Genomic DNA, 56,628 nt, shown 5'->3' with positions numbered 1-56,628 from the left:
CGAGTGCCTCGGTGATGTCCTCGGTGAGGACCGAGAGGACCTCCTCCTTGAGTTCGATGGGAATCGACATGTCCTGTGCCCACGTACGGAGCTGTTCTGGCGTCATTTCCAGCAGCACGAGCAGGCCATGGAGGGCCGTGGGAGCAGTTGGAGTGAGTTGCTCCAGGGCCTTGCGGACGGGCGGCAGCAGTTCCAGATGGCGCCTGCGCCAGAGGGCACGCGCCAGCGTACACAGGTCCGCGGGGTCCATGGTGCCGACGCTACTTCGCTGCAACCTGCGGATGAGGGTCGAGCGAGCGCCTGCATCCTTGAGACGCCCCAGTGCCTGTGTGATGGCTTCCGCGACGGAGTTTCCATCGTAATCACCGCGGGCCTCTTCGCGGACGAGTTGCTGCTCCAAGCGTCGAGCACTGGCGGCACCTCCCAGTTCGCCCAGTCCGAATGCCGCGGCCTGACGTACGAGTCCTTCCTCCTCGTCCATCATGGCTTCGAGCAAGGCCCTGGCTTTGCGCGGACCGGGTTTCTGCACCAGGGCGCGGGCCCGCTCCTCTTCACCGAATCTGCATGCCGTGACGAGGTCGTCCTTCCACTGTTCCAGGTCCAGTTCGCGTGGCATGGCCTGTTCCCTTTTCTACGGGTAGAGCACGCCTGAGGGAACGTGCCGTCTCACCAGGGTTCCATCAAGCAGGTACAATTCATGGATGGCCCTGGCATCCGCGCGGACCATGGAATCGAAAGCTTCCAGTTCGCGCCGCATGTCTCGTGCATTGGACACGTAGTTGATGTTGTGCCGCACGCCATCGGGTCGAATGGAGGACACGTCGGGCTTGCGGAAGTGTGTTCCTCTGACTGGATTCGGGTCTTCAACGAGTTTCTTCTGGGCACTGACTTGTGCCTTGTTCTTCCGCAAGTCGGTATGCCCCGCCGCCTCCCGCGCGGCCAATTCGTCCTCGATGGCCTCATTGTGCGGCGGGTTCTTCCGGGTGTGGGGCTTGCCATAACGGGTAGAGAGCTTGGGAGCGTTATTGGGGGTGTTGCTCGAAGCGCTTGTCGAGCACAGGGCAAGACCGGAGCAGGTAGCCGTGCCTGCGGCTACGCCAGAGACGATGAGGGTTCCATCCGCCACCACCTGGGCGGTGGATGCGGACTGCTGCAGGATGACGAGCCCCTCGGACGTCACCGGCGGCAACAGTCGCCAGATTCCACCCTCGGGTACCTGGGGAATGAGGCGAGCCAGGCCCAGGGAGCCCACCGTGACCAGCACTCGGAGATAGGTGCCGCCCATGGACCTGCCGAAGCGAGCGGATGCGGCCTCCAACGCCTCGGGTGTGGAGGCGGTTTCCACCTCCTGATACAGGCGAAGGCAGGCCATCGCCACCTGTCCCAGTTCCAACAGACCCACGGCGAGGGAGAGTCGCAAGGTAAGGGTTGCGGCGAACGCTTTCGAGAACAGCGGCTCGGGTGCCAACCAGGCGGAGAAGTAGACGACGATGGAGAAGCAGACGCTGATGACGAAGGCAGGGGAGGCGAAGAGGGCGACGGCGGCCTCGCGGATGCCCTCGGCCACATAGCGTGTGGAGAGCTGGAGGGCGAGGAAGAGGCGGCTGGAGGAGAGAGACTCTGGGAGAGGCAGCAGAGGAGGGCCGAAGCGGGAGAGCAACTCTTCGCGCAGGCGTGCTTCCCAGTCGGAATCGTGGCCGGGGGAAGCCCGGTCAGCTCCAGGACTCTCCAATAGGCGCAGCCGAGGGGTCCGGGTCCTTGGTGGCGCGAGAGGTGCGAGGGCGTCGAGCAGAGGGCGCACGTCGTCGAGGCTCAGCACCTCCAGGGCCGGGTTGAGCAGACGAGGTGGGAAGAGCAACTGCCAGCGACCATCGGGTACCTCGCGGATGCCCACCGGGAGCCCCCTCACCTGGGTACCTTCACTCGTGAACGCTGCTTGCTCCTGGACACCCGGTGCCTGCTGTTGCCGGGTCTCTCCGGGGCGGGCGACCTCATGCCGAGGAACACTCGATAGTGTTGGAGCCTGCCGTGCTTGCCCATCGGTGATGTGCACCTGCGAGGTCGCGCATGCGGTGGACAACAGGGCGATTCCAAGGGCCAGGAGCAGGAGCGGCAGCGCGGGTGCTCTCTTCATTTCCTGGGAGCGTGTTCCATCTCCTTTCGCCGCGCCACTGACGCGGTGTGTTCGTGCGGAGTCTGGCACCCAGGGCAGAAGAACAGTCCGCGTCCGGCCAGCGTCACGCGCGAGAGGGGCGTGGCACACCGGGGACACGGCTGTCCCTCGCGGTCGTAGACGCTGAAGCGATCCTCGCGGCGCTTGCCGGGCGTCTCCCAGGGGGCCGGGGGCGCATGGGGCGTGACGATGCGCCCATCACGGGCCGCGTCCTCCATCAACAGCCGGAGGGCCTCCCACAGCCGCTCGAACTCCGCGATACGCAGCTCCGAGGCGGGGCGCAGGGGCGGCAGCCGCGCGAGGAACAGGGCCTCGGCGCGCAGGATGTTCCCCACGCCAGCGATGCGCCCTTGGTCCAGCAGTGCGGCGGCGAGGGGAATCCGTCCCTTTCGGAGGGCCTCGAGGGCGCGCGAGGGCGAAGCATCCGGGCGCAGTGGGTCCGGCCCCAGCCGGGAGCGCAGTTCGGCCGCGTCCTCGTGGCTGAGGAGCTCGCAAGCCTGAGGCCCGGCGAGGTGGAGCGGAGGCGAGCCGCAGCCGGCCGGGAAGCGCCCCTGGGGCGAGTCCGCGGTGAAGCTCCGCCCCACGAGCCACTGACCGTGAACCCGGGCGATACGATGGAGGATGTTGCCTTCGGGCATTCCTCCCAGGTAACGCCGGGGGCATGACCTGTCTCGTCGGGCGTCGGGCCGGCTTGCCCGCCCGGCCGATGGGGAGGGCCCGGCGAGTGTTCCCCAGGCGGGCGTCCGGCGGTGCTATGGTCGGGAGCCATGACGCAGCAGATCCGCGCGCTGGTGGTGGATGACTCCTTGGCCATGCGGCGCAGTCTCATGTACGCGCTGCAGCGATTGGGCTCGTGGCTCCACACCGACGAGGCGCAGGACGGGGCCGAGGGCCTCAAGAAGCTCACCCTGGGCCGCTACGATCTCGTGCTGACGGACATCAACATGCCGTTGATGGACGGGTTGAAGCTCATCCGCCACATCCGGCAGACGGATGCGTACCGCACGGTGCCCATCGTGGTCATCACCACCGAGTCGGCCGTCGAGGACCGGGAGCGTGCCATGGCGCTCGGGGCCAGCGCCTACCTGGTCAAGCCGGTGCAGTCCAAGGTGGTGCAGGACACGGTGAAGAGCCTGCTGCGGCTGGAGTAGCGGCGGCCTGCCTGGCGGGCGCTCGTTGCCGGGCGGACGTTGGCTCCGCTCGCGCCTGGACGCCGAGCGTCAGAGGGAGACGGACCCGGGCGTCTGTTGTTGCTTGGGGCCGGGCGTCCCACTAAGACGCACCCCGTCATGGCCATGAACGAGCGTTACGAGCCGCAGGCAATCGAGCAGAAGTGGCAGACCCGTTGGGAAGAGGCGGGAGTGTTCCGGGCGGGCAAGCGCCCCGGGGCCCCCAAGAAGTACATCCTCGAGATGCTGCCGTACCCCAGCGGGAAGATGCACATGGGGCACGTGCGCAACTACCTCATCGGTGACGTCTACGCGCGCTTCTTCCAGATGCGGGGCCATGACGTGCTGCACCCCATGGGCTGGGATGCCTTCGGTCTGCCGGCGGAGAACGCGGCCATCAAGGACGGCGTGCACCCGGCGGTGCGTACCCGCGAGAACATCGACTCCTTCAAGAAGGAGATCCGCTCGCTGGGCTACAGCTACGACTGGACGCGCGAGGTCAACACCAGCGAGCCCGAGTACTACCGGTGGAACCAGTGGTTCTTCATCCAGATGCTGGAGCGGGGGCTCGTCTACCGCCGCTTCAGCAAGGTGAACTGGTGCACGGGCTGTCTGACGGTCATCGCCAACGAGCAGGTGAAGGACGGCACGTGCGAGCGCTGCGAGTCCCCGGTGGTGGACAAGGAACTGCCCGAGTGGTCCTTCCGGATCACGAAGTACTCGCAGGCGCTGCTGGACGGCCTGGACGAGCTGAAGGAGTGGCCCGAGCGCATCACCTCGATGCAGCGCAACTGGATTGGCCGCTCCGAGGGCGTGGAGGCGGACTTCAACGTGCAGGGCAGTGACGCGCGCATCCGCGTCTTCACCACGCGCGTGGACACCATCTACGGCTGCACCTACGTGGTGCTGGCGCCGGACCACAAGCTGGTGGCGCAGGTGACGACGCCCGCGCAGCGCGCCGAGGTGGACGCCTTCGTGAAGAAGATGGCGGCCATCTCCAAGACGGACCGCACGGCCGAGGGCGCGACGAAGGAGGGCGTCTTCACCGGGGCGCACGCCATCAACCCCTTCACGGGCCAGCCGGTGCCCATCTGGATCGCCAACTTCGTGCTGTCCGACTACGGCACGGGCGCGGTGATGAGCGTGCCGGCGCACGACGAGCGCGACTTCGACTTCGCGCGCAAGTACGGCCTGCCCATCCAGGTGGTGGTGCAGCCGGCCACCGGGGACAAGCTGCCCTCGGGCGACAAGCTGGAGGCGGCGGCCACCGAGGACGGCGTGCTGGTGGACTCGGGTGAGTACTCGGGCCTGGCGTCGGCGGAGGCGCGCAAGAAGATGGGCGAGAAGCTGCGGGCCGAGGGCCGTGGCGAGCCCAAGGTGACGTACCGCCAGAAGGACTGGGGCTTCAGCCGCCAGCGCTACTGGGGCACGCCCATCCCCATCGTGTACTGCGAGAAGTGCGATCCGGAGCGCAAGGGCCAGCCCGTGCCGCTGGAGCAGCTGCCGGTGCGCCTGCCGGAGATCGACACGCAGACGGTGCTGACGGGCAAGGGCGAGCCGCCGCTGGCCAAGGTGCCCTCGTGGGTGAATACGACGTGCCCCAAGTGCCAGGGCCCGGCGCGGCGCGAGACGGAGACGATGGACACCTTCGTCGACTCCTGCTGGTACTTCGCGCGCTACCTGTCGCCGGACTACACCGAGGCGCCCTTCGATCCCAAGGAGGCCCAGCGCTTCCTGCCGGTGGACGTGTACGTGGGCGGCCCCGAGCACGCGGTGATGCACCTGCTGTACTTCCGGTTCTGGACGCGGGTGATGAAGCTGCTGGGGCTGAGCCCGGTGGACGAGCCCGTGAAGCGCCTGGTGACGCAGGGCATCGTCAATGGCCCGGACGGGCGGAAGATGTCCAAGCGCTGGGGCAACGTGGTGGCGCCGGCCTCCATCGTGCAGAAGTACGGCGCGGACACGGCGCGCACCTACGTGCTGTTCGCCGGCCCTCCCGAGCGGGACTTCGACTGGTCCGACGATCAGGTGGAGGGCGCGTTCCGCTTCCTGAAGCGGGTGTGGACGCTGGCCGTGCAGCACCAGGGGGTGGCGGGGTCCACGCACACGGGGGCCTACGAGGGCAAGGCGCTGGAGATCCGCCGCGCGGCGCACAAGTGCCTGAAGCGGGTGGGGGAGGCCATCGAGCGGCTGTCCTTCAACACGGCCATCGCCGGCACCATGGAGTACGTGAACGCGCTGTACGCGCTGGGCACGGCGGAGACGCCCGCGGAGAAGGCGGCCATGGCCGAGGCCGTGCGCATCCTGTCCGTGGTGCTGACGCCGTTCGCTCCGCACCTGGCGGATGAGATCGCCGAGTCCTATGGCGCGAAGGACTTCACCGTCACGCAGGGCTGGCCGGAGTTCGATCCATCGCTGGTGGTGGACGACGTGATTCCGTACGCGGTGCAGGTGAACGGCAAGCTGCGCGCGGAGATCCGCGTGGCGGCGGACGCGGCCGAGGCGGACGTGAGGGCCGCGGCCGAGGCGGACGAGCGGGTGCAGGCGGCCATGGCGGGCAAGACGCTGCGCAAGTTCGTCTTCGTCCCCAAGCGGCTGGTGAACTTCGTCGTCGGCTGAGACGGGAGCCCGGTGCCCACCGAGGTCCTCGTCATGTGCAAGCGGTGCGGCCGTCCCCAGCAGGCGGGGGCGGGCCGGTGCGCCGCGTGCGGGGGGGAGCTGCCCGATGCGCCCCTGCCTCTCGCGGTGGGCACCACCTCCCCGGAGCGCTTCCTCTCGGCGGAGCTCCCGGGCGGGCGCGTCCTCACCGGCGAGGGCAACCGCCTCTCCTACCGTCCAGGCCACTCCGCCACGCCCTTCCTCCTCGAGTTGCCGAGTCTGCGCCGGCTCTCCCTGGTGCACCGGCCGCGCTCCGAGGCCCTGGCCCTCACCGCCGCCGCCATCGTGCTGCTGCCGTTCGTGCCCCGGCAGGGCCTGCGCCTCCTGCTCGGCGTGCTGGCCCTGGTGGGGCTGGCCCTGGCGTTCTCCAGCCGGCGCTACACGCTCGTCCTGGAGTCCACCGGCCAGGTGGAGACGCGCTGGGAGCTGGGCACCGTGCGCCGCGGCTCCTCCCAGGAGCAGCACCTGCGCTCGGTCTGGCGCACGCTCGCGGACGCGGTGCGCTCCCGCGGCGTGAAGGTGAGCGAGCCCCCCGCGTAGCCTGCTTCGGCCGGGGCTCCCCTCGCGCTTGACCCGGGGGATCTCGCCGCTACTGTGGGCGCCATGTCCCGCATGCGCGCGATGGGGTGGGTTCTCTTGCTGTCGGCGGCCGGGTGCGGCTACCGCTTCACGTCCCGGGACGCGGGGCTTCCCGAGGGGGTGCGCTCGGTGTGCGCGCCCGTCTTCCGCAACGACACGGCCGAGCCGGGGCTGGAGGTGCTCTTCACCCGCATCCTGCGCCAGGAGCTGGTGCGCGCCGGGGTGCTCGGCGGTACGGGGGCCTGCGAGGCCACCCTGTCGGGGGTGGTGCGGAGCGTGGGCAATGGGCCCACCGTCGTCGCCGAGCCCTCCTTCCAGAGCGATCCGCGGAGCGCGGCCGCGCAGGTGGCGGGCTACCAAGCGTCCGCGGTGGTGCTGCTGCGGCTCGAGCGGGACGGACGGGTGCTGGCGGAGACGGAGGTCTCCGGTACGGAGGACTTCATTCCGGGCACGACGAGCGTGTCCGGTGATGTGCTGCAAGTGGAGGCCAACCGGCGGGCCGCGCTGCACCGTCTCGCCGAGACGTTGCTGCGCGAGGGTTACGACCGGTTGGCCAGCAACTGGTGAGGGGCGCGATTACTTCGCGGCGGCCTTGGCGCGGTTCGCGGCCTTGGCGAGCCGGGAGATGCGGCGCGAGGCGGCGCGCTTGTGGATGACGCCCTTGGACGCGGCCTTGTCGATGGTGCGGGTGGCGGCCTTGAGGGCGTCCCCGGTCTTCGCCGTGTCCTTGGTGGTGAGGGAGTCGCGCATGCTCTTCACGGCATCCTTCACCGTGGTGCGGACGTTGACGTTGCGAGCGCGGCGCTTCTGGGCCTGGCGGTTACGCTTCTCTGCGGACTTGGTGTTGGCCAAGGTGATCTCCAGCTTACTTCTGTGGAAAAGAGGCGCCGTACCTACTTCGGCGCCCACTGAGCGTCAAGACCTGCGTGATCCATGCCACCTTCCGGACGCCCGAGTCTCATCAATCAGCGGGCTCCGAAGGCGTATTCCCAACGCAGGCCGGCCGGGTCCCGGAAGGTGATCCGCCCGGTGGAGCCCCCGCCCTCGAGCACGCACCCGGGGGAGGTGCCCTCCAGGAGGGTCCGCAGCCGCTCCACCGCCTCGGCGGAGGGGGCCCCGAAGCTCGCCGTCGTGGGGGAGGGGGTACCCGGGCCCGGAGTGAAGACGAGCCGGTACAGTCCGTCACCGTAGGCCGCCTCGTCGGCCGCCCCCCGCTCGGCGCTCCAACCGAGGAGCGGGGCGAGCCGATCCCAGAAGGCCCGCTGGGCGGCGAGGTCCGGCACCGGCAGGCGCAGGGCCACCAGGGGGGCGCGGGGGACGCGGACGGGGGGCGGCAGGCCCTTCTCCACGGTCTTGGCGGCGTCCCAGTGCCGATCCATGTGCTCCAGGGTGGCCTCGCCCAGGGGGATGCCCTCGGCGCGCAGGGCGGACTCGATGTGCTGGAAGCGGGTGGTGAAGCGGCGGATGGCCATCCGCAGCGCGTCCTCGGCCGGCGTCTGGATGAAGCGCGCGAGGTTGGCCAGGGAGAAGAGGACGTCCCCCAGCTCGTGCTCCAGCGCGTCCCGGTTCCCCGAGGCGATGGCCTCGTCCAGCTCGCCCAGCTCCTCGTACAGCTTGGCGCGGACTTCCTGGAGGCTCGGCCAGTCGAAGCCGATGCGGCTGGCCTTCTCCGTGAGCCGCTCGGCGCGCAGCAGGGCGGGGGCGCCCGTGGGCACTCCGTCCAGCACCGAGCCCTCGCGGCCCGTCTTCTTCTTGCGCTCCTCGGCCTTCAGCTTCGCCCAGTTGGCCAGCGGCTGCGGGGTGCCGTCCGCCTGCCGCTCGCCGAAGACGTGCGGGTGGCGGCTGGTGAGCTTGTCGCTGATGGAGCGGGACACGTCCGCCATGGAGAACTCGCCCAGCTCCTCGGCCAGCCGCGCGTGGAAGACGATCTGGAAGAGCAGATCCCCCAGCTCCTCGCACAGCGCGCGCCACGGGCCGCCCTCGGCCACCCGGTCCATCTCGTCGACGACCTCGAAGGACTCCTCGGTCACATAGGGACGCATCGAGCGCAGGTCCTGCTCTCTGTCCCAGGGACAACCATCCTGGGACCGGAGCCGGGCCATGATTTCCACCAACCTGTCCAATTGCTCCCCTGCTGCACTCATGATGGCTCTCCTCCCCCGGCGAGCGAGCGAGCTCCCTGTAACACGGGGGAACTGCGAAACGGGGGTGACAACTTCCGTGGGGGTGGCCCGTCGCCTATCATCGGGACCCCGAATGCCGCGCCTTCCCCTGTTGCGCCTCTTGTCGTTGATGATGTGCCTTGCCGTGTGGATGCCCGCGCGGCCGGCGCATGCGCAGAAGCCGCGTTCCACTGCGCAGAAGTCCCAGCGTCAGGCTCCCGCCGAGAAGCCGGGGTATGACGATCCGTCGATGCTGGAGCCGTCGGAGATGACGGTCGAGCCCTCGAACGAGATGTCCGAGGAGGACACCTCCGAGGAGGAGACGGACGAGGGCTCCACGCGCGCGGGCCGCGGCAAGAACCGCAAGGGCCAGAAGGGGCGGGACGAGGAGGCCGCGCAGGACGCGCCTCCGGTGGACGAGAAGCCCGCGACGGGCATGACGGTGGAGATGAAGCCGGCCGCGCCCGCGCCGCCGCCGGTGGTCCGGCCGCCGCCTCCGCCCATCCGGGCCCCGCGGGTGACGGACGCGGACCTGCAGGCCGCCTGGGACAAGTGGCGCAAGGCGGTGGCCGCGCTGGACATGGAGTCGGCGCGCAAGGCGCAGACGGAGCTGGTGTCCCTCAAGGACGACGTGGCCGCGCTGGACATGGAGTCGCTGAGCATCGGCTTCATCCGGGCGGCCGAGGGGCGGCGCAAGGCCAACGACGGGGCCGGTGCGCTGCAGCTGCTGCAGCAAGCGGTGTCGCTCTCGCCCAATCTTCCCTATGCGCGGCTCGCGCTCGCCGAGGCCCATGCGCGCCGCGCGCCCGGTGAGGTGGGGGCGTACAGCCAGGAGATCAAGGCCGCGCTGATGGTGATGCTGAAGGATCCGCGCTACCGGCGCCCGGCGCTGGCGGACCTGGGCGCGGTGTTCCTGGTGGCGGTGCTGGCCACGGCGGCGGTGGTGGTGGCGGTGCTCTTCCTGCGGCGGGCGCGCTTCTTCTTCCATGACTTCCACCACCTCTTCCCCCGGGCGGCGGCGCGGTGGCAGTCCGCGGCCCTGGCGGTGCTGCTGCTGATCGGCACGCCGGTGGCGCTGCGGCTGGGCCTGGTGCCCGTGCTGCTCATCCTCCTGCTGTCGGTGTCGCTCTACCTCTCGAAGCTGGAGCGGGCGGTGGGCGCGGTGTTGTTGGTGGCGGCGGCCTTCGTGCCGTTCGCCGCCGGGAAGATCGCCCAGACGTCGGCCTTCGCCGGGACGGTGGCCGAGGACGTCTACATCCTGGAGCGCGGGGGCCTGTCCGCGGAGGCGGTGGCCGATCGGGTGCGCGCGCGCAGCGAGGACAAGCAGTACAAGATCGAGTTCGCGGAGCTGTTCGCGCTCGGGCGTTTCGAGGCCCGCCGCGGCCAGCTGGACGAGGCCATCGCCCACTACAAGGCGGCGTCGGCCATGAGCAACGCCCCGCATGCGGCGCTGCTGACCAACTGGGCCAACGCGCTGCTGGTCAAGGGCGAGACGGACGAGGCGTTGCGCAAGTACACCGAGGCCTCGGAGGCGGATCCGGGAATGGCCGCTCCCGCCTTCAACATGGCCGAGATCTACCGCCGCCGCGCCGCGGTGGCCCCGGACTCGGAGATCGGCTCCGAGAACCAGAAGGCGCGCGATGCGCTCCAGGCCGCGCAGCGCCTCGACGCCTCCCTGCTCATGTGGCAGCGGCCGCCGGAGGATCGCCTGGTGATGAACCGCCTGCTACTCGCCCCGGCGCTCGCGGAGGAGGACCTGCCGCCCACGGATGATCCGGAGGCCGGCGTGCGGGTGGAGGCGCAGCTGTCGCGCCGGCTGCTCGGGGGCGGCTCGGGCCTGACCGCCTGGGGCCTGCCGGTGCTGGGCGCGCTGCTGGCCTTCGGGCTCGGCTTCGCGGGCCAGTCGATGAAGGCCTCGAGCGAGTGCGAGAAGTGCGGCCGCCCGGTGTGCCGGCGGTGCGACAAGGAGCTGGGCGTGGCGAGCAAGATGTGCGCCCAGTGCGTCAACGCCTTCTCGCGCAAGGGCGCGGTGGAGGCGCGGGTCCGGGCCCGCAAGCAGATTGAAATCGAGCGCCACCGCCAGTGGGAGAGCGGCGTGTCGTACGCCGTGGGCGCGCTGGTGTCCGGTGCGGGCCACCTGTTCCAGGGGTTGCCGGTGCGCGGCACCCTCTACGCCTTCTTCTTCCTCTTCGCGGTGTCCGGGGTGCTGCTGCGCTCCGGCGTGCTGCGCGCGCCCTATGGCGAGGCTCCGCTGTACCTCAAGCTCGCGCCGCTGCTGCTGCTGCTCATTCCCCTCCACCTTTTGACGTTGCGCGGCCTGTACCGCCGCCAGAACGAATAGGCCGGGACCGACGATGGCCCTCACGGGAACGCTCAAGGACTTTGGTATCGCGGACATCCTGCAGCTGATCGGTCAGCAGCAGAAGACGGGTGTCCTGTACCTCAAGAGCAAGGAGCAGGAGGTCCAGGTCTTCTTCCGGGACGGCGCCATCGTCCGCGCCGAGAGCGTCACCCGGAAGAAGAAGGACCTCATCGGCAACATGCTGGTGCGCGCCGAGCTCATCACCGAGCAGCAGCTCGAGAGCGCGCTGGAGACGCAGAAGCGCACCCTCAAGCGGCTGGGCGACGTGCTCACCAGCTCCGGTGCCATCTCCGCCCAGAAGCTCAAGCAGATGATGCAGCTCCAGGTGACGGAGACCCTCTACGGGCTCTTCCTCTGGAAGGCGGGCACCTACGAGTTCAAGCAGGAGGACGTCCAGCCGGACAGCGAGTCCATCACGCCGCTGCGCGCCGAGAGCGTGCTGATGGAAGGCTTCCGGATGGTGGACGAGTGGCCCCACGTCCGGAAGAAGATCTCCAGCGAGGCCATGACCTTCGAGCGGCTCAAGGAGCTGCCCGCCCCCAACCCCAAGAACAAGAAGCAGCAGGAGGAGGACGACTTCGACGCCTCCTTCGACGACGCCTTCTCCGAGGAGAAGAAGGACGAGAACAAGGGCGAGTTCAAGTCCATCGGCAGCGCCGAGCGCCGCGTCTACGAGCTCATCGCCCCCGGCCGTGACCTGCGCAAGCTGGTGGACCTCAGCAGCCTGGGCGAGTTCGAGACCAGCAAGGCGCTCGTCAACCTGCTCAACCTCGAGTACATCCGCGCCCATCAGCCCTCGGGTCGGTCCGCCTCCGTGGGCGCGGCCAACCTGCTCGTCCGGGTGGGTGGCGTGGTGGCCCGCGCCGTGGTGACGGTCATCGTCCTGGCCGCCCTGGGCTTCGTGGGCTCGCGGCTCCGCCCGGACACCTGGGACCTGGGGGACGACTCCGCCTCCTCGTTCGCGGACCCGGCGGCCCAGCGCCTCCTGGCGCGCGCCCAGCGGGCAAGAATCGAAGCCGCACTGGAGGTGTTCCGACTGGAAAAGGGAGCCCTCCCCGAGCGCTTGAATGCCCTGGTGGAGGTGGGACTCCTACAGCAGGAGGACCTGCGCTACCCCTGGCGGGAGGATTACTACTACCGCCGGACGTCAGATCGGCAGTTCATCCTCCTGTCTCCCCTGCGCTAGGTGGGTTGCTCGCTTCCTCCTTTCGCCGACAGTGGGAGGACGTTAGCTTGACAGTGAGGATCCTGAATTGTCCGACACCCGTCCCGAGGGATTAGACGAATTGCGAAACCCCGCCACAGTAGAGGCTCAAGCAGCAGTCAGCCCCACCTCGGCCAAGGTGGATGTCCGCGATAACGCAACGACCCTGGCGCTGTGTGGCAACCAGAACGAGAACTTGAAGCTCATGGAGCGTCGGCTCGGCGTCCGGGTCGGACAGCGGGGGACCGAGCTCCACCTGTCGGGGCCCTCGGACGCCGTGGCCTTCACGGTGCGCCTCGTGGAGAACCTCGAGGGGATGATCCGCGCCGGCCGCCCCATCTACCGCGAGGACGTCGAGCAGGCCATCAAGGTGCTCGGCCGCGGCGGGGCGGAGTCGCTCCAGGACGTGATGAACAGCCCGGTGCTCAAGAGCTCGGGCAACAAGCAGATCGCCCCCAAGAGCCTCGCGCAGAAGCGCTACGTAGATGCGATCCGCGCCCATGACATCGTCTTCGGCATCGGCCCCGCCGGTACCGGCAAGACGTACCTCGCCATGGCCATGGCGGTGGCCGCCCTGCAGGAGCGCAAGGTCAAGCGCATCGTCCTGGCGCGTCCGGCCGTCGAGGCCGGTGAGAAGCTTGGTTTCCTCCCCGGTGACCTCGCCGAGAAGGTGAACCCCTACCTCCGTCCGCTCTACGACGCGCTGCACGACATGATGGCCGTCGAGCGCGCCCTGCATCTGATTGAGCAGGGCGTGGTGGAGGTGGCCCCGCTGGCCTTCATGCGCGGCCGCACGCTCAATGACTCCTTCGTCATCCTCGACGAGGCGCAGAACACCACCATCGAGCAGATGAAGATGTTCCTCACCCGCCTGGGCTACAACAGCAAGGCGGTCATCACGGGTGACGTGACGCAGGTGGACCTGCCGGTGGGCAAGGCCAGCGGCCTGCACCACGCGCGCTCCATCCTCAAGAACGTGGAGGGCATCAACATCTCCGAGTTCACCGAGGTGGACGTGGTGCGTCACCCGCTGGTGCAGGAAGTCATCCGCGCCTACGATCGCTACGACGCGGCGCAGCAGGCCGCCAAGGCCCTGAAGGAAGCGGAAGCGGCGGCGGCGGGCGGAACGGCACCGGAAGTAGCTGCCGGTGCGCCGGAATCCGACACGCCAACCCCTTGAATTTCCTCGCTCGATAGCCGGGTGAGCAGGCGGCGGGCGGCGGAGGGGATTCCCGCCGCCCGGTTTGCTTGATGAACCCGCCACGCCTCCCATAGGTTGGACAGCCCCATGGCCGAACCGGAATCGTCGCCCCCCGGACCCAGTCCGCTGGACGCGCTCGCCCACCGCTTCCGGCTCGGCCCCCGTTGGGGCCGGCGCCTGACGAGTGTGTTGCTGCTACTGACGGTGTCGGTGGCGGCGGGGTTCGTCATTTCCCCGGGCCTCTTCAGCCAGCAGATTCCCGCACTCACCGAGGAGCACCTGGGCAAGCCCTTCCGGGCCAACTCCCCGGCGGGCTTCAAGGCGGGGCGGGACTACGAGATCATCCACCAGGCGATGACCGAGCAGCGGCGCCTGGAGGCGCGCGGCGCGGTGCGGCCGGTGTACGACCTGAGCCCGGGCGTGCTGTTGGAGATCCGCGCGGCGGTGGGCGCGGCCTTCCAGGAGATGCGTCAGCGGCTGGCGGCCCGGGCGGCGGCCACCCAGCAAGAGGCGCCGGTGGTGGCGCCGGAGACGGGCAAGGCGCAGGCACGCAAGCCGGCCGCGTCCCTGGTGACGCCGGAGGAGCGCGAGCTCTTCCAGGGGCTGCTGTTCGGGCGCAAGGACGCGGTGCTGGACAATGACGACGTCCAGGCCCTGGCCTCGGCGCGCTTCTCCGAGGCGATGGAGCAGGCCACGGTGGCGCTGGTGGAGCGGGCGTACGGCTTCTCCGAGCCCACCCCGGTGTACATCACCAACTCGCGCGAGGAGGTATCGCGCGAGGGTCCGCAGGGCATCACCGTGCGGGACCTGAGGCACAACGGGGAGCAGACGCTGCCGGGGACGGCGCCCACGGTGGTGGACGTGCGCGAGGCGCACATGGAGATGGACCGCTTCGCGTCCATCCCGGGCAACCTGCTGCCGGACTCGCCGGGCGTGCAGCGGCGGGCGGTGCTGCGGCTGGCCAAGCGGCTGGTGCGGCCCAACCTCACCATCAACCTGGCGGAGACGGACGCGCGGCGGCGGCAGGCGGCGGCGGCGGTGAAGGACGCCGTCATCTCCATCAAGAAGGGCCAGCGGGTCATCGGGGACGGGGAGCTGGTCAACGAGACGCACCTGGTGGCCATCCGGGGCATGCGCTCGCAGACGGACCGGTTGGACCTGGTGCAGCTGCAGGTGGGCGGCACGGGGCTGGTGGCGCTGCTGATCTCCGCCACGTACCTCTTCTGCCGGGCGGCCTTCCGGCGCTTCCGGCCCACGCGCAAGGACGCGATGCTGCTGGGCTCGCTGCTGGTGGCGATGCTGGGCCTGCTGCAGGTGTGGGTGTCCATCGCGGACGCGGTGCAGGACCGGTACACGGCCATTCCCCTGGAGGCCTTCTATTACGCCTTCCCGGTGGCGGCCGGAGCCATGCTGGTGCGCTTCATCCTCTCCGAGGAGCTGGCGCTCTTCTTCGCCCTGGTGATGGCGAGCCTGTGCGGGGTGATGCTGGGCAACTCGCTGTCCTTCGGTATCTACGCGCTGGTGGGCGCGCTGGTGGCGGCGGACCGCGTCACCTACGCGAAGGACCGGGTGGGGCTCTTCCGGGCGGGCGTGGCCACCGGTGGCGTCAACCTGGTGGCGGTGCTCTGCCTCTTCCTGGCCGAGGGCAAGGGGCTGACGCCGGACACGCTCATCACGGCCCTGTTCGCCTTCTCGGGCACGGCGCTGGCGGTGCCGGTGATGGTGATGGCGCTCACGCCGCTCATCGAGTCCGTGTTCGGCTATGCGTCGGACCTGAAGCTGCTGGAGCTGGCCAACCTCAACCACCCGGCGCTCAAGGAGCTCATCGTCCAGGCACCGGGCACCTACCACCACTCCATCATCATCGGCACGCTGGTGGAGAACGCGGCGGAGGCCATTGGCGCCAATCCGCTGCTGGCGCGCTCGTGCGCGTACTACCACGACATCGGCAAGGGCCGGAATCCGCTCTACTTCGGCGAGAACCAGAAGGGCGAGAACAGGCACGACAGCCTCGCCCCGGCGATGAGCGCCGTCATCATCAAGCGCCACGTCACCGAGGGGCTGGAGATGGCGCGCCAGTACCGGCTGCCCAAGCTGGTGGCGGATGCGATTCCGCAGCACCACGGCACGCGGCTGGTGGGCTACTTCTTCCACAAGGCCGTCAAGGAGCAGGAGGGCAAGGAAGGCGCTCCGCCCATCGACGAGAGCATCTTCCGCTACCCGGGCCCCAAGCCTCAGTTCCGCGAGGCGGCGCTGGTGATGATCGCCGACGCGGTGGAGGCCTCGACGCGCGCGCTGCCCGAGCCCACCACGACCCGGCTGCAGGCCCAGGTGCAGAAGATGATCAACCTCATCTTCTCCGAGGGGCAGCTGGACGAGTGTGATCTGACGCTGAGGGACCTGAACCTCATCGCACAATCCTTCCTGCACACGCTGGAGGGCATCTACCATGCGCGCCCGGAGTACCCGGCGGGAGCGCTGCAGGCGGGCCCCAAGGGGGCGGCGTTGACGGTGGCGGGGACGACGACGAAGCAGGATGGCAAGGCGCGCCCGGCGGGCACGGGCACCTGAGGCGGCGGAGGAGGCCGAACGTGGTGAAGCTGCGCAAGGGCAAGATCATCCCGCGCGAGGATGGAAAGCGCATCGAGGAGTTCGTGGGCGCGGCGACGACGGGCACCGACTCCATGTCGGTGGCCCGCATGTTGGCGCCGCCGGGCTGGTCCGAGCCGGCGCAGACCCCCGAGTTCGACGAGGTGGTCATCGTCCTCAAGGGGGAGCTGACGCTGGTGGTGGATGGCCGGCGCCAGCTCATCGGGGAAGGGGAGCTGGGGATGGTGCCGCGGGGCCACCGGGTGGTGTACCGCAACGACGGGCAGGGCGCGTGTGACTACTACTCGCTCTGCGCGCCGGCCTTCCGGGTGGAGCGGGCCCACATCGAGGAGGCGCCCCAGGAGGCGGAGGACAACCGGGTGACGGTGCAGGTGGCGCACCCGCAGGGCAAGCGCTTCTCCAAGCAGGTGACGGAGCTGGCGGAGACGTTCCTACGCAAGTTGGATCTGTCGGGGTGCGAGCTGTCCATCTCCCTGGTGGGAGACCACGCCATCCGGCGGCTCAACCGCACGTGGCGCAAGAAGGACAAGGCAACGGACGTGCTGAGCTTCCCAGCGGGGGATCTGCCCAAGGGCACGCCCGGGCCGAGGCAGCTCGGGGACGTGGTCATCTCCCTGGACACGGCGAAGAAGCAGGCCAGGGAGTACGAGCGGACGCTCGAGGCCGAGGTGGCGCGCTACCTGGCCCACGGGCTGCTGCACCTGCTGGGGTACGACCACGAGCGCCCCAAGGACGCGCAGAAGATGGCGCGCACCGAGGAGCGGCTGCTGGGCGAGAGCGGCATGGTGGGCGACGCCGTGGCCCCCCGGGCCCGCAAGCTCATGACCTGAGGGCCCTCGCGCCGGAGGCCTCGCTCAGTCCAGGGGCTTGAAGCGCACCGTGCAGTGCCCGCCCACGCAGGCCGGGGTGGGAATGCCCTGGGGAGGCATGCAGGGAGGCATGGGGCAGGTCTCCTCCGGGACGCTCACGCAGGACTGCTTCAGGCGGGCGAGCGCGGCGGTGGAGAGCGCCCGCGGCGTGCACTGGGGGCAGCACCCCTCGGCGGCGGTCTGCGTCACGACACAGTCCGCATCGCGCGTGCAGCGGTCGTCCGCCTTCGGGTCGCCCGGGCCACCCGCCTGGGGCTCCGTCTGGACCGGAGGAGGGCGCTGGGCCGCCGAGCCCCCCGCGTCCGAGGGCGACGTGAGCGCGGAGCCTCCGCTCCGGGTCTCCTCGGTCGCGGTCGTGGTGGGCTGGGGGGCCTCCGAGGAGGGGGGGGCCGGGGGGCGATGACAGGCGATGAAGAAGAGGGTGCCGAGCAGGATGCCGCGCCACATGAGAGACTCCTGGGAAAAGGGGAGGGCCCTTCATGCCCCGAACGCCCGCTCACCTGCCAGCCACTCTCGGGGTTGAGTCGGGCAGTGCGCATGATAGGTAGGCCCGCCCTCATTTGTTGGGACGGACAATGCCTCGTCTTGCTCCATTGCTGACCTGCCTGTTCGGCCTGTTGCTGCTGGCCGCCACCCCGGCGCGTTCCCAGGAGATGCCTCCCTGGGGGACGGGCGAGAGCCAGGGCCAGGACCTGAACATCTACCTGGCCACCTTCGGGCCCGGAGATGACGTGGCCTCGTGGTTCGGGCACGGCTCGCTGGTGGTGGAGGATGCGCGGCTCAAGCAGTCGCGTCTCTACAACTACGGCATGTTCTCCTTCGACTCGACCATGCTGGCCCGCTACGCCATGGGGCGGCTCGAGTTCTGGGTGGACGACGCGAGCCCCGCGGGCACCTTCCGCTTCTACCGCTCGCTGAACCGGGACGTGCGGCTGCAGGAGCTGAACCTGTCCCCGGCGCAGAAGGTGGAGCTGGGGCGGCTGCTCGCGGTGAACGTGCTGCCGGAGAACCGGCACTACCTCTACCACCACTACAACGACAACTGCGTGACGCGGCTGCGCGACGCCATCGACAAGGTGGTGGGCGGCCAGTTGCACCAGGCCATGAGCGGCCCCGGGCGCATGACGCTGCGCGACCACACGCGCCGCTACTCGGACGTCAACCCGGCCATGGGCCTGCTGCTCGACTTCCTGATGAACGACGAGATCGACAAGCCCGTCACCCGCTGGCAGGAGGCCTTCCTCCCGGACGAGCTGGAGCGTCAGGTGGCGGAGACGCAGGTGGTGGGGGAGGACGGGCAGAAGCACCCGCTGGTGGCGAAGACCCTGAACATCTACACGGCGGAGGGCCGCCCGGTCACACCCGCGGAGCCGCCGAAGTACGGGCCCGTGCTGCTGGTGCTGGGGCTGCTGCTGGGCGGTGGCGCGGCGGGCCTGGGGTGGTGGATCCGCCGGAGCGGGGGAGGGCGGCTGCCTCGCATCCTGCTCGGCCTGCAGAACCTGCTGGTGGGCCTGGTGTCCGGGATTCCGGGGCTCGCCCTGTTCATCATGTGGCTGTTCACCGACCACACGGTGACGTACCGCAACGAGAACCTCTTCCTGGCCAACCCGCTCACCGTGCTGGCCATCCCCCTGGGCATCCAGTTGATGCGCGGCTCGCCCCGGGCCCTCGAGCGGCTGCGGCGCGTGTGGCGGGTGCTGGCGGCGCTGGGCGTCCTGGGGCTGGTGCTCAAGCTGCTGCCCATGTTCGACCAGGACAACTGGCGCCTCATCGCGCTCCTGCTTCCCGTGTCGATGGGACTGGAGGGGGCCTGCACCCTCGCCCGACTCCCGGCTCGGGCGGCCCGGCCCGCGGAACCACTGTCTCCTTCCCTGAAGGCTTCCGGTAGCTGATCATCCGGCAATCGCGCGCGGGTACCCCTCGCGCACACCGAGGACACGACACACATGGCCAACGACTCGATGGAGAAGATCAACGGACTTCGGGAGCGCCTGCTCGCGCTCCGGGGGCATCTTTGACCTCGACCGCAAGCGGTCCCGCATCGCGCTGATCGAGCGAGAGTCCACGCTCCCCAACTTCTGGGACGACAACACCAAGGCGCAGGCGATGCTCAAGGAGAAGACCACGCTCGAGTCGAGCGTGAGCGCCTACGAGAAGACCCTGCGCGGCCTGGACGACGCCCAGGTGCTCTTCGAGCTGTCCGCCGAGCTCAACGACGAAGCCAGTGCCAAGGAGGCCGAGGACTCGCTCGGCTCGCTCGAGTCGGAGGTCGCCAAACTGGAGCTGGCGCGGATGCTCTCCGGCGAGCAGGACCGCTCCAACTGCTTCATGGACATCAACGCGGGCGCGGGCGGCACCGACTCCATGGACTGGGCCGCCATGCTCATGCGCATGTACACGCGCTACTGCGAGCAGAAGGGCTGGAAGGTCGAGATCAACGACGCGGTGGAGGGCGAAGAGGCGGGCTTCAAGAACGTCTCGCTGCGCATTGAAGGCGAGTTCGCCTACGGCTACCTCAAGGCCGAGGTGGGGGTGCACCGGCTGGTGCGCATCAGCCCCTTCGACGCCAACGCGCGCCGGCAGACGGCCTTCGCCTCGGTGGACGTCTATCCGGAGGTGGATGACACCATCAAGATCGACATCCCGGAGAAGGACTACGAGCTGAAGTTCATCCGCGGCGGTGGCGCGGGCGGTCAGAAGGTCAACAAGACCTCCTCCACGGCGCAGCTGCGCCACCTGCCCACCAACATCCTCATCACCTGCCAGACGGAGCGCTCGCAGTCGGCCAACAAGGACATGGCCTTCAAGATCCTCCGCGCCCGCCTCTACGAGCTGGAGCTCAAGAAGCGCGAGGCCGAGCAGGCCGCCGCCGAGGCCCAGAAGAAGGACATCTCCTTCGGCTCGCAGATCCGCTCCTACGTGCTCGCGCCCTACCGCATGGTGAAGGACCTGCGCACCGGCGTGGAGACGGGCAACGTGGACGCCGTGCTGGACGGCAGCCTGGAGGAGTTCGTCACCGCCCAGCTCATGGGCGTGAAGAACCCCAACCGCAACGTCCCCGAGTAATTGCCCGGAAGTCCCGCGGAACCTTTCCATGGCCTCGTTGTCTCAGGCCGTGGAACGGGAAAACGCGAGACGGGGTAGGATGGACGCGCGCGGTGTAGGCCACGTGGGGAGGTCACCGGTGTCTTCGAGCGGGGTGCTCGGGATGGAGACAGAGGGAACGCCGGTGTCCGCCGAGGCCGAGGCCGCCGCGCGCGAGGAGCGCCTGTTGCTGGCGCGCCTGAGGCGGGGCGACCCGGGGGCCTTCGAGTCGCTGGTCAACACGCACCAGGACCGGCTCTACGACTTCTGCGTGCGGATGCTGGGGGACCGGGAGGAGGCGAACGATCTGGTGCAGGACGTCTTCGTGAGTGCCCACCAGAACCTGTCGCGCTTCCGGGAGGACTCGAAGCTGTCCACGTGGTTGTTCCGGATTGGAAAGAACCACTGCATCAACCGGCTGAAGTACCTGAAGCGGCGGGGCAGGGGACGCTCGGAGGAGTACGGCGAGCAGAGCGAGGGGGCGTTGGCGGAGCTGTTGGGCTCGCCCCCGGGGCCGGACGCGGCGCTGGAGTCGGCCAGGGAACAGGCGCGGGTACAGTGGGCCATCTCCCAGTTGGATCCGGACGCCCGGATGCTGGTGGCCCTGAGGGACATCGAGGGGTTGTCATACGAGGAGATCGTCGACATCACGGAGCTGGCGTTGGGTACCGTGAAGAGTCGGCTCCACCGCGCACGGGAGAAGCTGGCGGATCTCCTGGGACGGCTTGAGGAATGAACGGTTTTCAGCGGAGACTCCGGGATATGCCAGCGCAGCTCAGCCACCGCGAGACCAAGGCCCTCTTCATCGCCCTCGCCGATGAGGAGCTTCCGGCCGACAAGGCCCAGGCGGTGCGCTCGCACCTGGACGGGTGCGGCGAGTGCGCGCAGGGGTGGCAGCGCTATTCGGCCACCGTGCTGCGGGTGCGCAACGTGGAGAAGCAGAAGGCGCCCCCGGCGCTGGCCTCCATGGTGATGACGCGGGTGAAGCGCCAGCGGCGCTTCGGCCTCAAGCGGCTGCACCAGATGCACGCGCACTACCGCCTGCCAGTGGAGATCCTCATTCCGCTGCTCATCGCGGCCGCGGTGGGGGCCTTCCTCATCATGTCCGCGCCCTGAGACGGGCGGGGGCGGGTCTTTTCGGGAACATCCCTTCCAGCCATTCGTTGCGTCCCGGGGTGGGCTTGGCTACGGTGCCGCGCCCCTACGGGATGCCCCATGGCTGACACTCCAGAGAACAAGAACGCGGAAGCGGACCTCGGGTCCAAGGAGCAGGAAATCTACGACCAGCGCCTCGAGAAGGGGCGCAAATGGCGGGATTCCGGCTTCAACCCGTACGGCAACGGCTACCGCCCCCAGCACCTGGCCGCGGAGATCCTCGCCCGCCACGGCAACCAGTCCATGGAGGAACTGGAGAAGGCCGAGCCCGCCGTCTACGACGTGGCCGGCCGCATCGTGGCCGTGCGCAGCTTTGGCAAGGCCGCCTTCGTCAAGCTGCGCGACCGCTCGGGGGAGATCCAGGTCCACCTCAAGAAGGACGCCCTCGGGGACGCCTACGAGCTCTTCAAGCTCACGGACATGGGTGACTTCGTCGCCGCCCAGGGCGCGGTGTTCCGTTCGAAGACGGGCGAGCTGACCCTGTCCGCCACGAAGTTCGTGCCGCTCACCAAGTCCCTGCGGCCCCTGCCCGAGAAGTGGCACGGCCTCACGGACGTCGAGGTCCGCTACCGCCAGCGCTACCTGGACATGGTCTCCAACCCCGAGGTGAAGCAGGTCTTCCTCAAGCGCAACAAGCTGGTGCGCTTCATCCGGGACTTCCTCGACGCGCGCGACTTCGTCGAGGTGGAGACGCCGATGATGCACCCGCTGGTGTCCGGCGCGGCGGCCCGGCCCTTCCGCACCCACCACAACGCCCTGGACATCGATCTGTACATGCGGATCGCCCCGGAGCTGTACCTCAAGCGCCTGGTGGTGGGCGGCATCGAGCGCGTCTACGAGATCAACCGCAACTTCCGCAACGAGGGCATCAGCACCCGGCACAACCCCGAGTTCACGATGCTCGAGTTCTACCAGGCCTACGCCACGTTCGAGGACCTGATGGACCTCACCGAGGAGATGCTCTCGGGCGCGGCCAAGGCGGTGACGGGCGACACCCAGGTGACCTACCAGGGGCACGTGCTGGACTTCGGCAAGGGGTGGAAGCGCATCCCCATGACCGAGGCCATCCGCGAGGTGGTGCCCTCCCTGAGCGACAAGGACATGGCGGACCCGGAGCGGCTGCGGAGCGAGCTGCTCAAGACGACGCACGGCGACGCCGAGCGCCGCGCCGTGGAGACCATGCACCATGGAGAGCTGGTGGGCGCGCTCTTCGAGCACCACGTGGAGCAGAAGCTGGTGCACCCCACGTTCATCACCCACTACCCGACCGCCGTCAGCCCGCTGGCGCGCCGCAACGATCAGAACCCGGACATCACCGACCGCTTCGAGCTCTTCGTGGCCGGCCGGGAGATCGGCAATGCCTTCTCCGAGCTGAATGATCCGCTCGACCAGAAGGAGCGCTTCCTCGCCCAGCTGGACGCCAGGCAGCGCGGCCAGCAGGAGACGATGGACTACGACGAGGACTACATCCGTGCCCTCGAGCACGGCATGCCGCCCACGGCTGGCGAGGGCATCGGGATTGATCGCGTCGCCATGCTGTTCACGGACGCACCGTCGATCCGCGACGTCATCCTCTTCCCCCTCCTCAAGCCGCTTACGAAGTAGGCAGGGAATCTCGTGAACGCCGAACGGCAGACCGTCTACCGCTGGAGTCTCATCTGGAGCGGCGCCCTCGTGGCGCTCGTGGGGGCCGTGTTGCTCGGCCTGGCCATCACCCGCGCCGACGCCTGGGCGCGGGTGGCCGGCACGCTCGGCCTGTCCACCCTCAGCTGGGGCGGGCTGTTGCAGGCGCTCAACGCGCTGGGCCTGCTGCCGGTGCAGTCCGCCCTGCCGTCCGCCGTGGAGCTCGTCGGGAAGGAGTACCTCATCTCCGGCGCGGCGGCCTGGCTGGTGGGCTGGGTGCTCATCGCCTCCGGCATCCGGCGCGCTCCGGCCTCCGCCGAGGGTCCGAGCCCGGCCGCTGGCGCGACGCTGTACCCGCGGCTGGCCCAGTACCGGGACTTCTACTGGAGCACCCTGGGCGCCTACGGCGGCGGCATCCTGCTGTCGGAGCTGGTGCTCATCCTCCTGCAGACGTTCCTGTCCAGCGGTGGCGGCTCCGGGGCGGCGGGAGAGTCGTCGGGGCTGGCGCCGACGGTCGCCTTCGCGGTGTCGCTGATCGTCTCCTCGCTGGTCGCCTTCGCGTGCGGCTTCGTGGGGGCCTCGCGCGCGCGGCGGGTGGCCATGCCCGAGGCCACCATCGGTGTCATCTACCTGGGCCTGCCCGTGCCCATCCTGCTGACGCTGATGGAGCAGCTCCCGGATCTCCAGCTGTCGCTGGGCTACCGGCTGCGCGAGGTGACGTACCTGGCGGACATGCTCGGCCGCCCGGTCATCGGCTACTGGCTCGTCTTCTCGCTGCTGGTGCTCATGCTGGTGCTGGGCATCAACACCGGCTTCATCGCCGCGGGCAGCGGCCGGTTGGATCTCCGGTTGGGCTTCGAGCTGTTCGTGGCCCGCCGCCACGTGGGCGTCTTCCGCCCCTCGTTGCTGCTGGGCACGCTGGCGGTGCTGATGTTCGGCATCGTCCCGCCGCTCATCGTCTACGGCATCATCCGCGCGGTGGAGGCGGCCGTGGAGCGCACGCGCATCCGGGCCCTGGGCCTGAAGGATCCGCTCGCCGCCGCCTCCGCGCTCAACCGCCTCAAGCTGCGTGAGCAGTCGCCCACCATGATGATGACGGCGCTGTCGGTGGGCGGCGTCGGCGTGGGCGTGATGGCCCTCATCATCGTCCTGTCGGTGATGAGCGGCTTCGAGGAGGACCTGCAGAAGAAGATCCTCGGCGCCCACTCGCACGTGGTGGTGTCCAAGTACGCGGGCCAGCTGCCCGAGTACAAGCGGCTGATGGAGCAGATCGCCAAGGTGCCCGGCGTGCAGGGTCAGACGCCGTCCATCGACAACCCGGTGATGGTGCTCGCCGATGACGAGGTGCAGGGGATCGTCCTCAAGGGCATCGACCCGGAGACGGTGGGCTCGGTGTTGGATCTGCGCCAGAACATGCTGCCGGGCGGCAGCCTGGACCACCTCGAGCAGCCCCAGAAGATCGCTCCCCGGCGCACGATGTTCGGCAAGCAGCCCGATGCGCCCGAGGAGGAGGACGAGGCCGAGGATCCGATCATCGGCAAGTCCACGAAGAGTGCCTCGGACAAGGTGCTGCCCGGCATCATCCTCGGCCGGGAGCTGGCCAGCATCCTCCGGGTGGTGGTGGGGGACCGGGTGAACGTCATCTCCCCGCAGGGCGCCGAGCTGGGCCCCGCCGGTCTCATCCCCAAGAGCCGCGCCTTCCGCGTGGCCGGCATCTTCTACTCGGGCATGTACGAGTACGACGCCAAGTTCGCCTACATCCTGCTGTCCGAGGCGGAGAAGCTCTTCGGCACCGATGGCCCCAGCGGCATCGAGCTGAAGGTGGCGGACGTGGACGACGCCCGGCGCATCTCCCAGGCGGTGTCCCGCGAGCTGGGCGGCTACCCCTACCGCTCGCGCGACTGGGGGGAGATCCACCGCAACATCTTCTCCGCGCTCCGGCTGGAGAAGCTGGTGATGGGCATCATCCTGTCCATCATCATCGTGGTGGCCGCCGGCCTCATCGTGGCCACCGTCATCATGCTCGTGCTGGAGAAGCGCAAGGAGATCGCCGTGCTCAAGGCACTCGGTGTCTCCGACGGCGGCATCGTGAAGATCTTCCTCGCGGAAGGCCTGCAGATTGGCGTGGCGGGCGGCCTGCTGGGGCTCTTGTCCGGCCTGGCGTGGTGCTACTTCATCCTGAAGGTGGGCATCAAACTGGACCCGTCCGTCTATTACATCCCCTCGCTGCCGGTGAAGATCGAGCCGGTGCAGACCGCGCTCGCGGTGGTCATCGCGGTCCTGGTCACCTACCTGGCTTCCATCTATCCCGCGCTCAAGGCGAGCAGCGTGGAGCCGGTGGAAGGCCTGAAGGCGGAGTGAAGAAGATGGCGCTGCTCTCCATCCACAACGTCTTCAAGAGCTACTTCCTGCACGGCAAGCGCATCGACGTGCTGCGCGGCGTGTCGCTGGACATCGAGAAGGGCGAGCTGGTGAGCCTCATCGGTGCGTCCGGAGCGGGGAAGAGCACCTTCCTGCACGTGCTGGGCACGCTGGACATGCCGGCCGCGGGCGAGCTGCGCTTCGAGGGCCGCAACGTCTTCGCGATGAACGACGCGGAGATCGCCGACTTCCGCAACCGCACCATCGGCTTCGTCTTCCAGAGCCACTACCTGCTGCCCGAGTTCACCGCCCTGGAGAACGTGGCCATGCCGGCCCTCATCCAGCGCCGGGACCGGGGCGAGACCTACGGCTACGCGCGGGAATTGCTGGAGCGGGTGGGGCTGGGGAGCCGGGTGGAGCACCGGCCCGGGGAATTGTCTGGTGGTGAAGCCCAGCGCGTGGCCCTGGCCCGGGCCCTGGTGCTCAAGCCGGCGGTGCTGCTCGCCGACGAGCCCACGGGCAACCTGGACCCCGCCACCGGCGAGGGCATCCACCAGCTGCTGCGCGAGGTGAACCGGGACCTGGGCATCACCGCCGTGGTGGTCACCCACAACGAGGTCCTGGCCCGTTCCATGCCCCGCCGGCTGCGGTTGGTGGCCGGCCAGGTGACCGAGGCTTGACGTCTCCGCCCCCCCTCCGGCGATTTCCCATTGAGACCCGTCGAAGTCCTCCCGTAGATTGCCCCGCCCTTCACAGGCCGAACGCTCCTTGAGGCTCCCCGTTCTCTCGCTCAGGTTCCTTGTCCCGCTCCTCGTCGCCGCTTGGACGGTGATGCCCGGTCGCGTGCTCGCGCAGGCGGACAGGGGCACCCCGCCGGCCTCCGTGCCGTCCGAGGCGCTTCCCCCGGCCCCCGCCACGCCCGGCTCCGATGCACCCGCCGCCCCCGACCGGGAGGTCCGGGAGGGCGAGGTCACCGACATCCGCATCGAGGGCAACCGCCGCGTCGAGGCCGAGGCCATCCGCCGCGCCCTCCGCACCAAGGCCGGTGAGATTTTCGACGAGTCCCGCACCGCCGAGGATCTCCGGGCCGTCTGGGCCCTCGGCTACTTCGCGGACGTTCAACTCCTGACGCAGCGGCTGCCCAACGGCGGCATCGTCTACGTGGTGCGCGTCCAGGAGCGGCCCTCCATCCGCGCCGTGAAGCTGCGCGGCAACGAGGAGCTCAGCCAGGACGACCTCAAGGAGTCCATCGAGGTCAAGGCCCTCACCATCCTGGACATGGATGCGGTGCGCCGCACCCAGAAGAAGATCCAGGAGAAGTACGTCGACAAGGGCTACTTCCTCGCCGAGGTCGGCCACGAGATCACCCCCGTGGAGGGTGGCCAGGTCGACGTGGTGTTCGTCATCGACGAGAACTCCAAGGTGATGGTGAAGGACATCGTCTTCCTGGGCGCGGAGCAGGTGTCCGGCTCCAAGCTCAAGGACGTGATGATCACCAAGGAGGGCGGCTACCTCTCCTTCATCACCGGCGAGGGCACCTACCGCGAGGAGGCCTTCCAGCGCGACCTGGCGGTCATCCAGGCCACCTACTACGACGAGGGCTTCATCAACGTCCGCGTGGACAAGCCCACCGTCTCGCTCTCCGCCGACAAGCGCTACATCTACATCACCATCAAGCTGGCCGAGGGGGAGCGCTACAACATCGGGAAGATCGACTTCTCCGGCGACCTGGTGGTCTCCAAGGAGGAGCTGGCCGGGTTGATGAGCTCCGGGACGGGCCGGCACTTCAGCCGTACGGAGCTGGGCCAGGACATCCAGTCCATCACGGACGTCTACTACGACCGCGGCTACGCCTACGCCAACATCAACCCCGTCACCAACGTCAACGCGGACACCAAGACGGTGGACCTGACGTTCGACGTGCAGAAGGGCCCCCAGGTCACCATCGAGCGCATCGAGCTCGTGGGCAACACCAAGACGCGTGACAAGGTCATCCGCCGCGAGCTGCGCGTCTACGAGGGCGAGCTCTACAGCGGCACCGGCGTGCGCCGCAGCAAGGAGCGCGTGACGGCGCTCGGCTTCTTCGAGACGGTGGAAGTCACCCAGCGGCCGGGCACCCGCCAGGACTCCATCATCATCCAGGTGGAGGTGAAGGAGAAGGCCACCGGTACCTTCCAGGTGGGCCTCGGCTTCTCCAACGTGGAGAACTTCATCTTCACGGCCCAGGTGTCGCAGAACAACTTCCTGGGGTGGGGCCAGAGCGTGTCGGCCTCGGCGCAGATCTCCAGCCTGCGCTCGCTCGTGCAGCTGTCCTTCTTCGATCCGTACTTCCTGGACACCAACTTCCTGCTGTCCGCCGACTTCTTCCGCGTGGAGGCGGACTACGTCGACTTCACCCGTCAGTCCACCGGCGGCAACTTCTCGCTGGGCTACCAGGTGATCGAGGACCTGCTCCTCAACGTGGGCTACTCGCAAGAGCACGTGAACGTGTCGGCCTCGCAGGACTTCGGCGGCGTGCTGCTGGCCAACCGCTTCCTCAGCGGCGTGACGAGCTCGGTGCGCTTCTCGGTCACCTACGACAAGCGCAACAACCGCCTGTTCCCCTCCAAGGGCTTCATCCACTACGGCTCGGTGGAGTACGCGCCGCCCTTCCTGGGCATCGGCAACTCGCCGTTCCTCTTCACCCGCTACACGGCCTACTCGCGCCTCTATTTCCCCCTGCCCCTGGGCGCCGTCTTCAAGACGAACGCCACCGTGGGCTACATCCAGCAGCTGGATGCCAACCGGCCGCTGCCCATCTCCGAGCTCTACTACCTGGGTGGCATCAACTCGGTGCGCGGCTACCTGCTGCGCAGCATCAGCCCCTCACTGCTGGCGCCCAGCTCGGGCTCGCCGGACGCCCCCATCGAGCGGCTCAACGTGGGTGGCAACAAGCAGCTCATCCTCAACCTGGAGCTGGAGTTCCCCGTCTTCGAGAAGGCCGGCATCCGCGGCGTCGTCTTCTTCGACGCGGGCAACGCGTTCGCCTCCAACGAGAACTTCTTCGCCATCCGGAACGACCGGGGTGTGAATCTGCCGCTGGGGGGCCTGTTCACCTCGGTGGGCTTCGGCTTCCGCTGGTTCTCGCCGGTCGGTCCCTTGCGCTTCGAGTGGGGAATCCCGCTCAACAAGCGCACGGAAGACGAGCCCATCCTCTTCGAGTTTACGATCGGCAATTTCTTCTGACAGGCGGCCTGCCCGCTTCCCAGGTGGCCGTCCTCACGGCCTTTTGAACAGGGAAGCGGGTCGGAACGTCGGACTTTCCAAACCTCTCCGAGGAGCTGTCGCACATGTCGCTTCGAAGCAAACTGTCGGTTCTGGCCCTGACCCTCTCGCTCGCCGTTCCGACCCTGGCCGCCGCCCAGGAGCTGAAGGTCGGTTACGTGGACTATCAGCGCGTGATGAGCGAGGTGGCGGATGGCAAGGCCGCCAAGAACCGGCTCCAGAAGTGGGTGGAGGGGCGTGAGAAGGAGATCGCCCAGGAGCAGCAGAACCTCCTCAAGGAGAAGGAGACGCTGGAGAAGCAGGCCAGCGCCATGAGCGAGGAGGTTCGCGCGCAGAAGGCCGCCGACTTCCAGAAGAAGTACCTGGAGCTGATGCAGAAGTTCGAGAAGAGCCGCGCGGAGATCGCCGAGCGCGAGCGCAAGGAGATGGAGCCCATCATCGGGAAGATCGACGAGGTCATCGCCAACATCGCCCGGCGCGACAACCTGGGCATGGTCTTCGAGAAGCGGGACTCCGGCCTGGTGTTCGCGATGAGCCAGTATGATCTGACCAACGAGGTCATCCGGAACTACAACAGCGCCTCGGGCAAGCCCAAGGACGCGCCGGTCGCCAAGGACGCTCCCAAGAAGTAGGCCTCTTCGTGCACGCCACCACCCCCCGCCGGCTCGGTGAGCTCGCCACCCATGTGGGCGGCGAGCTCCTCGGAGATGCCGGCCTCTTGATTACCGGGCTCAACGGACTCGCCGAGGCGGCTCCGGGCGAGCTCTCCTTCTACGGCAATCCGCGCTACCGCAAGCAGTTCGAGGCCACGAAGGCCTCGGCCGTGCTGGTGACGTTGGACGCCGAGCCTCGCGAGGGCGTGTCGCTGGTGCGGGTGGCCAATCCGCACCTGGCCTTCGCGAAGATCTCCAGCCTCTTCCATCCGAGGCCCACCTACGTGGCCGGAGTGCGGCCCGGGGCGCACGTGCACCCCGAGGCGCGTGTGCACCCGGAGGCCACGGTGATGGCGGGCGCCACGGTGGACAAGGGCGCCACGGTGGGCGCTCGCGCCGTGCTCTTCCCCGGTGTCTACGTGGGCGAGGGCGCGGGCATTGGCGAGGACAGCCTGCTCTACCCCAACGTCACCGTGCGCGAGCACTGCCAGGTGGGCGCGCGCGTCATCCTCCATGCCTCGTGCGTGGTGGGCGCGGACGGCTTCGGCTTCGCCTTCAACCCCGAGGGGGAGAATGGCCCGGAGCACTACAAGGTGCCCCAGTCCGGCATCGTCCGCATCGAGGACGACGTGGAGGTGGGAGCCTGCACCACCATCGATCGGGCGACGATCGGTGAAACGGTCATCGGCCGGGGCTCGAAGCTCGACAACCTGGTGCAGATCGCCCACAACGTGAAGGTGGGCCCGCTGTCGCTCATCTGCGCGCAGGCGGGCGTGTCCGGCTCGGCGGAGCTGGGCATGGGCGTGGTGCTGGCGGGGCAGGTGGGGGTGGTGGGCCACATCCGCGTGGGGGACATGGCCAAGGTGGGCGCCCAGTCCGGCGTGGCCCACGACGTGGAGGACGGGCAGGTGGTGAGTGGCAGCCCGGCCGTCCCCCACAGGGAATGGTTGCGCATGTCGGCCGCTCTCGGGCAGATCAGCGACCTGCTCAAGGAAGTGCGTACCCTGCGCCGCAGGGTCGAGACGCTCGAGAAGAAGGAGAAGGCCGGATGATGGACATCCAGGAGATCCAGCAGTTGCTGCCGCACCGTTATCCGTTCCTCCTGGTGGACCGGGTGGTGGAGATCGTCCCCGGCCAGAAGCTGGTGGCGTTCAAGAACGTCACCATGAACGAGGAGTTCTTCAACGGCCATTTCCCGGGGCACCCGGTGATGCCGGGAGTGCTCATCCTGGAGGCGTTGGCGCAGGCCACGGCCATTCTCGCGTACAAGACCGAGAACATGGACCCCAAGAACATGGTGACGTACCTCATGGGGGTGGACGGGGCGCGCTTCCGCAAGCCGGTGGTGCCGGGCGACAGGCTTCAGCTGAACATCGAGGTCATCCGCCACAAGGGTGCCATCTGGAAGACGAAGGGCACGGCCACGGTGGATGGCGTGAAGGTGGCCGAGGGCGAGTTCCTGGCCACGGTGGTGGACAAGAACAAGGACACGGGCGGCGGCGGCTCCACGGCCGAGGCGTCCTGAGAGGGTAAGGAGGAGACACCATGGCGCAGGTTCACCCCACTGCGGTGGTCCACCCCGGTGCTCGCCTCCACGAGACGGTGGAGGTGGGTCCCTATTCCGTCATCGGCGAGAAGGTGACGATCGGCGAGGGATCGCGGGTGGGTCCCCACGTCGTCATCGAGGGACGCACGACGATTGGCGCGCGCAACCGCATCTTCCCGTTCGCCGCGGTGGGCGGGGCCCCGCAGGACTTGAAGTACGCGGGCGAGGACACCCAGCTCATCATCGGGGACGGCAACACCCTGAGGGAGTCCACCACGCTCAACATCGGCACGGCCGGTGGGGGCGGGGTGACGCGGGTGGGCCACAACAATCTCTTCATGGCCTACAGCCACGTGGCCCACGACTGCGTGGTGGGCAATGGCTGCATCATCGCCAACAGCGTGGCGCTCGCCGGCCATGTGGTGCTGGAGGACGCCGTCATCCTCGGAGGCCTGTCCGCGGTGCACCAGTTCACCCGGCTGGGCAAGCACGCGTTCATCGCGGGCGGCTCCATGGTGGTGATGGACGTGGCTCCGTACTGCACGGCGCAGGGAGACCGGGCGGAGCTGGCCGGCCTCAACGTGGTGGGCCTGCAGCGGCACGGCTTCAGCGAGGAGCAGATCGGCCGCATCAAGGAGGCCTACAAGATCCTCTTCCGCTCGAAGCTGCAGCTGGCGGAGGCGTTGGCCCAATTGAAGGCGGAGATGGGCGGCCAGCCGGAGATCGACTACCTGGTGGACTTCGTCAGCCAGAGCAAGCGCGGGCTGACGCGCTGACGTGGAGCGCATCGGCCTCATCGCGGGCAACGGCCGGTTGCCCTTCCTGTTCGCGAGCGCCGCCCGGGAGCAGGGGCTGGAGGTCGTGGCGGTGGCCCACCGGGGCGAGGCGGATCCCTCGCTCGAGGGGGAGGTCGCCGAGCTGACGTGGGTGAAGCTGGGTCAGTTGGACCGGATCGTCCGCGCCTTCCGCAAGGGAGGGGTGAAGCGGGCGGCGATGGCCGGGGGCATCGGCCGGGTGAGGGCGTTGACGGAGGCCCGGCCGGACCTGGGCGCGGTGCGCATCATCTCTCGCCTGCGCAGCTTCCGGGATGACGCCCTGCTGCGCGCGGTGGCGGACTACTTCGAGTCGCACGGCATCACCATCGTGGCGCCCACGGACTGGCTGGCGCAGGCGTTGTGCCCCGAGGGCCACCTGGCGGGGCCACGGCTGAACGCGGCGCAGGAGAAGGACGTGACGCTGGGGCGGGAGGTGGCCACGCTGCTCGGCCAGGCGGACGTGGGCCAGACGGTGGTGGTGCACAACGGGCACGTGCTGGCGCTGGAGGCGGTGGAGGGTACGGACGAGGCCATCCGCCGGGGCGGCAAGTACGGTGGCGCGGGCGGGGTGGTGGTGAAGCGCTGCAAGCCGGGGCAGGACCTGCGGTTCGATCTCCCGGCGGTGGGCCCGCGCACGTTGGAGGTCATGCAGGAGGTGGGGGCGAAGGTGCTGGCCCTGGAAGCGGGCAAGACGGTGCTGTTGGACGCGCCGGAGCTCTTCCGGGGAGCGGACAAGGCGGGCATCACTCTTATCGGAGTCCCTTGAGTCGAGCATTTCCCCTCTCCCCCCGGGAGAGGGACGGGGTGAGGGTGCCACGCTCCCCTGGCTCCTCCCCGTGCATGCTCCCTCTCCCTCTGGGAGAGGGCTGGGGTGAGGGTCGTCAATTCACACCCCTGTGTGGAATGCTCGCCGCCCAAGGGCCTGTTCCGGACACTACTCCGGGCTCCCACCCGGGTCCGCGTTGCAACGAGCCACGCGCACCGGCCAGGGTTGGCCTTGTCCCGGAGGTCGCCACCCCGCATGAACGCCCGTCTCCTGCTGTTGTGCCTCACCCTGACTCCCCTGTGCGCGCTCGCGGACGCGGTGCGCGTGTCGCTCCAGCCCCAGGCCGCGGTGGGCAAGGGGATGCCGGAGCTGCGGGTGCACATCGAGGAGCCCATCGCTGGCTTCGAGTTGAAGCTCGAGCGCGGTGACGGGCAGCAGGTGAGGGTGAAGGGCGGAGGCAAGCCGGGCGTGACGCGAGCCCTTCCGCTGGAGCAGCCCGAGGGCCGCTTCCACTACGAGGGAGAGCTCGTGGTGCGCTTCCCGGACGCCGAGGAGGCCTCGATTCCGTTGTCCTTCGACACTGAGCTGCTGGGGCCGCTGAAGCTGACGGTGGTGCCGGAGGACGTGGACGTACCGGGGCGCAAGCTGCGCTTCACGTTGTCGCGGCCCGCGGCGCGCGCGCAGGTGACGGTGCTGATGGACACCGGCAAGACGGCCTTCGATGGCGAGCTTCCCTTCGACGGCGCGCCCGCGGGCAGGCCGCTGGAGGTGACGTGGCCGGAGGCGGAGGGAAAGGTGCTGCGCATCTCGCTCAAGGCCTTCGACACCTCGGAGTTCTACACGTCCGTGGAGCTCTTCCCGTGGCGGGTGGACATCCCGCATGAGGAGATCAACTTCGCCTCGGGCAAGGCGGACGTGCCGGCGGCGGAGCGGCGGAAGCTGGACGCCAGCCACACGCTCATCGCCGACGCGGTGACACGCTACGGCCGCTTCGCGGAGCTGCGCCTCTACATCCTCGGGCACACGGACACGGTGGGGGACACGGACTCCAACCGGAAGCTGTCGCTCGAGCGGGCCCGGAGCATCGCCGCGTACCTGCGCAAGCGGGGCCTGAAGCTGCCCATCTTCTACGAGGGCTTCGGCGAGCAGTCCCCGCGCGTGCCCACGCAGGACGAGACGGACGAGGCCGCCAACCGGCGCGCCGAATACATCCTGGCCATCGAGCCTCCGGCCCTGGCCTCCACCCCCTTCCCGCCGCAGTGGCGGAAGCTGTGATGCACCCTCGAGATGCACCTCCAAGGAGAACCGACGGATGAAGCGACTCGTGCTGCCCGCTCTGCTCGCCCTCGCCGCCACCGGCTGCATGCGCTCCAAAGCCTCCCTCATCCGTCCGGACGAGGAGGCCGCCAAGTGCGAGCTGGTCCAGACGCTGATGCGCGAGCAGGCGCCCCAGGAGCTGCTGGCCGGACTGGCGGCGGACGGGCGCGACGGTCCCTCGCAGGTGCTCGTCTTCGTGCGCCGGCCCGAGGAGGCCATGCTGGAGCGGCTCTTCGCGGGCGACGAGCCCACGTGCGGCGGTCCCAACTACAAGGTGGTGCAGAACATCACCACGGACGCGGTGGTGCTCTACCTCCAGCCCCGCGTGGGCGGCTACATCTACGACGCGCAGCGCGCGGCCCCGGACGAGCTGTCGCTGGGCGGCGAGGCCAAGGGCGCGGTGATGAAGAGCGAAGGCGGCGCCTGGGTGTCCTCCAGCATCTGAGCCGTCCGGGCCTGCTCCCGTGCCTACCGGAGCAGGTCCTTCCCGCCGTCCGCAATGAACTGCACCGCGATGGCGGCGAGGATGAGGCCCATCACGCGCTCGAGGATGGCCACGCCGGACTGCTTGAGCACGCGCTGCACGAAGCCGGCGGCGCGCAGCACGAAGTAGCTCGTCACGAAGGTGAGCACGATGGCCACCAGCACGGGCACGGCGGACAGCAGGTTGTCGCCGCCCTTGGCCATCAGCACCATGGCGGTGGCGATGGCGCCCGGCCCCGCCAGCAGCGGCATCGCCAGCGGCACCAGCGCCACGTCCTCCTTGGACTCACCTTCCTCCCGCTCGGACGGGGTGGTGCGCGTCTCCGAGGGCCGCGCCCGCAGCATGTCCAGCGCGGTGATGAGCAGCAGGATGCCGCCGGCCACCCGGAAGGCGCCCAGCGAGATGCCGAACACCTTGAAGATGAGCCCGCCGAAGACGGCGAAGAACATCAGCAGCGAGCACGCCACGAGACAGGCGCGCCGCGCGGTGCGGCGGATCTTCTCCTCCGAGTCCCCCGACGTCATCGCCAGGAAGATGGGCACCACCCCGATCGGGTCCACCACGAAGAGGACCGCCGGGAGCGACACGAGGAACAGGGAGAGCTGCTCGGAAAGCATGCGCCCCTCTACACCGTGAGGCGCAGCTTCCACACCATCGTGAGGGCCTCGAGGAAGATCTTCCGGCTCATCTTGGACTGACCGACGCGGCGGTCCTCGAAGATGATGGGCGTCTCCCTCACCGTGAAGCCCTTCTTGAGGGTGCGGTAGGTGAGCTCGATCTGGAAGGCGTAGCCGGTGCTCTGCACCTGATCCAACTCGATGCCCTCGAGCACCCGGCGGTTGAAGCACTTGAAGCCGCCGGTCAGGTCCCTCACGTCCACGCCGAGGATGGTGCGCGCGTAGAGCGAGCCACCCCGGCTGATGATCTTCCGGCCGGTGCCCCAGTTGACGGTGCCGCCGCCGCTCACGTAGCGCGAGCCCAGCACCAGGTCCGCGCCCCCCTGCGCCATGTCCAGCATGGTGGGCAGATAGCGCGGGTCATGGCTGAAGTCCGCGTCCATCTCGATGATGTATTGGTAGCCCGCCTCGAGCGCGACGCGGAAGGCATGGAGGTAGGCGCGCCCCAGGCCCTGCTTCTTCTCGCGATGCAGGACGCGGATGCGCGGCTCCTTCGCCGCCAGCTCGTCCGCGAGCTTCCCCGTCCCATCCGGGGAGTTGTCGTCGACGACGAGGATGTCCACACGCGGATCGGCCGCGAGCACCGCGCGGGTGATGGGCTCGAGGTTGTCCCGCTCGTTGTAGGTGGGGATGCAGACCAGGGCTGGATTCATCGCGCGGCGGGACATAGCAGAGCGGCGCGGTGTCCGCCCCTAGACTTTTTGGGCCGGGGGGAGCAGCTCCATCACCGACTCGGCGGCGCGGGCGGCGGCCCCGTGCTGTCCGAGCCGCGTGCGCACCTCCTCCAGCCCCTGGAGCATCTCCTCGCGTGGTGTGCCTGGCACCCACAAGCGGCGGATTTCGCTGGCGATGCGCTCGGGAGTCATGTCGCCCTGGAGCAGCTCGGGCACCACCCGGCGGCCGGCGAGCAGGTTGACGAGCGCCACGTGCGCCACCTTCAGCATCATCCGGCCCACGAGGTAGGTGACGAGCGAGACGCGGTACACCACCACCATGGGCCGCTGCATGAGCCCGGCCTCCAGGGCCGCGGTGCCCGAGGCGACGATGGCCGCGTCGCTGGCGCCCACCACCTCGGGGGCCCGGCCCTCCACCAGCACCGGCTGCACGCCACTGCCCTGGAAGCGGGAGAGGATCTCCTCGCGCGGAATGGTGGGGGCCACCGGCACGACGACCTGGAGTCCGGGACGCTCGGCCACGAGTTGCTTCGCCGCGCCCACCATGCTGGGGAGGATGCGGCGGATCTCGCTCATGCGGCTGCCCGGCAGCAGGGCGAGGGTGGGCGTCTCCACGGGCAGGCCGAGCTTCTGGCGGAAGGAGGAGGCACTGGCGGGGGAGGGCACCTGCTCGACCACGGGGCTGCCCACGTAGCGAGCGGAGACACCGGCCTCCCGGTAGAAGTCCTCCTCGAAGGGGAGGATGCAGAGCATCCGGTCCACGAGCTTGGCGATCGTCTTCACCCGGCCGCGGCGCCAGGCCCAGATCATCGGCGAGACGTAGTAGGCCACGGGGATGCCGAGCTTCTTGAGGCGGGCGGCGAGCCGGAGGTTGAAGTCGGGGATGTCCACGAGGATGGCGCAGACGGGGCGGCGCTCGGCGGCGGCCTGGGCCAGCCCGCCCATGACCTGGAGGATGCGGGGAATCTTGGGCAGCACCTCGGTGATGCCCATGACGTTGACCTCGTGGGCACCGTAGAGCAGCTCCACGCCCTGGGCGGCCAGACGCGAGCCTCCCATGCCGAAGAAGGTGAGGTCCGGACGGCGGGCCTTGAGGGCGGCGACGAGCTCGGAGGCGTGGGCGTCACCGGACGCCTCGCCGGCCACGACGAGAATCTGGGGGGCGGTGGACATGAGAAGCGGCGCGCATCCTAGCCGAAGCGCCGCTCAAGGCCACGTCAGCAGGAGTCCCACGCCGCTCGGGGCGGGCACCAGCCGCGCCGTGAGCTGCGAGTTCAGGTGCCAGTTGAGCCCCCACAGCACCGCGTCGAAGAGGAGCAGGAAGCCGCCCTGCAGCAGCAGGCTCCTGCCCCATCCGCGCAACTGCGCCGAGTCCGTGCGCAGCCCGCGCTCCAGCAGGAAGCCCCCGAAGGCCACGTAGCCCACGTCCAGGCCCGCGTTGAGCAGCAGCAGCTTCTCCATCTTCTGCCCCTCGGCGAGGCTGCGCGCCAGGTCCCACGTCTCCGGCCTGGCGGTGAGCTGCCCGTACAGGCCGAAGCCCCCGATGGCCAGGTTCACCACGTTCCAGGCCGCGTTGGCCTGCCAGAAGGCCTTCCGCTCGCCCTCGGTGGTGAAGTGTCCCGCCGTCCCAGCCCCCATGTTCAGTACTGCCCAACCCAGCAGCACGCCCATGGCCGTCTGGTTCAGCTTCACCGCCTCCGTGTCGTGCGTGGCCAGGAAGGCCTCGGGGGTGGCCTCCGCCGCCTGGGCCGCGAAGGACGTACAGAGGAGCAACAGGAGGGTCAGGCTCGTGCGCGAGGCGGAAGGGGAGGGCATGGGCGGCTCCGGAGTCGGGGGCCCCGCTCGGATGCTCCAGTCACCCAGACGTCGCGCGGGGTCGCGCGGGGTCGCGCCGGAGTAGACGGCACACCCCCGGACGCATCAGGCTCCCGGTATGGCTCCTCCCACCGAACCGATCATCCGGACGCTGCTCCCCGCGGAGGCGGCGCCCTTCTGGTCCCTCCGGCTCCGGGCGCTGCGGGAGCACCCCGGCTGCTTCGCCTCCTCCCCCGAGGAAGAGGAGAACGTCCCCCTCGACGTGGTGCGGGCCCGGCTCGACAGCCAGTCTCCCTCGACGAACCTCGTGCTCGGCGCCTTCGTGGACGACAAGCTGGTGGGCATGACGGGGCTGCGGCGCGACTCCTTCCGCAAGGCGTCCCACAAGGCCCGTATCTGGGGCATGTACGTCGCGCCCGAGTACCAGTCCCGAGGCATCGGCAGGCGCCTGCTCGAGGCGGCGATCGACGCCGGCAGGAAGATGGGGGGCGTCGAGCAGCTCCACCTCGAGGTGATGGTGGACAACGCTCCGGCGCGCGCCCTCTACCGCGCCCTGGGTTTCCAGTCCTACGGTGTGGAGAAGCGCGCGTTGCGCATCGGTGACACGTACGTCGACGAGGAGCTGATGTTCCTCATGCTCTGAGCGGGAATCCCTGTCGCATCCCTGAAGATTTGCTTATCGGTGCTTCATGACTTCGTGACGGGTGCATGGAAACCTCGGCCGGCTGCTCACATGGGGGACGACACATGAACCAGGAGGTCCAGGTGGACGTACCGCGTTTCTCCCGGGAGCACTGGGAGCGTGACTTCGCACGGCGGATCTCCCTGGCGACTCCGGCCGACACCGCGCGCGGCGTGTTCTGCATCGGCCTGTTGAAGGCGATGGAGGACCTGGGGGGCGCGGAGGCGGCGCGGCGCTGTCTGCAGGCCAGTGGCGAGACGACCTTCGTGGAGCTCTTCAACTACCCCATCGCCACCTATCTCCGGATGGTCGCCACCGCGGTGCACTTGCTGGCGGCGAAGTACGGGGACATCGAGGAGTCGCTGCGGCGCATCGGCCGGAGGGCGGCGGCGGACTTCCGGGAGTCCTCGGCGGGCAGGGCCGTGGGGGTGATGCACGGGAGCGATGCACGGCGCCTGCTGGACTGCCTCCCCGTGGTGTACCGGATCGCGTTGAGCTTCGGCATGTACGAGCTGTCGTGGGTGGCTCCGGCGCACGCCCGCTTCGCGGTGAGGCACACCTTCATCCCCTATCCGTTCCACGAGGGCGTGCTGCTGGAACTGCTCGAGAAGACGAAGGTGCTCCGGCCGAAGGTGCTGGGCCGCCAGACGTCCGCGCTCGACAGCGAGTACGACATCCGCTGGGGATGAGGCTCACAGCAGCATGGCCAGCAGCACCTGGGCGAGGATGATCTTCGACACCGTGGCCAGCGGGTAGACGGTGGTATAGCCCACGTTGGGCAGGTCGTTCTTCGTCTGCTCCAGCGCGAAGCCGAGCACCGCGGGCTGGGTCTGCAGGCCGCCGAGCAGGCCCGTGAGCACGCTCATGGGGATGCCGAGCACCTTGTGGCCGAGCACGAGCGTGGCCAGCGAGACGGTGAAGGTGATGAGGCCACCGGCGACGAGCAGCGAGAGCCCTCCGCCCTGGGTCAGCGTGGAGAAGAAGGCATGGCCGGAGCGGGTGCCCACCCCGGCGAGGAACATCACCAGGCCCACCTGCCGCAGGGTGAGGTTGGCGCTGTAGGGCAGGCCCCAGACGAAGCGGCCCGTGCGTCCCAGCCAGCCGAGCACCAGCGCCACCACCAGCGGACCACCGGCGAAGCCCAGCTTCAGGTCCACGCCGCCGGGCAGGGGAATGGGCACCGCGCCCAGCAGCAGCCCCAGGGCGAGCCCCAGGCTGAAGCTGAGGATGTCGATCTCACTGATGGCCCGGTACGAGTCGCCGAGGAAATGGCTGACCTCGTCGAGCTTGTCCCGCCGGGTGAGCACGCGGAGCCGATCGCCCGGCTCGAGCACGGAGTCCTCCTGGGCGAGCATGTCCACGTCGCCGCGCCGCAGCCGGGTGGCCACCGCGCCGAAGCGCCCCGGGAGATCCAGCTCGGCCAGCCGCCGTCCGACCACCTCCGGGTTGGAGACGAAGATGCGCCGGTAGTCGAGCACGCTCCGGTCATGCGCCAGCGGCTCCTGGCTCACCTCGCCGAGCCCCGCGGTGACCTCGTCCAGCTCCTGCGCGGGGCCCACCACCGTGACCAGGTCCCCCGGCTGCAACCGGGTGGAGAGGTCGGCGATGTGCAACTGGCCGCCGCGCTGGTGCCGGCCGAAGACCACGTCCCAACCCAGGCGCTGCATGAGCACGCCCACGGGCTCCTCGGTCGCGCGGAGGACCTTCACCACCCGCGTCTCGAGCGGCTGGTTTGCGGCGCCGGGCTCGCGGGTGCGCTCGGCCTCGGCCCGGTAGTCCACCTTCCACAGCCGCTGCGTGAAGCCGATGGCCAGCAGCACGCCGATGACGCCCAGGGGATAGGAGATGGAGTAGCCCACCACCGGATCCGCCAGGGCCTGCGTGTCGTGGGGCGCGCGCAGCTTGAGGAACTCGAGCTCGGCGGCGAGCGCGGGCGTGTTCGTCAGCGAGCCCGCGAACAGGCCTCCGGCGAGCGTGGGCCGCAACCCCAGCAGGCGCTGCGCGGCCAGCGTGAGCCCGAGCCCCAGGGCCAGCATGCCCAGCACGAGCAGGTTGGACTTCATCCCGCGCGGCCCGAAGGAGCGGAAGAAGGACGGGCCGCTGCTCAGGCCGATGGTGTAGACGAAGAGCACCAGGCCGAGCAGGTAGATGATCTCCGGCAGCTTGAGGTCGGGGTGCAGCGCGCCGATGCCGATGCCGACGAACAGCACCGCGGCGACGCCGAGCGAGCTGCCCGCCACGCGGATGCGCCCCAGCGGGTAGCCGATGCCGACGACGACGAACAGCAGCAGGAGCGGGTTGTGGAGGAGGAGCTCGATCATGGGTCCCTGGAAGCGTCCTTACACTCCTCCCGCACGGCTGTCCCGTCCGTGTTCAACGGCAGCTCCATGCAGACGCGGCTCGCGGCGGGGAATCCCGCCCGGGTCTCCTGCTGGCTCGACGGGGGGGAACGCCCCCGCACCACTTTCAAGGATCCCGTACTCCTGCACATGGACGGTTCGCGAGGTGCTCTCCCTGAACTCTTTCACTCCGGGAGCGTCCGGCTTCTCCCTGGGCAACCGGGTAAGCGGTTTCCGGACGAGGAAGCAGGGAGGCGCGAGCGAGGGAGCAAGGTTCCCCCTGATGCGAGCGGGCCGAATGTGTACACTCGGCGGCCCTTGAAGACGCTTCTTCTGGCCGAGAGCCATCCGCCCACTCTGGAGCACCTGACCGGGTTGTTGTCTCAAGCCGGGTACACCGTGCGAGCGGTGAGTGACCCCGGCTCGGCGATGGAGCACTTCGTCGCCGACAACCCGGACATGGTGGTGGTGTCCGTGGACCTGCCGCGGCTGGAGGGGTCGCACGTGGGCCACCTCATCCGCAACCACAGCCAGGGCGCGCGAGTGCCCATCGTGGCCATCGACAAGGGCCACCTGGGCCGGGCGCGCGGGGTGGCCTCGGTGCTGGACCTGAAGGTGAACGCCTACGTGGCGGACCCTCTCAAGCCGGGCGAGCTGGTGGGCAAGCTCCACTCGCTGGCCACCGTGGCCGCGAATTCCGCGGCGCCCCTCAAGGGCGTGCGGGCGCTGCTCTCGCGTCCGGCGGTGGTCAGCGGCGATCTCAAGGGCTTCCCGCTGCCCGCACTGCTGGTGTCGCTGCACCGGATGCAGCGCGATGGCGTGCTGGTGGTGGCGTACCGGGATCTGACGCGGCGGGTGTTCTTCGCCCGGGGCGGCGCGGTGAACTACGACTCCAGCGCTCGGCAGGACGCCCTGCCCAGCTACCTGCTGCAGCGCCAGGTGGTGACGGAGGCGCAGGCGGAGCGGGTGGTGCAGGCGCTGGGCTCGGGCCTGCGCATTGGCGCGGCGCTGGCGGAGTCGGGGGTGGAGGCGGCGGGAGAGGACCTGCTGCAGCTGCTGCGCGACTACACGACGGACCGGTTGGCCCAGGTCATCGGCATGCGCGAGGGCCGCTACGCCTTCTACCCGGGTGACGAGTACCAGGCCGAGGTGGCCACGGTGGAGACGCCGGCCCTGGCGCCGATCCTCGATGGGGCGCGGCGTGCCATTCCGCTCAAGGTGATGGCGGCTCCGCTGCGCGCGCACCAGTCGGAGTACCCGGTGCGCACGCCCGAGTTCGGCAAGGACCTGGCCGAGCTGGGGCTGAACACGGACGATCTGAAGATCGCCATGCAGGTGAACGGGCGCATCCCGTTGCGGGATCTGCTGGCGCACGGGCGGGGAGATCTGCGGCGCGGGTACTCGCTGCTGTGGTTCCTCAAGGTGGCGGGCTGTGTGAGCTTCTCGCCCACGCCGGTGGCGACGGGCCCGGGCGAGGTGGTGGCGGTGCCGGAGTCCATCGCCCCGCGCAAGCGCAAGCCGCTGCCGCCGGAGACGGAGACGAGCTTGCGGGACGGCGCGGTGAAGATCATCACCGGCAGCTACTTCCGCTGCCTGGGGCTGGACATCGCCGCGGACACCGAGGCGGTGGAGCGCGCCTACCACGAGCTCGCCACGCACTTCCATCCGGACAGCTACGCCGAGTTCGACACCTCGGAGATGAAGGACCTGCTGGAGTCGGTGCAGGAGAAGCTGTCGGCGGCGTACCGGGTGCTGTCGGTGGAGGAGAAGCGCAAGGCGTACCTGCAGTACCTGATGTCGCGCATGGACGTGGGCCGCTCCACCACGGTGAACGTGGACGCGGAGATCATCCTGCGGCGAGGGGAGGCGGCGCTGAAGCGCAAGCAGTACCGCTCGGCGCTCATCCACTTCGAGGAGGCGGTGACGCTCAACCCGCAGGAGCCCGAGTACTACTCGTACCTGGCGTGGGCCACGTTCCTGGCCGGCACGGGGCCGAAGGAGGACCGGGCGAAGGCGGCGCAGAAGGTGCTGCGCAAGGCGCTCTCGCTCAACCCGTACCTGGAGCGGGCGCTCATCATCTCGGCCATCATCGACAGCGAGATGGAGGACGCGTCCGGGGCGCGCAAGAAGCTGTTGAAGGTGCTCGAGCTCAATCCCAACGCGCACCTCGCCAAGGCCGCGCTGCGCAAGGTGGGCCGGTGATTCCGTGATGTGGACGTCGTTGAGGCGGTTGCTGGGGTACGCCCGGCCGCACGTGGGGGTGCTGGGGGCGGCCTTCGCGTGCATGGCGCTGCTGGGGCTGGCCACGGGTGCGTACGCGTACCTGATGGGCCCGGCGCTGCGCTTCCTGCTGTCGGGAGGCGCGGAGGGCTTTGGAGGCGCGCAGCCGGTGCCATGGCTGTCCAGCCTCCCGCGCGAGGCCGTGCTCTGGGGCTTCCCGGTGGTGGTGCTGACGGTGGGCGTGGTGAAGGGCGTGGGGTACCTCGGGCAGTTCTATTTCATGGGGCTCTTCGCCCAGAAGGTGGTGGCGGACCTGCGGCGGGAGTTGTTCGTCCGGCTCACCTCGCTGTCGCCCGCGCAGCTGGCGCGCGAGCGGATGGGAGATCTGCTCAGCCGCTTCTCCGCGGACGTGCAGGCGGTGGAGATGGCGGCCATGTACACCGTGGGCTCGTACCTGCGGGACTCGCTGCAGATTGTCGTGCTGGCGGGCGTGGCGCTGTCCATCAGTCCGCTGCTGGGTGGGTTGATGCTGGGCGTGCTGCCGCTGGCGGCGCTGCCGGCCTCGAAGCTGACGCGCAAGGCGCTGAAGGGCACGCGCGAGGGCCAGGTGCAGCTGGGCCACCTCGCGGGGCAGTTGCAGGAGGGCCTGGGAGGCATGCGCACCATCCAGGCCTTCAACGGGCAGGCGGCGGAGCTGGCGCGCTTCTCGGAGCATGCGCGGGCGCACGAGGAGGCGCTGGTGCGGGCCGCGTGGGCGCGAGGCGGAGTGCCGGGAATCATGGAGGTGCTGGCGGCCGCGGCGTTGGCGGGAGCGCTGGCGTACGCGGCGGCCACGCACGCGATGGAGCCCGAGTCGCTGCTCTCGTTCCTCACCGCGGTGGTGCTGGTGTACCAGCCGGTGAAGGACCTGGGCCGGGTGACGCAGTTCGCGATGCAGGCGGGCGCGGCGGGTGAGCGGCTCTTCTCGCTGTTGGACTTGCGCCACCCGGTGGAGGACGTGCCAGGGGCGGTGGAGGCTCCCGCGCCGAAGAAGGGCATCCGGGTGGAGGGCGTGCGCTTCGCCTACGGGGAGCGGCGGGCGCTGGACGGGCTGACGCTGGAGCTGCCGGTGGGCAAGGTGGTGGCGCTGGTGGGGCCGAGCGGCGGAGGGAAGAGCACGCTCACCAGCCTGCTGCTGCGCTTCGAGCGTCCCCAGGAGGGCCACCTGTATTTCGACGGGGTGGACGTGGACGGCTACACGGCGGCGAGCGTGCGGGCGAAGTTCGCACTGGTGACGCAGGAGCCGATGCTCTTCTCGGGCAGCGTGCTGGACAACCTGCGGTACGCGAGGCCGGACGCCACGCGCGAGGAGGTGGAGGCGGCGGCGCGGGTGGCGAACGCGGACGGCTTCATCCGGGCGCTGCCCGAGGGTTACGAGACGCGGGTGGGTGAGCGCGGGGTGAAGCTGAGCGGAGGTCAGAGGCAGCGGCTGTGCATCGCGCGGGCGGTACTGTCGAGGGCGCCGGTGCTGGTGCTGGACGAGGCGACGAGCAGCCTGGATCCGGAGAGCGAGCGCGAGGTGCAGGCGGCGCTGGCGGCGGTGCTGCCGGGGCGTACGGCGCTGGTGATCGCCCATCGCCTGTCGACGGTGGCGGAAGCGGACATGATCTGCGTGGTGGAGGCGGGGCGGGTGGTGGAGCGGGGCAGCCACGCGGAATTGCTGAAGGCGGGAGGCCGCTACGCGGCGCTGTGGGCGCTGCAGACGGCGGCACCGGAGCGGGGAGCGGCGTGAAGCCTGCGGTGGTGGTGGGCAAGCTGCTCCGGGCGCTGCTGGGGCTGGTGCTGTTGCTGCTGGGAGTGGCGGGGTTCTTCACCCTGGCGGCCTCGTACGTGGACTACCCGGTGGTGGCGTCCGGGACGGACGGGCCGGGGTGGGTGCGAGGCGCCTTCCACGTGCACACGGTGCGCTCGGATGGGCGGGGCACGGTGGAGGAGGTGGCCGCTGCGGCGAAGGCGGCGGGCCTGCACTTCGTGGTGCTCACGGACCACAACGACGTCGCGCCGCGGGAGCCCGCTTTCGTGGACGGGGTGTTGATGGTGCCGGGCGTGGAGCTGTCCACGGCGCATGGGCACCTCGTGGCGTTGGGCCTGGGGCGCCCGCTGGAGGGCTTCCAGAAGGGGATGGACGGAGGGGAAGCCGAGGCGGCGGTGGAGAAGGCGGGCGGAGTGAGCGTGCTCGCGCATCCGGTGCAGCAGCGCAATCCGTGGCGTCACGAGGAGGCGGCGCGGCGGGCGGATGGCTTCGAGCTCTACTCGGCGGACACGTTCTTCCGGGACGCGATGCGCCACCCGTTCAGCCGGTTGCTGCCGGCGGTGGGGGCGTCCTTCGGCAATCCGGTGCATGGGGTGATGCTCCTGGCCGAGCCGGGCCCGGAGCCGATGGAGAAGCTGCTGGCGCTCGAGCGGGAGAAGCCGCGGGTGGCGCTGTGCTCGCACGACGCGCACGGGTTGCCGAGGTACGAGGACGTCTTCCGGGCGTTGGCGATGTACCTGCCGGACGTGCGGAAGCTGCCCGAGGACGCGCGGGCCGCGGCGGACCAGGTGGTGAAGGGACTCTCGGGGGGCGGAGCACTCTGCGCCTTCCGGGCACTCGGAGAGCCCGAGGGCTTCGCGCTGGAGGGCCTGAAGGCGGAGAGCCGGGAGGCCCACGTGGGGGACGTCTTGACGGTGCGCCTGCCACCGGGAGCCGGGGAGCGGGTGCGAGTCGAGGTCCGAGGGGCGGGGCGATTGAGACCGGACGGAAGGTCGGTGGAGCTAGTGGAGGAAGGGGCGGTGCAGGTGGACGCGTGGGTGGAAGCACCGGGGCGCTTCTTCGGAAGACAGTGGCGCCCCTGGATCTCCCCGAGCCCGGTGAAGGTCCTGCCAGCAGCCCGGGAGTGACACCGAGGAGTGACACCGAGGAGTGACACCGAGGAGTGACACAGTCCCCAACTTCCCCTCTCCCCCGGGAGAGGGACGGGGTGAGGGTGCCCGTCTCCGTTCTCCTCACTGTCCTCCCCACCGTGCCCCGCGAAGTGAAACGGCCGCCCCCGTGAGAACGGGAGCGGCCGTCGTGTCACCGTGCGATCAACTCAGTTGAAGTCGGCGCGCAGCGAGAGGTTCTGGTAGCCGCCCTTCGCTCCGAAGAGCTTGATGTAGTAGGTGCCGGGGCGGTAGTTGTTCAGGTTGCAGTTCTCGGTGTTGTGCTCCTTCACGTCGCGGCAGTCGTACTCGAAGAGGCTGGGCGCCGAGCCGTGCTGCACGTAGAGGTCGGCGTTGCCGGTGCCGCCGAAGATGCGGACGTGGATGTTGCGCAGGCCGCCGTCAGCGCGAGCGGGGATGACGACCTTGTACACCTGGTCGGAGCCAGCGACGCCGGAGAGGCCGTCGAGCTGCACGCCGGGCTCCACGGGGATGTAGCCACCCTTCCAGGTGACCGTCAGCGTCACGCCGGTGTAGGCGCTGAAGCCGTTGAGCATGACGTACCAGGTGCCCTGGGCCGGAGCGGCGAAGGCGCAGCTCTCGGCGTTGCCGGACTTGTAGGGACGGCAGTCGTACTGGGTGGTGGTGGGCGCGTTGTTGTAGCGCACGTACAGGTCCGCGTCGCCCGTGCCACCGGCGATGCTGACGTTCAGGTCGTACGCACCCTCGGGCACCTGGAAGCTGTAGTACGCCTTGGAGCCGCGGGCGCCGGAGATGTTGGAGACCGGGGTGTTCTTCTCGATCGGGGTGTTGACCGGAGGAGGCACGGGCACGCCCACGCCCACGGCCTTCCAGGCGTTGGACACGGACGTGACGGTGGCCGCGTCGTAGCCCAGCTGCTGGGCGGCCTGCTCGGTGGCGACCTTGGCCTGCTCGAACGTGGTGCTCGGCGTCATCAGGTCGGCGTTGGCCTTGTAGAAGATGCGCGAGGCCTTCTCGATGCCGATGCCGGCCACCGCCTGGGTCGTCTTGCCCTTCGGGTGGGTACCGCCCTGGCTCAGCATGTAGAAGGCCAGGTTGGAGATACCGGAGCTGTAGTGCACGTCCACGCCCGAGGCGTAGTCCGGGTAGTAGTCGAGCGACACGCCGTCCTGGGTGGGGTTGGCCATGTAGCGCAGGGCGTCACCCGGGGTGGCCGGCGTCCACACGTCGTCGCCGATGAGCCAGGTGCGCGCGCTGACGACCTTGCCGTCGCCGTACCACTCGCACACGGCGCCGAAGATGTCGGACATGGACTCGTTGAGGCCGCCGGACTCACCCGAGTAGATGAGGTCCGACTCGTTGTCCGTCACGGCGTGGGTCAGCTCGTGGGCGGTCACGTCCAGCGAGTTGGCCAGGTTGGAGGCGGTGACGTTGTCGCCGTCGCCGTACACCATCTGGGTGCCGTTCCAGAAGGCGTTCACGTACTTGACGCGGTGGTGCACGGTGCTGAGGAGCGCGGCGCCCGCGTTGTTGATGGAGTCACGGCCGTACAGGCTCTGGTAGCAGTTGTAGACGGTGCCCAGGTGGTCGTAGTTGGTGTTGACGACCGCGTCGGCCACGGGCGCCTCACCCTCGGAGCGCGCCAGGGTGCCGGGCAGGGTGGACAGCGTCTTGCCGTCGTACAGCTTGCGGTTGAGGGCGGTGTGCACGTGCGGGATGCGCAGCAGCACGGAGCCGTCCACCGCGTTCACCAGCACCGAGTCGTCCACCGGGGTGCCATCGGCCTGCTCACCGGTCTGGCGGACCTCGTAGACCAGCTCGAGCTTGTCGCCATTGCGGAAGTAGAAGAGCTCGGGCGAGCCGGCGATGCGGGAGGCCTGGGGCGCCTCGCGGTCCTGCTCGGCGGCGGCGAGGGCGGCCTCGGGGGCGACGGTGGCCTTGGCCGGGCCCACCAGGTCACCGCGCACGTTGGTGTTGGCCGCGATGATCTTCCCACCGCGCGCGTGCAGGAGCAGCTCGCCGCCGTAGACGGCGCGGCCGTTGTGGCTCACCGCGTAGCGGTAGTGGGTGTCACCCTGCGGATCCGTGTAGGCGCGCTTGAGGGTCAGGTTGCCCGCGTCCAGCTTGAACTGGGGCGCGATGCTGGCGAGCACGGGGCTCAGGTCCGCGGTGAGGGCCGCCTCGGGGGAGGCCACCTCGGGCAGGCTGCCCAGGTCACCGGTGATGAAACGGGCCACGCCGTCCTTGTCCGCGTCCACGACATTGTTGCCGAGCGCGGACGCCAACGTCCGGACCGCCCCGGGCTTGTTGTTCTCAGCGGTGCTGCCCTCGGTGCAGGCGCCCATCATCAACGACAGGGCCGCTACTCCCATCACTCCACGGATGCGATTCGCCACTGTGCTGCCTCCTGATCCTTGTGCCTCAAGGATGGAATCACTGTGCCTGATGGGTCCGACACTTTCAAGGATTGCTGGTAAATTCCGTTTATCCTGTTTTAATACATTTCGAGAATGGTTGAGCTTTCAAGGTTTTCAAGGAGATTGGACGCAGGGGGGATGTGTGCTGTGGGGAGGGGCGGCATCTGGTAGAGGGGCGAGGCCCCCCCCGGTGCCATGCGACTGCTCTACGTCCTCGCCAGTTATGTGCTGTTCGCCGTGCTGTTCCCGGTGTTGTCGCTGCACCGCAAGACGCGGCACGGGCTGCGGCAGCGGTTGGGCTTCTACGCGGAGGGAGAGCTGCCGGCGCGAGGGCCGGGGCCGACCATCTGGATGCACGGGGCGAGCGCGGGGGATCTGCTAGCGCTCTCGCCGATGTTCGGACCGTTGAGGGCGCGCTTTCCGGGGTGCCGCATCGTGCTCTCCACGATGACGAACTCGGGCTACATGATGGGGCGCGAGCGTCTGGCGAAGCAGGTGGACGGGGTGGTGTACGCGCCGTACGACCTGTGGGGCGCGACGCGGCGGGCGGTGAAGGCGATTGGCCCGGAGCTGCTGGTGCTCGAGTACACGGAGATCTGGCCGAACCTCATCCGGGCGGCGAGCCGTGCGGGAGGGCGGGTGGTGCTGACGAACGGGCGGTTCTCCCCGGCGCAGCAGGGGAAGTACCGGCTGTTCTTCGGGCTGATCGGCAACCCGCTGAAGGACATGGAGCTGTTCCTGATGAGGGGGGAGGACGAGGCGGAGCGGGTGTTGGGGCTGGGGGCGCCGGGCGAGCGGGTGTTCGTGACGGGGAACACGAAGTTCGACGCGTTGGCGGTGGCGGATCAGGGGCAGGAGGACGAGGCGCTGCGGAGCGCGTTGGGGCTGAAGGTGGGGGAGCGGGTGTGGATCGCGGGCAGCACGCACGAGGGGGAGGAGGAGCACCTGCTGGAGGTGTACCGGCGGTTGTTGGAGGGGCACCCGGACCTGAGGCTGGTGATCGCGCCGAGGTACATCGACAGGGCGGGGCGGATCGTGGGGTTGGTGAAGGAGGCGGGGTTGAGCGTGGGGTTGCGCTCGAAGGGGAACGAGGAGGGAGGGCAGGTGGTGGTGCTGGACACGATCGGGGAGCTGTCGAGGGCGTACCGGCTGGCGACGCTGGTGTTCGTGGGGGGTTCGTTCACGACGAGGGGAGGGCAGAACATCCTGGAGCCTGCGGGGCAGGGGAAGCCGGTGTTGTTCGGGCCGCACATGGAGAACTTCCGGGACAGCGTGCAGGTGTTGGTGGGGAGGGGAGGAATCCAGGTGAAGGATGGGGAGCAGCTGTACCGGGTGATGACGGAGCTGTTGGCGAAGCCGGAGACGGTGGGTTCGTTGGGGGAGCTGGCGAGGGCGACGGTGAGACAGATTTCGGGAGCGAGCCAGCGCAACGTGGAGCACATGGCGAGCGCCCTGGAGAAGACGACTCCTACCGCGCCCAATCACCCCTCGCCCTCCGGGAGAGGGACGGGGTGAGGGTGCCCGTCACCGTGCTGGCCACTGGAGCCGTGAGCCCGTCCCCCCACCCGAGCCAGGAGCAACACCTGCGATGAGAATCCTGCACCTGCTCGCGAGTCCGTTCTGGAGTGGTCCCGCGGAGAACGTGGCGTTGCTGGCGTTGGCGCAGCGCGAGGCGGGGCACGAGGTGACGGTGGCGGTGGATCGCCGGCGGACGGAGGTGTCCTCGGAGGAACCGGGGGTGCCGAGATTCTCGGCGCTGGGGCTGTTGGACGAGGGAGGGCTGGAGCTCTCGGTGAAGTCTCCGCCGTGGAAGGTGTGGGGAGACGCGAGGAGGCTGAAGGGGATGCGCGTGGACGTGGTGCACGCGCACTTCACGCACGATCACCTGGTGGCGCGTTGGGGAAGGCCGAGGGGCGCGGTGTTGATCCGCTCGGTGCACGCGCCGAGGTCGCTGAGGGCCTCGTTGCCGGCGGCGGACGGGTACACGGTGCCGTCGTCGTCGCTCATCACGAAGCTGGTGGGGAAGCGGGTGCGAGTGCTACCGCCGCTGGTGGATCCACTGTTCCGCCCGGCGGAGGACCGCGAGGGACTCCGCAGGGAGCTGGGACTCACGGGGGAGCCGCTGGTGGGGATGGTGTCGACGTTCCAGGCCTCGAGGAGGCATGCGCTGGCGGTGGAGGCCTTCGCGAGGCTGCGCCAGAAGAATGCGGGAGCGCGGCTGGTGTTGGTGGGGGATGGAGGGCTGGTGGAGCCGGTGCGTGAGCAGGTGCGGACGTTGGGGCTGGAGAAGGAAGTGACGTTCGCGGGGTACCAGAAGGGCGAGGCGTTCGTGCGCTGGCTGAGGGCGCTGGACGAGGTCTGGGTGTTGGGGTTGGGGAACGACTGGAGCGCGAGGGCGGCGGCGCAGGCGAGGGCGTGTGGAGTCCGGGTGGTGGCGGTGGACGAGGGGAACCTGCCGGCGCTGGCGGACGCGCTGGTGGAGGAGCTGACGCCGGAGGCAGTGGCCGAGGCGTCGGAGTCTGGGGCGAGGGCGCTGGTGGATCACCCGAGCAACGCGAGGATCGCCGCGGACGTGCTGGCGCTGTACGAGCAGGCGAGGGCGGAGAAGTGAGCGAGGGCGCCCCACGACAACAGGCACCGACGACCATCGAGCGGGTCTTCTACCCGGAGAAGCCGGAGCCGTGGAGCCGGAGGGCGGCACTGGCGCCCCTGGAGGTGCTGGCATGGGGCTACGGGGCGGGGGTGAGGCTGAGGGGAGCGCTCTACGACGCGGGAGTGCTGAAGGGCGAGCGGGTGGAGGGGCTGCGGGTCGTGTCGGTGGGCAACCTGAACGTGGGAGGGACGGGGAAGACGCCGGCGGTGCTGTACCTGGCGGAGCTGCTGGTGCGGGAGGGCAGGAGGGTGGGCATCCTGACGCGAGGGTACGGGCGGAGTTCGAAGGAGCCGCTGAGCTTCACGGGAGCGGGTCCGTTGCCCTCGGTGGAGGAGGCGGGGGACGAGCCGTTGCTGCTGGCGCGCCGGTGTCCGGAGGCGAGGGTGCTGGTGGGAGCGGATCGGCGGATGCTGGCGCGGCGGGCGAGGGACGAGTTCGGGTTGGAGGTGGTGCTGCTCGACGACGGCTTCCAGCACCGGAAGTTGGCGAGGGACGAGGACGTGGTGGTGGTGGACGAGGCGGTGGGCTTCGGGAACGGACGGATGCTGCCGCGAGGCCCGTTGCGTGAGCCACTCACGGGCCTGCGCCGGGCGACGCTCTTCTGGGTGAGAGCCGCGGCGGTGCCCGGGCCGGAGCTGCCACCGCTCCCAGCGCCATGCGTGAGGACGCGCTACCGGCCCACGGCCTGGGTGGATCCGGCGGGAGCGCTCCACCCGGTGGAAGCGTTGTCGGGACAGCCGGTGCTGGCGTTGGCGGGGCTTGCCCGGCCGGGGGGCTTCCTGAGGACGCTGGGCGAGTTGGGCGCGGACGTCCGGGGCACGGCCTTCTTTCCGGACCACCATCACTTCAGCGAGCGGGAGCTCCGCGAGGTGAGCAGCCGGGCGGCGGGCCTGGGCGCGCGGGTGGTGACGACGGAGAAGGATCGGGCGCGGCTGCCTGGGGGCTTCGAGACGTGGACGGTGTGGTTGGGAGTGGAGGTGCTCGAGGGGGAGTCGCACCTCCGGCGGGCGCTCGGGCTCGGGTAGGAGAAGGTCGGCTTGTGGACGGGGAGTGGCTGTGGGACAACGCGCCGCCATGGCTGCCGTGCTGCCCGCCCGAGTGACTGCTCCCCCCCTGGTCCAATACGCATTGGCCTTCGCGCGCCGGAGGGTGCTGCTGGTGGGGGACCTGGTCGCGGACCACTACATCTACGGACAGACGGACCGGGTGAGCCGCGAGGCGCCGGTGCTGATCGTGCGTCACGAGTCCTCGGAGGTGAAGCTGGGAGGCGGGGCGAACGTGGCGGCGAACGTGCGCTCGCTGTCGGGTCAGGTGACGGCGGTGGGGCTGTTGGGCGCGGACGAGATGGGGAGGGCGCTGCGGAAGCTGTTCGCCGAGGCGGGGATCGAGCTGAGCGCGGTGAGTGCGAAGGGCGTGGAGACGGAGACGAAGACGCGCATCCTGGCGGGAGGGGTGAACACGACGCGGCAGCAGATGTTGAGGCTGGATCGAGGGCAGCGGGGTCCGTTGCCGCCGAAGCTGAGACGCGCGTTGGTGAAGAGGGTGGAGGAGGCGGCGAAGGACGCGGACGCGGTGGTGGTGTCGGACTATGGAGCGGGGGTGGTGGGGGAGGAGATGAGGGAGGCGTTGCGCAAGCTGGCGGCGGAAGGGCTGCCGGTGTGCGTGGACAGCCGCTACAGCCTGTCGGCGTTCACCGGGGTGACGGTGTGCAAGCCCAACGAGCCGGAGCTGCACGCATTGGTGGGCAGGCCGTTGAGGACGGAAGCGGAGCTGGTGGAGGCGGGGCACGAAGTGGTGCGGAAGCTGAAGTGCCAGGCGCTGTTGGTGACGAGGGGCCGGCACGGGATGGCGCTCTTCGATGCGAAGGGCGGGCTGGACGTGATTCCGGTGCACGGGGCGAGGGAGGCGGTGGACGTGACGGGGGCCGGGGACACGGTGATCGCGGCCTTTTCGCTCGGGTTGGCGGCGGGAGGGAGCTTCGGAGACGCGGCGAGACTGGCGAACGTGGCGGGGGCGCTGGCGGTGCAGAAGCCGGGGACGGCGACGGTGGCGCGGGACGAGCTGTTGGGCGAGCTGAGGAGTGCACGGTGAGGACGTTGGACAAGGTGCAGCGGCTGGCGGCGGTGGTGGAGCAGCGCGAGCGCTGGAGGGCGGAGGGGAAGACGGTGGCATTGGCCAACGGGGTGTTCGATCTGCTCCACGTCGGGCACGTGCGCTACCTGGAGGGGGCGAAGGTGCTGGCGGACTGCCTGGTGGTGGCGGTGAATTCGGACGCCTCGACGAGGGCGTACAAGGGGCCGGGCCGGCCGCACATCCCCGAGGGGGAGAGGGCGGAGATGGTGGCGGCGCTGGCGTGTACGGATCGGGTGATCGTGTTCGACGAGCCGAACGTGAGGAACATCATCCGGGCGTTGAAGCCGGACGTGCACGTGAAGGGGACGGACTACACGCCGGACACGATTCCCGAGGGTGACGAGGTGAGGGCCTACGGAGGGCGGGTGGCGGTGGCGGGGGATCCGAAGAATCACAGCACGACCGAGCTCGCGCAGCGGCTGCAGGCGGAGCGAGGAACGAAGTAGGGGCGGATCGGAATGAATCTCCCCGACTGGATGCTCGCGACACTGGCGTGCCCGAGGTGCAAGGGCCCGCTCACGATTTCCCCTCTCCCCCCGGGAGAGGGACGGGGTGAGGGTATCCGTGCCCCGGGTTCCCATCCCGGGAGTGACACCGTGGCCGGGCTGTGCTGCGCCACCTGTTCCCGCGCGTACCCCATCCGAGACGGAGTCCCGGTGCTACTGCCCGAGGAGTCCCGCCCACTCAGCTCAGGAAGCTGAAGTCCGGACCGGGACTCCCGCGGCGAAGTCTCTCACCACCTCGAAGACACGAGCGGGCAGATCTCCCCCGGAGTCGACGACGGGGGTGAGGTCGACCATGCGGTGGGGAGGGAGGGGGTGACCCCAGCGGGCCATGTCCATGCGGAGGAAGAGCCCGAGGGTCGGGGCGCTGACGGCGACGGACAGGTGCATGGGGCCGGTGTTGTTGCAGACGGTGAGGCCGGCGGAGCGCATGAGGGCGGCGAGCTCGTCGATGTTGGTAGCAGGGGCGAGCTGGGAGCCGGGGGCGGAGTCGACGACGGAGCGGGCGAGCTCCTCCTCACCGGGGCCCCAGGTGACGATGGGCGTGCGCCCGGAGGCAATCAACGCCCGGGCCGCGGCGGCGAAGGCCTCGGGAGGAATGCGTCGCCAACCCAGTCTCCCCCCGGGGTTGACCACGGCGCGGGGCGAACCGGAGCCGGCGTCGAGCCAGGAGCGGAACGAGTCGCTGACGTTGGGAGGGCGGAAGGACATCGCCTCGCGGGGAGCGCCAGTCACGAGGGGCGAGAGCAGGTGCACGCGCTGAAGCACCTCGCGGGTGGTATCTCCCCGAGTGGGGACGGAGAGCGAGTGGAGATACCGGACGGGCCACTGGTGGGGGCCGATGACGAGGGCACGAGGTCCCACGAGGCGGGAGATGAGGGCGGAGGTGACGGAGGGGGTGGACCAGTTGGAGCAGTCGACGACGACGTCATAGTGCTCGCGCCGGAGGGCGCGGATGCCGGGGGCGAGTGCGCCGAGCCAGAGGAGCCGCCGGTCGAAGGGGATGATGCGGTCCGCCTCGGGGTGGCCGGCGAGGACGCGGGCGACCTTGGAGTGGACGAGGACATGGACCTCGGGAGGCTGGGGGGCCGCCTTGAGGGTCGAGAGGAGGGGGGTGGTGAGGAGGGCCTCTCCCACGCGGTTGTCGATCCGGACGAGGAGGACGCGCCGGGGGGAGGGGAGGGGGGTTCCGGGCTTCCGCCGCCGGCCGGGACGCCAGAGGAGGGCGGAAGCCACCAGAGCGAGTGCCAGCTTCGCCCACAACTCGAGCCGCTTGTGCCAGACCATCGGGGGGCGGACCATAGCAGAGAGGATTCGCGCAGGTGGCTTGACCTGTTGGCCGGAAGCGCCTAGCAAGCCGCCAATGCTGAAGAGCATGACTGGATTCGGAGCGGGGCACGCGCGGGTGCGCGACGAGGAGTTCTCCGTCGAGCTGCGCTCGCTCAACCACAAGTTCTGCGAGGTGAAGGCCCGGCTGCCGCGGGAGTTGGCGGCGCTGGAGGCTGCGCTGGTGAAGCAGGTGAAGGACCGGCTCGCGCGCGGCTCGGTGGAGGTCTTCATCAAGAGGCAGACGGCGACGGCGGCCGGGACGGTGCCGGTGGTGGACGTGGGGCTGGCGCGGGAGTACGCGCGGGCCTACCGCCAGGTGGCCGAGGCGCTCGGGATGATGGCGGAGATCTCCTGGACGCATGTGGCCAACCAGCCGGGGGTGATGCGGCTGGAGGAGCGGGGGATGGACGTGGAGGCGGCCACGCAGGCGGTGCAGGAGGCGCTGGCCCAGGCCCTGGGCTCGCTGGAGCAGATGCGCCAGGTGGAGGGCGAGGCCATCCGTACGGACCTGGAGGCGCGGCTCGGGCTCATCGAGCGTTGGAGCAAGGAAGTGGCCCAACTGGCGCCCAGGTCGGTGGAGGAGTACCGCCAGCGGCTGGCCGAGCGCGTGGCCGAGCTGGCGCGAGGCATCTCCGTGGACGAGCAGCGGCTCGCCCAGGAGGTGGCGGTGTTCGCCGAGCGGACGGACATCGCCGAGGAGATGACGCGGCTGGCGAGTCACCTCGAGCAGTTCCGTCAGCTCATGGCGGGAAGCGAGCCCTCCGGCCGCCGCATGGACTTCCTCGTGCAGGAGATGCACCGCGAGGTGAACACCACGGGCTCGAAGAGCCAGCACGCGGAGATCTCCTCGCGCGTGGTGTCGATGAAGGCAGAAGTCGAGCGTATCCGCGAACAGGTCCAGAACGTCGAATGAACGAGCCCACTCCCCTCCAGCCCGGTCTACTGCTCGTCCTCTCCGCGCCGTCGGGGACGGGGAAGACCACCCTGGCGCGCCGCCTGCTCGCCGAGCTGCCGGACGCCATCTTCTCGGTCAGCGTGACCACCCGGAAGCCTCGAGGAAGGGAGCAGGACGGGGTGGACTACCACTTCGTGGACGTCGCCGCCTTCCAGGAGCGGATCGAGCGGGGCGAGTTCGTCGAGTGGGCCGAGGTCTACGGGCACTTCTACGGCAGCTCCCAGGCGGTGGTGGACGAGGCGCGAGCCCGGAAGGGCGTGGCCATCTTCGACATCGACGTACAGGGCGGGCTGGCGATCAAGCGCAAGCATCCCGACACGGTGCTCGTCTTCGTCGTTCCTCCCGCGATGGATGAGCTCGAGCGGCGGCTGCGCGATCGGGGGACGGATGCGGAGGAGACCATCCGCCGCCGGATGCTGGCTGCTCGCTCGGAGATCGAGCGGGGAGTCGCCTCGTACGACTACATCATCGTGAATGATGACTTCGAGCGGGCCTATAGAGACCTGCACGCGGTGGTCATCGCCGAGCGCAGCCGGCGGGGGCGCGTGGATCTCTCGAAGCTGAAGTTGGAGAAGCCCGTTTCCCCCACACCGCCATGATTTGGAGCGAGCCTGGCCGCAAGGCGCTGTGACCGCTGGGACAGGCCGTCCGGGTCGGGCGTACGGGAAGGCGCAGGTGAAAGAGCTTGCGCCGCCTGATCAGTTGGTGGATAAGCCGCCTCACCCCACGGCGCGGTGTCACCCAGGTGACACAACAGCGAAGCGGGGTTGTTCTTTTGATCAGCAATAAGACCGAAGGTCAGCGTCGCCGTGCCAGCGGGTATCTGTGGCAGCCGGGCAGACCAGAGTGGACGGGTCGATGAAGTTGACATGTCCACAAGGCGGTCATAGATACGGGGAAGCTCGCCAGCGCCGCTGAAAAAAGCGGACGGCGAGCGGAATCAACCGTCGGAAACAAGCGGTTGACTCCATCCAGGGCGAGGCGATAGAAGCCGCGCCCCCTCGGACGGAAAGGCGAAGTCGCACTGGCGATGGAGACCCCGTCCGAAGCAGTGAAAGACGAAATACGAAGTCGGCGAGCGAAGTTGACTCCCAACGCGGCGGTGGTAGAAGCCGCCTCTCCTCGAAGCGGCGAAAGCCGCAGTGAGGTGGAAGAAAGAGTCGACGAAGCGAGTTGACACGAGATGCGGAAGCGAAGTAGATTCCGCGCCCCTCGCCAGGAAGAAGCGGCGAGGCGAAGCAGCGAAACGGAGCG

Annotated in this window: 50 protein-coding genes (1 of these 50 only partly in view); 37 read left to right on the top strand and 13 right to left on the bottom strand. The window is 69.3% G+C overall.

What is annotated here, in order from left to right; genetic code table 11:
* From VFZ09_RS15735 to VFZ09_RS15725, 3 genes are all read right to left on the bottom strand, one after another.
* Nucleotides 1-616, bottom strand: the 5' portion of a protein-coding gene (locus VFZ09_RS15735) for a hypothetical protein (RefSeq protein ID WP_329728392.1). The gene continues 356 nt to the left of window position 1, outside the view; 616 of the gene's 972 nt are visible here — the first part of the coding sequence; it begins with the start codon at nucleotides 614-616; its stop codon lies beyond the left edge, outside the window.
* A gap of 15 nt (nucleotides 617-631) precedes the next feature.
* Nucleotides 632-1,894, bottom strand: a complete 1,263-nt coding sequence (locus VFZ09_RS15730) for a hypothetical protein (protein ID WP_329728391.1) — start codon at nucleotides 1,892-1,894, stop codon at nucleotides 632-634.
* Between the two features lie 236 nt (nucleotides 1,895-2,130).
* Nucleotides 2,131-2,811: an Fpg/Nei family DNA glycosylase gene (locus VFZ09_RS15725; RefSeq protein ID WP_329728390.1), complete on the bottom strand. Its 681-nt coding sequence runs from the start codon at nucleotides 2,809-2,811 to the stop codon at nucleotides 2,131-2,133.
* 129 nt (nucleotides 2,812-2,940) lie between these two features.
* Here VFZ09_RS15725 and VFZ09_RS15720 point away from each other — a divergent pair, with 129 nt between their 5' ends.
* The 4 genes from VFZ09_RS15720 to lptE all read left to right on the top strand — a co-directional run bounded on the left by VFZ09_RS15720 (nucleotide 2,941) and on the right by lptE (nucleotide 7,146).
* A complete protein-coding gene (locus VFZ09_RS15720) occupies nucleotides 2,941-3,324 on the top strand; it encodes a response regulator (RefSeq protein WP_043409778.1) in 384 nt (127 codons plus the stop codon).
* A 138-nt stretch (nucleotides 3,325-3,462) separates the two neighbouring features.
* Nucleotides 3,463-5,961: a leucine--tRNA ligase gene (gene leuS, locus VFZ09_RS15715; RefSeq protein WP_329728389.1), complete on the top strand. Its 2,499-nt coding sequence runs from the start codon at nucleotides 3,463-3,465 to the stop codon at nucleotides 5,959-5,961.
* Between the two features lie 12 nt (nucleotides 5,962-5,973).
* On the top strand, nucleotides 5,974-6,540 hold the full coding sequence (locus VFZ09_RS15710) for a hypothetical protein (protein WP_329728388.1): 567 nt from the start codon (nucleotides 5,974-5,976) through the stop codon (nucleotides 6,538-6,540).
* 63 nt (nucleotides 6,541-6,603) lie between these two features.
* A complete protein-coding gene (gene lptE, locus VFZ09_RS15705) occupies nucleotides 6,604-7,146 on the top strand; it encodes an LPS assembly lipoprotein LptE (RefSeq protein WP_329728387.1) in 543 nt (180 codons plus the stop codon).
* A gap of 9 nt (nucleotides 7,147-7,155) precedes the next feature.
* Here the strand turns inward: lptE and rpsT are convergent, their stop codons facing one another.
* Together rpsT and mazG are read right to left on the bottom strand one after the other, a co-directional pair.
* The gene (rpsT, locus tag VFZ09_RS15700) at nucleotides 7,156-7,431 is read right to left on the bottom strand and encodes a 30S ribosomal protein S20 (protein WP_329728386.1); all 276 of its coding nucleotides are present in this window, start codon (nucleotides 7,429-7,431) and stop codon (nucleotides 7,156-7,158) included.
* Between the two features lie 113 nt (nucleotides 7,432-7,544).
* Entirely contained in the window at nucleotides 7,545-8,723 is a 1,179-nt protein-coding gene (mazG, locus tag VFZ09_RS15695) for a nucleoside triphosphate pyrophosphohydrolase (protein ID WP_329728385.1), read from the bottom strand.
* Between the two features lie 112 nt (nucleotides 8,724-8,835).
* Here mazG and VFZ09_RS15690 point away from each other — a divergent pair, with 112 nt between their 5' ends.
* The 5 genes from VFZ09_RS15690 to ybeY all read left to right on the top strand — a co-directional run bounded on the left by VFZ09_RS15690 (nucleotide 8,836) and on the right by ybeY (nucleotide 16,948).
* A complete protein-coding gene (locus VFZ09_RS15690) occupies nucleotides 8,836-11,082 on the top strand; it encodes a tetratricopeptide repeat protein (protein WP_329728384.1) in 2,247 nt (748 codons plus the stop codon).
* A 13-nt stretch (nucleotides 11,083-11,095) separates the two neighbouring features.
* Nucleotides 11,096-12,289, top strand: coding sequence for a DUF4388 domain-containing protein (locus VFZ09_RS15685; RefSeq protein WP_329728383.1), 1,194 nt, complete (start codon nucleotides 11,096-11,098; stop codon nucleotides 12,287-12,289).
* Nucleotides 12,290-12,389: 100 nt separating this feature from the next.
* Nucleotides 12,390-13,487: a PhoH family protein gene (locus tag VFZ09_RS15680; RefSeq protein WP_329728382.1), complete on the top strand. Its 1,098-nt coding sequence runs from the start codon at nucleotides 12,390-12,392 to the stop codon at nucleotides 13,485-13,487.
* A 108-nt stretch (nucleotides 13,488-13,595) separates the two neighbouring features.
* Nucleotides 13,596-16,079, top strand: a complete 2,484-nt coding sequence (locus VFZ09_RS15675) for an HDIG domain-containing metalloprotein (protein WP_329728381.1) — start codon at nucleotides 13,596-13,598, stop codon at nucleotides 16,077-16,079.
* Nucleotides 16,080-16,102: 23 nt separating this feature from the next.
* Nucleotides 16,103-16,948, top strand: coding sequence for an rRNA maturation RNase YbeY (gene ybeY / locus VFZ09_RS15670; RefSeq protein WP_414640708.1), 846 nt, complete (start codon nucleotides 16,103-16,105; stop codon nucleotides 16,946-16,948).
* Between the two features lie 24 nt (nucleotides 16,949-16,972).
* On the opposite strand, the gene VFZ09_RS15665 is transcribed toward ybeY, so the two are convergent.
* Nucleotides 16,973-17,434 (bottom strand): hypothetical protein, encoded by a 462-nt coding sequence (locus VFZ09_RS15665; RefSeq protein ID WP_329728380.1) that lies wholly within the window; start codon nucleotides 17,432-17,434, stop codon nucleotides 16,973-16,975.
* 128 nt (nucleotides 17,435-17,562) lie between these two features.
* Between VFZ09_RS15665 and VFZ09_RS15660 the strand changes: the two genes are divergently transcribed.
* From VFZ09_RS15660 to VFZ09_RS15590, 15 genes are all read left to right on the top strand, one after another.
* Nucleotides 17,563-18,879 carry a DUF4105 domain-containing protein gene (locus VFZ09_RS15660; RefSeq protein WP_329728379.1) on the top strand — a complete coding sequence of 439 codons (1,317 nt, stop codon included), beginning with the start codon at nucleotides 17,563-17,565 and terminating at the stop codon, nucleotides 18,877-18,879.
* Between the two features lie 54 nt (nucleotides 18,880-18,933).
* A protein-coding gene (prfB, locus tag VFZ09_RS15655; RefSeq protein WP_329728378.1) for a peptide chain release factor 2 occupies nucleotides 18,934-20,053 on the top strand; the annotation gives its coding sequence in 2 pieces (ribosomal slippage) (nucleotides 18,934-19,002 and nucleotides 19,004-20,053; 1,119 coding nt in all).
* 118 nt (nucleotides 20,054-20,171) lie between these two features.
* Nucleotides 20,172-20,807: a sigma-70 family RNA polymerase sigma factor gene (locus VFZ09_RS15650; protein WP_329728377.1), complete on the top strand. Its 636-nt coding sequence runs from the start codon at nucleotides 20,172-20,174 to the stop codon at nucleotides 20,805-20,807.
* Nucleotides 20,808-20,833: 26 nt separating this feature from the next.
* Nucleotides 20,834-21,187, top strand: a complete 354-nt coding sequence (locus tag VFZ09_RS15645; protein WP_329728376.1) for a zf-HC2 domain-containing protein — start codon at nucleotides 20,834-20,836, stop codon at nucleotides 21,185-21,187.
* 99 nt (nucleotides 21,188-21,286) lie between these two features.
* Nucleotides 21,287-22,831: a lysine--tRNA ligase gene (gene lysS, locus VFZ09_RS15640; protein WP_329728375.1), complete on the top strand. Its 1,545-nt coding sequence runs from the start codon at nucleotides 21,287-21,289 to the stop codon at nucleotides 22,829-22,831.
* Nucleotides 22,832-22,843: 12 nt separating this feature from the next.
* On the top strand, nucleotides 22,844-25,210 hold the full coding sequence (locus tag VFZ09_RS15635; protein WP_329728374.1) for an ABC transporter permease: 2,367 nt from the start codon (nucleotides 22,844-22,846) through the stop codon (nucleotides 25,208-25,210).
* 5 nt (nucleotides 25,211-25,215) lie between these two features.
* Nucleotides 25,216-25,890: an ABC transporter ATP-binding protein gene (locus VFZ09_RS15630; RefSeq protein ID WP_329728442.1), complete on the top strand. Its 675-nt coding sequence runs from the start codon at nucleotides 25,216-25,218 to the stop codon at nucleotides 25,888-25,890.
* Between the two features lie 151 nt (nucleotides 25,891-26,041).
* Entirely contained in the window at nucleotides 26,042-28,435 is a 2,394-nt protein-coding gene (gene bamA / locus VFZ09_RS15625; protein ID WP_329728373.1) for an outer membrane protein assembly factor BamA, read from the top strand.
* 104 nt (nucleotides 28,436-28,539) lie between these two features.
* Nucleotides 28,540-29,106 carry an OmpH family outer membrane protein gene (locus VFZ09_RS15620; RefSeq protein WP_329728372.1) on the top strand — a complete coding sequence of 189 codons (567 nt, stop codon included), beginning with the start codon at nucleotides 28,540-28,542 and terminating at the stop codon, nucleotides 29,104-29,106.
* An 8-nt stretch (nucleotides 29,107-29,114) separates the two neighbouring features.
* Nucleotides 29,115-30,179 (top strand): UDP-3-O-(3-hydroxymyristoyl)glucosamine N-acyltransferase, encoded by a 1,065-nt coding sequence (gene lpxD / locus VFZ09_RS15615; protein WP_329728371.1) that lies wholly within the window; start codon nucleotides 29,115-29,117, stop codon nucleotides 30,177-30,179.
* Nucleotides 30,176-30,652, top strand: coding sequence for a 3-hydroxyacyl-ACP dehydratase FabZ (gene fabZ, locus VFZ09_RS15610; RefSeq protein ID WP_349257908.1), 477 nt, complete (start codon nucleotides 30,176-30,178; stop codon nucleotides 30,650-30,652). Before lpxD ends, fabZ begins: the two co-directional genes overlap by 4 nt.
* A gap of 20 nt (nucleotides 30,653-30,672) precedes the next feature.
* Nucleotides 30,673-31,449: an acyl-ACP--UDP-N-acetylglucosamine O-acyltransferase gene (gene lpxA / locus VFZ09_RS15605; protein ID WP_329728370.1), complete on the top strand. Its 777-nt coding sequence runs from the start codon at nucleotides 30,673-30,675 to the stop codon at nucleotides 31,447-31,449.
* A gap of 1 nt (nucleotide 31,450) precedes the next feature.
* Nucleotides 31,451-32,254, top strand: a complete 804-nt coding sequence (locus VFZ09_RS15600; protein WP_329728369.1) for an LpxI family protein — start codon at nucleotides 31,451-31,453, stop codon at nucleotides 32,252-32,254.
* Between the two features lie 255 nt (nucleotides 32,255-32,509).
* Complete coding sequence (locus VFZ09_RS15595) at nucleotides 32,510-33,529, top strand: OmpA family protein (protein WP_329728368.1); 1,020 nt, start codon at nucleotides 32,510-32,512, stop codon at nucleotides 33,527-33,529.
* A gap of 37 nt (nucleotides 33,530-33,566) precedes the next feature.
* Nucleotides 33,567-34,016, top strand: coding sequence for a hypothetical protein (locus tag VFZ09_RS15590; RefSeq protein WP_329728367.1), 450 nt, complete (start codon nucleotides 33,567-33,569; stop codon nucleotides 34,014-34,016).
* A gap of 23 nt (nucleotides 34,017-34,039) precedes the next feature.
* Here VFZ09_RS15590 and VFZ09_RS15585 read toward each other — a convergent pair whose 3' ends face one another.
* From VFZ09_RS15585 to VFZ09_RS15570, 4 genes are read right to left on the bottom strand one after another with little or no spacing between them, the layout of a single operon-like run.
* Nucleotides 34,040-34,672 carry a MarC family protein gene (locus tag VFZ09_RS15585; protein WP_329728366.1) on the bottom strand — a complete coding sequence of 211 codons (633 nt, stop codon included), beginning with the start codon at nucleotides 34,670-34,672 and terminating at the stop codon, nucleotides 34,040-34,042.
* Between the two features lie 8 nt (nucleotides 34,673-34,680).
* Nucleotides 34,681-35,385, bottom strand: coding sequence for a polyprenol monophosphomannose synthase (locus VFZ09_RS15580; protein ID WP_329728365.1), 705 nt, complete (start codon nucleotides 35,383-35,385; stop codon nucleotides 34,681-34,683).
* 39 nt (nucleotides 35,386-35,424) lie between these two features.
* Entirely contained in the window at nucleotides 35,425-36,579 is a 1,155-nt protein-coding gene (gene lpxB, locus VFZ09_RS15575; RefSeq protein ID WP_329728364.1) for a lipid-A-disaccharide synthase, read from the bottom strand.
* Nucleotides 36,580-36,612: 33 nt separating this feature from the next.
* Nucleotides 36,613-37,221: a DUF6992 family protein gene (locus tag VFZ09_RS15570; protein ID WP_329728363.1), complete on the bottom strand. Its 609-nt coding sequence runs from the start codon at nucleotides 37,219-37,221 to the stop codon at nucleotides 36,613-36,615.
* A 118-nt stretch (nucleotides 37,222-37,339) separates the two neighbouring features.
* Between VFZ09_RS15570 and VFZ09_RS15565 the strand changes: the two genes are divergently transcribed.
* Nucleotides 37,340-37,864 (top strand): GNAT family N-acetyltransferase, encoded by a 525-nt coding sequence (locus tag VFZ09_RS15565; protein WP_329728362.1) that lies wholly within the window; start codon nucleotides 37,340-37,342, stop codon nucleotides 37,862-37,864.
* A gap of 104 nt (nucleotides 37,865-37,968) precedes the next feature.
* Nucleotides 37,969-38,592: a TIGR02265 family protein gene (locus VFZ09_RS15560; protein WP_329728361.1), complete on the top strand. Its 624-nt coding sequence runs from the start codon at nucleotides 37,969-37,971 to the stop codon at nucleotides 38,590-38,592.
* A 3-nt stretch (nucleotides 38,593-38,595) separates the two neighbouring features.
* On the opposite strand, the gene VFZ09_RS15555 is transcribed toward VFZ09_RS15560, so the two are convergent.
* The gene (locus tag VFZ09_RS15555; protein WP_329728360.1) at nucleotides 38,596-40,224 is read right to left on the bottom strand and encodes an aspartate:alanine exchanger family transporter; all 1,629 of its coding nucleotides are present in this window, start codon (nucleotides 40,222-40,224) and stop codon (nucleotides 38,596-38,598) included.
* A gap of 336 nt (nucleotides 40,225-40,560) precedes the next feature.
* Here VFZ09_RS15555 and VFZ09_RS15550 point away from each other — a divergent pair, with 336 nt between their 5' ends.
* The 3 genes from VFZ09_RS15550 to VFZ09_RS15540 are packed head-to-tail and all read left to right on the top strand — an operon-like array spanning nucleotide 40,561 to nucleotide 45,381.
* Entirely contained in the window at nucleotides 40,561-42,444 is a 1,884-nt protein-coding gene (locus VFZ09_RS15550; RefSeq protein WP_329728359.1) for a DUF4388 domain-containing protein, read from the top strand.
* 7 nt (nucleotides 42,445-42,451) lie between these two features.
* On the top strand, nucleotides 42,452-44,233 hold the full coding sequence (locus VFZ09_RS15545; RefSeq protein WP_329728440.1) for an ABC transporter ATP-binding protein: 1,782 nt from the start codon (nucleotides 42,452-42,454) through the stop codon (nucleotides 44,231-44,233).
* Entirely contained in the window at nucleotides 44,230-45,381 is a 1,152-nt protein-coding gene (locus tag VFZ09_RS15540; RefSeq protein WP_329728358.1) for a CehA/McbA family metallohydrolase, read from the top strand. Before VFZ09_RS15545 ends, VFZ09_RS15540 begins: the two co-directional genes overlap by 4 nt.
* 191 nt (nucleotides 45,382-45,572) lie before the next feature.
* Here the strand turns inward: VFZ09_RS15540 and VFZ09_RS15535 are convergent, their stop codons facing one another.
* Nucleotides 45,573-47,780 (bottom strand): M4 family metallopeptidase, encoded by a 2,208-nt coding sequence (locus tag VFZ09_RS15535; protein ID WP_329728357.1) that lies wholly within the window; start codon nucleotides 47,778-47,780, stop codon nucleotides 45,573-45,575.
* A gap of 216 nt (nucleotides 47,781-47,996) precedes the next feature.
* On the opposite strand from VFZ09_RS15535, the gene VFZ09_RS15530 reads away from it, so the two are divergent.
* From VFZ09_RS15530 to VFZ09_RS51565, 6 genes are all read left to right on the top strand, one after another.
* Nucleotides 47,997-49,316: a 3-deoxy-D-manno-octulosonic acid transferase gene (locus VFZ09_RS15530; RefSeq protein ID WP_329728356.1), complete on the top strand. Its 1,320-nt coding sequence runs from the start codon at nucleotides 47,997-47,999 to the stop codon at nucleotides 49,314-49,316.
* Between the two features lie 73 nt (nucleotides 49,317-49,389).
* Nucleotides 49,390-50,412 carry a glycosyltransferase gene (locus tag VFZ09_RS15525; RefSeq protein ID WP_329728355.1) on the top strand — a complete coding sequence of 341 codons (1,023 nt, stop codon included), beginning with the start codon at nucleotides 49,390-49,392 and terminating at the stop codon, nucleotides 50,410-50,412.
* A complete protein-coding gene (lpxK, locus tag VFZ09_RS15520; RefSeq protein ID WP_329728354.1) occupies nucleotides 50,409-51,479 on the top strand; it encodes a tetraacyldisaccharide 4'-kinase in 1,071 nt (356 codons plus the stop codon). Before VFZ09_RS15525 ends, lpxK begins: the two co-directional genes overlap by 4 nt.
* A 49-nt stretch (nucleotides 51,480-51,528) precedes the next feature.
* Complete coding sequence (locus tag VFZ09_RS15515; RefSeq protein WP_329728353.1) at nucleotides 51,529-52,545, top strand: bifunctional ADP-heptose synthase; 1,017 nt, start codon at nucleotides 51,529-51,531, stop codon at nucleotides 52,543-52,545.
* A complete protein-coding gene (locus tag VFZ09_RS15510; protein WP_329728352.1) occupies nucleotides 52,542-53,033 on the top strand; it encodes an adenylyltransferase/cytidyltransferase family protein in 492 nt (163 codons plus the stop codon). Before VFZ09_RS15515 ends, VFZ09_RS15510 begins: the two co-directional genes overlap by 4 nt.
* A 30-nt stretch (nucleotides 53,034-53,063) precedes the next feature.
* Complete coding sequence (locus VFZ09_RS51565) at nucleotides 53,064-53,288, top strand: Trm112 family protein (protein ID WP_414640707.1); 225 nt, start codon at nucleotides 53,064-53,066, stop codon at nucleotides 53,286-53,288.
* Here the strand turns inward: VFZ09_RS51565 and VFZ09_RS15505 are convergent.
* Nucleotides 53,277-54,377 (bottom strand): glycosyltransferase family 9 protein, encoded by a 1,101-nt coding sequence (locus VFZ09_RS15505; RefSeq protein ID WP_329728351.1) that lies wholly within the window; start codon nucleotides 54,375-54,377, stop codon nucleotides 53,277-53,279. The two genes, VFZ09_RS51565 and VFZ09_RS15505, sit on opposite strands and share 12 nt — an antisense overlap.
* A 76-nt stretch (nucleotides 54,378-54,453) precedes the next feature.
* Between VFZ09_RS15505 and VFZ09_RS15500 the strand changes: the two genes are divergently transcribed.
* Both VFZ09_RS15500 and gmk read left to right on the top strand, forming a co-directional pair.
* Complete coding sequence (locus VFZ09_RS15500; RefSeq protein ID WP_329728350.1) at nucleotides 54,454-55,332, top strand: YicC/YloC family endoribonuclease; 879 nt, start codon at nucleotides 54,454-54,456, stop codon at nucleotides 55,330-55,332.
* The gene (gene gmk / locus VFZ09_RS15495; protein ID WP_329728349.1) at nucleotides 55,329-55,973 is read left to right on the top strand and encodes a guanylate kinase; all 645 of its coding nucleotides are present in this window, start codon (nucleotides 55,329-55,331) and stop codon (nucleotides 55,971-55,973) included. The genes VFZ09_RS15500 and gmk overlap by 4 nt, the downstream gene beginning before the upstream one ends.
* Nucleotides 55,974-56,628: the final 655 nt, after the last annotated feature.

Source organism: Archangium sp. (assembly GCF_036277355.1).
Taxonomy (GTDB): domain Bacteria; phylum Myxococcota; class Myxococcia; order Myxococcales; family Myxococcaceae; genus Archangium.
Note: the sequence above shows the minus strand (reverse complement) of the source record. Positions and strands in the feature narration are given on the sequence as shown.

Bases quoted from the DNA above. Each gene is read 5' to 3' on its own strand.
- VFZ09_RS15725 (WP_329728390.1), bottom strand. From the start codon at position 2,811: ATGCCCGAAGGCAACATCCTCCATCGTATCGCCCGGGTTCACGGTCAG.
- VFZ09_RS15720 (WP_043409778.1), top strand. From the start codon at position 2,941: ATGACGCAGCAGATCCGCGCGCTGGTGGTGGATGACTCCTTGGCCATG.
- leuS (WP_329728389.1), top strand. From the start codon at position 3,463: ATGGCCATGAACGAGCGTTACGAGCCGCAGGCAATCGAGCAGAAGTGG.
- lptE (WP_329728387.1), top strand. From the start codon at position 6,604: ATGTCCCGCATGCGCGCGATGGGGTGGGTTCTCTTGCTGTCGGCGGCC.
- mazG (WP_329728385.1), bottom strand. From the start codon at position 8,723: ATGAGTGCAGCAGGGGAGCAATTGGACAGGTTGGTGGAAATCATGGCC.
- VFZ09_RS15690 (WP_329728384.1), top strand. From the start codon at position 8,836: ATGCCGCGCCTTCCCCTGTTGCGCCTCTTGTCGTTGATGATGTGCCTT.
- VFZ09_RS15685 (WP_329728383.1), top strand. From the start codon at position 11,096: ATGGCCCTCACGGGAACGCTCAAGGACTTTGGTATCGCGGACATCCTG.
- VFZ09_RS15675 (WP_329728381.1), top strand. From the start codon at position 13,596: ATGGCCGAACCGGAATCGTCGCCCCCCGGACCCAGTCCGCTGGACGCG.
- VFZ09_RS15665 (WP_329728380.1), bottom strand. From the start codon at position 17,434: ATGTGGCGCGGCATCCTGCTCGGCACCCTCTTCTTCATCGCCTGTCAT.
- VFZ09_RS15660 (WP_329728379.1), top strand. From the start codon at position 17,563: ATGCCTCGTCTTGCTCCATTGCTGACCTGCCTGTTCGGCCTGTTGCTG.
- VFZ09_RS15645 (WP_329728376.1), top strand. From the start codon at position 20,834: ATGCCAGCGCAGCTCAGCCACCGCGAGACCAAGGCCCTCTTCATCGCC.
- lysS (WP_329728375.1), top strand. From the start codon at position 21,287: ATGGCTGACACTCCAGAGAACAAGAACGCGGAAGCGGACCTCGGGTCC.
- VFZ09_RS15630 (WP_329728442.1), top strand. From the start codon at position 25,216: ATGGCGCTGCTCTCCATCCACAACGTCTTCAAGAGCTACTTCCTGCAC.
- bamA (WP_329728373.1), top strand. From the start codon at position 26,042: ATGCCCGGTCGCGTGCTCGCGCAGGCGGACAGGGGCACCCCGCCGGCC.
- VFZ09_RS15620 (WP_329728372.1), top strand. From the start codon at position 28,540: ATGTCGCTTCGAAGCAAACTGTCGGTTCTGGCCCTGACCCTCTCGCTC.
- fabZ (WP_349257908.1), top strand. From the start codon at position 30,176: ATGATGGACATCCAGGAGATCCAGCAGTTGCTGCCGCACCGTTATCCG.
- lpxA (WP_329728370.1), top strand. From the start codon at position 30,673: ATGGCGCAGGTTCACCCCACTGCGGTGGTCCACCCCGGTGCTCGCCTC.
- VFZ09_RS15595 (WP_329728368.1), top strand. From the start codon at position 32,510: ATGAACGCCCGTCTCCTGCTGTTGTGCCTCACCCTGACTCCCCTGTGC.
- VFZ09_RS15590 (WP_329728367.1), top strand. From the start codon at position 33,567: ATGAAGCGACTCGTGCTGCCCGCTCTGCTCGCCCTCGCCGCCACCGGC.
- VFZ09_RS15585 (WP_329728366.1), bottom strand. From the start codon at position 34,672: ATGCTTTCCGAGCAGCTCTCCCTGTTCCTCGTGTCGCTCCCGGCGGTC.
- VFZ09_RS15580 (WP_329728365.1), bottom strand. From the start codon at position 35,385: ATGAATCCAGCCCTGGTCTGCATCCCCACCTACAACGAGCGGGACAAC.
- lpxB (WP_329728364.1), bottom strand. From the start codon at position 36,579: ATGTCCACCGCCCCCCAGATTCTCGTCGTGGCCGGCGAGGCGTCCGGT.
- VFZ09_RS15570 (WP_329728363.1), bottom strand. From the start codon at position 37,221: ATGCCCTCCCCTTCCGCCTCGCGCACGAGCCTGACCCTCCTGTTGCTC.
- VFZ09_RS15565 (WP_329728362.1), top strand. From the start codon at position 37,340: ATGGCTCCTCCCACCGAACCGATCATCCGGACGCTGCTCCCCGCGGAG.
- VFZ09_RS15560 (WP_329728361.1), top strand. From the start codon at position 37,969: ATGAACCAGGAGGTCCAGGTGGACGTACCGCGTTTCTCCCGGGAGCAC.
- VFZ09_RS15555 (WP_329728360.1), bottom strand. From the start codon at position 40,224: ATGATCGAGCTCCTCCTCCACAACCCGCTCCTGCTGCTGTTCGTCGTC.
- VFZ09_RS15545 (WP_329728440.1), top strand. From the start codon at position 42,452: ATGTGGACGTCGTTGAGGCGGTTGCTGGGGTACGCCCGGCCGCACGTG.
- VFZ09_RS15530 (WP_329728356.1), top strand. From the start codon at position 47,997: ATGCGACTGCTCTACGTCCTCGCCAGTTATGTGCTGTTCGCCGTGCTG.
- VFZ09_RS15525 (WP_329728355.1), top strand. From the start codon at position 49,390: ATGAGAATCCTGCACCTGCTCGCGAGTCCGTTCTGGAGTGGTCCCGCG.
- VFZ09_RS15515 (WP_329728353.1), top strand. From the start codon at position 51,529: ATGGCTGCCGTGCTGCCCGCCCGAGTGACTGCTCCCCCCCTGGTCCAA.
- VFZ09_RS51565 (WP_414640707.1), top strand. From the start codon at position 53,064: ATGCTCGCGACACTGGCGTGCCCGAGGTGCAAGGGCCCGCTCACGATT.
- VFZ09_RS15505 (WP_329728351.1), bottom strand. From the start codon at position 54,377: ATGGTCTGGCACAAGCGGCTCGAGTTGTGGGCGAAGCTGGCACTCGCT.
- VFZ09_RS15500 (WP_329728350.1), top strand. From the start codon at position 54,454: ATGCTGAAGAGCATGACTGGATTCGGAGCGGGGCACGCGCGGGTGCGC.
- gmk (WP_329728349.1), top strand. From the start codon at position 55,329: ATGAACGAGCCCACTCCCCTCCAGCCCGGTCTACTGCTCGTCCTCTCC.